Here is a 56,533-nt window from a genome sequence, read left to right as displayed (position 1 = left end):
GCGCCACCCTGACGCTCATCCCGCGCTTCGAGCCCGGCAAGGCGCTGGAGATCGTCGCCCGCGACGCGGTGACGGTCTTCGAGGGGGTGCCGACGATGTACGGCGCGATGCTGCACCACCCGAGCGTGGACTCGACGGACACCTCGAGCCTGCGCACCTGCGTCAGCGGTGGCTCCTCGCTGCCGGAGGCGACGCTCACCGAGTTCGAGCAGAAGTTCAAGGTCCGCCTGCTCGAGGGCTACGGGCTGTCCGAGACCTCCCCCGTCGCCTCCTTCAACATGCTCGACCAGCCGAGCAAGCCCGGCACGATCGGGCGGGCGATCCCCGGCTGCCAGATGAAGCTGATCGGCGACGACGGCCAGGACGTGGGCCCCGGCGAGGGCGTCGGCGAGATCGCCATCAGTGGCGACAACGTCATGAAGGGCTACTGGAACAAGCCCGAGGAGACGGCCGCTGCGATCCCGGACGGGTGGTTCCGCACCGGCGACATCGCCAGCGTCGACGAGGACGGCTACTACACGATCGTCGACCGCAAGAAGGACGTCATCATCCGCGGCGGCATGAACGTCTACCCCCGCGAGGTCGAGGAGGTGCTCTACACCCACCCCGACGTCCTCGAGTGCGCGGTCGTCGGTGTGCCGCACCCCGAGCTCGGCGAGGACATCGGCGCGGCCGTGGCCCTGCGTGAGGGCGCCTCCGGTGACGTCGACAAGATCCGCGACTACGTCAAGGACCGGATCGCCGCGTACAAGTACCCGCGCACCGTGTGGGTGCTCGGCGAGATGCCCAAGGGACCCACGGGCAAGATCCTCAAGCGCGAGGTGCACGCCCCCGCCGACGACTGACGCTGCCGACCCCGCTCCCCGAGGAGGTCGCGCACGCTCCGCGAGGAGGTCGCGCAGGCTCCCTGAGGAGGTTGCGCAGCAACCGTCTCGAAGGGAGGGAACCGAGTCGAAGAGGGGACGCGACCCACAGGTCGCGTCCCCTCTTCGACTCGCAGACGAGCTCAGTCGGGCGTGGAGCCTGCCGGTGCCGCCGAGCGCTCCTCGAACCAGGTCGTCGTGACCCCGCCCCGACGGAACTCCTCGTCGGCGAGCAGGGACAGGTGCAGACCACGCGTGGTGACCACCCCGTCGACGGTGAGCTCGGTGAGCGCCTGCTCGGCCCGGGCCAGTGCCTCCTCCCGGTCGCGGCCGTGGACGATGACCTTGGCCACGAGGGAGTCGTAGTACGGCACGATCTGCCCACCCGCCACGAAGCCGGAGTCCACGCGCACCCCCGGCCCGGTGGGCGGGTCGAAGCGGGTGAGCTCCCCGGGCGAGGGGAAGAAGTCCTGCTCGGGGTCCTCGGCGTTGATCCGGAACTCCAGGGCGGCGCCGGACAGGACGATGTCCTCCTGGGCCACGGACAACGGCTCCCCGGCGGCGACCCGCAGCTGCTCGACGACCAGGTCGGCACTCGTCACCATCTCGGTGATGGGGTGCTCGACCTGGATGCGGGTGTTCATCTCGATGAAGTAGAACCGCTCGCCCTCGACGAGGAACTCCACGGTGCCGGCTCCCTGGTACCCGACCTCCGCGGCGAGGCGGACCGCCGCGTCCGTGATCTCGTCGCGCAGCGCCGGGGACAGACCCGGAGCGGGCGCCTCCTCGAGCAGCTTCTGCCGACGTCGTTGGACCGAGCAGTCCCGCTCGAAGAAGTGCACGACGTTGCCGTGCGAGTCACCCACGACCTGCACCTCGATGTGCCGCGCGTCCTCGATGCACCGCTCGAGGTAGAGCGAGCCGTCGCCGAAGGCCGCGCTGGCCTCGGCCTGCGCGGTCGAGACAGCGCCCTCGAGCTCGTCCTCGGTCCGCACCACCCGGATGCCCTTGCCCCCGCCCCCGGCGGCCGCCTTGATCAGCAGGGGGAATCCCACGTCCGCGGCCGCCGCACGCGCTGCGGCCACGTCGGCGACGACTTCCGAGCCGGGCACGACGGGGACACCGGCCTGCTCGGCCGTCCGGCGCGCGGAGGCCTTGTCCCCCATCGACTCGATCACCTCGGCCGAGGGGCCCACGAAGGTCAGCCCCGCCTCGGTCACCCGGCGCGCGAACTCCGGACGCTCGGCCAGGAACCCGTACCCCGGGTGCACGTGGGTGCACCCCGAGTCGCGGGCCGCCTGCACGACGGCGTCGATGTCGAGGTAGGAGCGACGGGCCGGTGAGGGGCCGATGTGGCGGGCGTCGTCGGCCAGCGCCACCCAGCGGGAGTCGGCGTCGGCATCGGAGTGCACCGCGACCGCCTCCCAGCCACAGGCGTGCGCCGCCCTGATGACGCGCAGCGCGATCTCGCCACGGTTGGCGACGAGGACCCGGTGGGTGGGTGGCCCGCTCACTCCAGGACCGCCACGTCCTGCCCGACGGACACGTCCGACTCGTCCTCGACGAGGAACTCCTTGACGGTTCCGCCGGCTGTCGCCTTCAGCTCGCTGAAGTTCTTCATCACCTCGATCAGGCCGATCGTCTGTCCCTCGGTGACCTGGTCGCCCTCGGTGACGTAGGGATCCTGGTCCGGGGCCGGGCGACGGTAGAACACTCCGGGGAGTGGGGAGGGGATCGTGGGCATCGTGCTTCCTTTCGACGGGGCTGCGTGGTGCTCGTGCGGGCGTGGCTCAGGCCAGGGCCGACCGGATCCGGTCCAGCCGTCGGTTGCGGTCGGCGCGCGCGGCCAGGGCCTCGTCGATGCCGACGTCCCGGAACCGGATGGTGTCGCCGGTCTTGGCCTGTCCGAACAGGTCCCGGTCGACCGAGATGACCGTGGCGATCGTGACGTAGCCACCGCCGGTGACGGCGTCGCCGAGGAGGACGATCGGCTCGTCCCCGCCCGGCACCTGGATCGAGCCCAGCGGGTAGCCGAGGTCGACGACGTTGGCCGGGTCGCTGCCCGCCCCGAAGGGCTGCTCGCGCTCGACGAAGTCGAGCGTGCCGCCGCGCAGCCGGTACCCGACCCTGTCCGCGTCCTTGGTGATCCTCCACGGAGTGCTCAGGAAGGACTCGAGCGCCGCCGGCGTGAGCCGGTAGGAGCACAACCCGACGACGGCCCGGACCTCGATGTCGGAGGGGAACTGCGGCACCAGCTCGTCGGGCACGACGGCGCCGGCCTCCCCGGTCACCCCGTCCCCGAGCGGGAGGACGTCACCATCGGCCAGGGTGCGACCCTCGTGGCCGCCGAGCCCGATCAACGTGTACGTCGACCGGGACCCCAGGTACTCCGGCACGGCGATGCCGCCGGACACAGCGATGTATGGGCGCGCGCCGCTGGTGATCATCCCGAACGACAGCACGTCACCGCTGCGGACCTGCGCGCTCGACCACATCGGGATGGGCTCGCCGTTGAGCGTGACGGCGGCGTCCCCGCCGGTCACGGCGACGAGCCGGTCGTCGGTGAACTCCAGCGATGGCCCGATGTACGTGGCCTCCAGGGCGGCGGCACCCTCGGGGTTGCCGACGAGGAGGTTGGCGACACGGAAGGAGTACTGGTCCATCGCACCGGAGGGCGGCATCCCGATGGCGTACCGGCCGGTGCGACCGAGGTCCTGGACCGTCGTCGACAGCCCGCCGGAGACGACTCTCACCTGTGCACTCATCGGTACAGCACCTCCAGCAGACGGTCGTTGACTCCTTGCGGGTCGTCGAGGAAGGCCGCCGGCGAGAACTCGACGTCGTGCTGCCGGTAGCGGAAGGTGCCCGCCTCCACCTCCCTGCGGGTGTCGTCGAACTCCGTGCGGTCCACGGAGCGGTACCGCAGGATGTCGCCCGCCCGAGGGAAGACGATGGAGTGGGCGAAGTCCGGGTGGTCCTGGCGCACGTTGAGCACCGGCGTGGCCGACATCCCGTACAGCTGGTAGCCGCCGGCCCCCTGGACCGGGTAGACCACCGAGAAGGCACCACCGATGCCGAAGGCACGCTCCGGGGTGAAGGTCCGGGGCCGCACGTACTTGGGGACCTGCACCTGCCGCTCCCTCGGCTCGAGCTGGTAGCAGAACGGCAGGCCCGGGACGAAGCCGAGCATGGTGACGATCCACGGGTTCCCGGCCAGGTGCTCGATGAAGGCCTCGACGCTGTCGAAGCCGTTGGTGCGGGCGCCGTACTCCAGATCGGTCGACTCCGGGTCCTGGTGCCGGTCGCGGAAGCGCATCATCGCCTCGTGCGTCCAGGGGTCGTTGTAGAGCACCGGCACGTCCACGACGCGGGTCTGCAGCGTGAACCCCTCGGGCACCTCCTGGAAGCGCCCCTCCAGGTCCTTCAGGAGCGCCATGAGGTCCGCCGGGGGGATGACGTCGGGGTCGAAGCGCACGAGGTAGGAGGCATTGGAGGGGCAGATGTCGACCAGTCCCGACATCTGCCTGCTCTCGAGCTCCTGGGTGATGAGCGTGGCCTTGATGTTGGCCTCCATGCTCATCTCCTCGGCGATCTCGACGAAGATGAACTCGTCTCCCCCGTGCTCGTAGCGCGCGGGAGGCAGCTGCACCGGTTGGCTCATGAACCCTCCTGGTCGATCTGGTGGAGGGACCGGATCGTCCACCCCAAGCTGGTCATGCGGTCGACGACGGCACGGGCGTTGTCCACCGCCCCCGGTCGGTCCGAGTGCAGGCAGACGGTGTCCGCCCGGATCGAGGAGACCACCCCGTTGACCGACCGGACCCGCCCCTGGAGGATGTCGGCGACCTGGTCGGCGCACCACTGGGGGTCGCGCCGTTGGTTCTTCGGGTCGATGATGATGTGCCCGTCGTCGGTGTACTCGAGGTCGGCGAAGGCCTCCGCAGCCACCTTGTGGCCGCGCTCGCGCTGCCGGTCGGCGCAGTGCCCGGCCTCCAGCACGATGAAGAGGGTCGGGTCCACCTCCGCGACGGCGTCGGCGACGGCGTCGGCCGCGTCGTCGTCCTTCATCAGCAGCCCGTAGAGGCTGCCGTGGGGCTTGACGTGACGAAGGGGGACGCCCAGCTGGTCCGCGAAGGCCCGCAGGGCTCCGGTCTGGTAGAGCACTGCCTGCGCCGCCTCCGTCGGGGAGAAGGCCATCGCGCGGCGTCCGAAGCCGGTGAGGTCGGGGAAACCCGGGTGCGCGCCGAGCCCGACCCCGTGCTCCTTGGCGAGCGCGACGGAGGTGGCCATGGTCGCCGGGTCACCGGCGTGCCACCCGCAGGCCACGTTGAGCGAGGAGATCATCGGGGCCAGGGACTCGTCGGCACCCAGGGTCCACCGACCGAAGCTCTCACCACCGTCCGCGTTGAGATCGACGAGTTTCGCGGTGCTGGTACTCATGCGCAGGCTCCTGTCCGTGCGTCTGCCGACTGGCTTCTTCTCATCCGGCCACTCCCGCGGCCGCGGCGACCGCCCGGCCGGCCAGGACCCCCGCGAGATGGCGGCGGTACTCGGCGGTGCCCGCGGCGTCGACCGGCGGGGAGGTTCCCTCGCCGGCACGCGCGGCCGCGTCGTGCACGGCGCGCTCCTGGAGCGGCACTCCCGTCAGCGCTGCTTCGGCCGTCTCTGCCCGCAGCGGTGTCTGCCCCATGTTGGCCATCCCCAGGCGCACGCGGGCGATGGCACCGTCCTCGACCTGCACCGCCGCCGCGACGGCGACGATGGACCAGGACTGGGCCACGTGCGCGAACTTCTCGTAGCGCATCCCCCACCCCGTGTGCTTGGGCAGTCGAACGGCGGTCAGCACCTCGCCGTCGCGCAGGTCCGTGGTGAACGGGCCGTGGAAGAACTCCGTCGCCGGCACCGTCCTCGCCCCGTCGGGACCGGTGACCTCGATGACGCCGTCGAGCGCCAGCACGGCGGGTGCGATGTCGCCCGCCGGGTCGGCATGGGCCAGGGAACCGCCGACGGTCCCCCGGTACCTGATCTGCGGATCCCCCACGCACGCCGCGGCCTGGCCCAGGACCCCGGCATGGGCGGCGACGAGTGCGTCGTGGGCCACTGCGTGGTGGGTGGCCATGGCACCGACGACGACGTGGTCGCCCTCCTCCCGCACCTCCCGCATGCCGGGGACCCTGCGCAGGTCGACGAGGAGCTCCGGGTCGGCCATCCGCATGCGCAGCACCGGCATGAGCGACTGCCCGCCACCGATGATGGTGGCCTCGTCACCCCCGTCGTCGAGGCTGCGCACCACCTCCTCGAGGGTGGTCGGTGACGTGTAGTCGAAGTCCACGGGCCTCATGCCGTCACCTGTCCCTCGGTCGTGCGTCGCGCCTCGTCGATCGCCGTCCAGACCTTCGGCGGGGTGCACGGCATCGTGATGTCGGTGACCCCGAGCGGTCGCAGGGCGTCCAGCACACCGTTGACGATGGCCGGCGGGGCGGCGGTGGCACCCGTCTCGCCCACCGCCTTGACCCCCAGGACATTGGTGGTCGCCTCGGTCACGGTGGTGTCCGTGCGGTAGCGCAGGACGTCCGGGGCAGCCGGGACCAGGTAGTCGGCGAGGGTGCCGCTGGTGAGCTGGCCCTCGTCGGAGTACTGGATCTCCTCGTACAGCGCCTGGGCGATGCCCTGGGTGAGTCCGCCGTGGACCTGCCCGTCGACGATCATCGGGTTGACCAGGACGCCGACGTCCTGGACGCAGACGTAGTCGCGGACCGTCACCCGCCCGGTCTGCGTGTCGACCTCGACGGCCGCCAGGTGCGTCCCCGTGGGGTAGGAGAAGTTCTCCGGGTCGAAGGTGCAGTCCGCATCCAGGTTCGGCTCCAGCCCGTCCGGGAGGTCGTGCGCGAGCCAGGTGCTGATCATGATCTCCTGGATGGTCACGCCGCTGCCCGTGCCCTTGACCGAGAACCTCCCCCCGGCGAACTCGAGGTCGTCGGTGCTTGCCTCGAGCATGTGGGCGGCGATCGGCCGGGCCTTCTCCACCACCTTGCGGGCCGCCCCGACGATCGCCATCCCCCCGACGACCAGCGAGCGGGACCCGTAGGTGTCCATGCCCTTGTGGGCGGACGCGGTGTCGCCGCTGATGAGGACGATGTCCTCGAAGGGGATGCCCAGCTCGTCCGAGACGATCTGGGAGAAGGCGGTGGCGTGCCCCTGCCCGTGCGAGGTGGTGCCGGCGACGACCTCGACCTTGCCGGTCGGGAGCATCCGGATCGTGGAGTGCTCCCATCCGCCGGAGCCGTAGTTCAGGCCTCCGAGCACGCGGCTGGGGGCCAGTCCGGACAGCTCGACGAAGGTGCACACCCCGATGCCGAGCTGGACGGGGTCCTGCGCCTCGCGGCGACGCCGCTGCTCGGCCCGCAGCTCGTCGTAGCCGAACATCGCGAGCGCCTTGTCGGTGGCCTGGTCGTAGTTGCCGGAGTCGTAGGTCAGGCCGGCCACGGTGGCGTACGGGAACTCCTCGGGCCTGATCCAGTTGCGTCGCCGCACCTCGATCGGGTCCAGGTCCAGCTCGACGGCCAGCTCGTCCATCATCCGCTCGATGCCGAAGGTCGCCTCCGGCTTCCCCGCCCCGCGGTAGGCATCGGTCATCGTCTTGTTGGTGAAGACGTCGGTGCAGTGGAAGGAGTAGGCCGGGATCCGGTAGATCCCGTTGAACATGAATCCGCCCAGCAGCGGGATCCCCGCGGTGAGGATGCCCAGGTAGGCCCCCATGTCCGCGGTGAGGTCGACGTCCAGGGCGGTGATGGTGCCGTCCCGCCGTGCGGCCAGGGTCAGCTCCTGCACCTGGTCGCGCGCATGGTGCGACGACTGCATCGACTCGCTGCGGGACTCGGTGTACTTGCAGGGCAGGCGCAGCCGCCGTGCGATCAGCAGCACCAGCGCCTCCTCGCGGGTGAACTGCAGCTTGCCCCCGAACCCGCCACCGACGTCCGGCGCCACGACGCGCAGCTCGTGCTCCTCGATGGGTTGGGTCATCGCCATGAGGATGCGCACGATGTGCGGCACCTGGGTGGCCGACCACATCGTCACCTGCTCGGCGGTCGGGTCGACGACGATCGAGCGGGGCTCGATGTAGGCGGGCGTGACGCGGTTCTGCCGGAGCGTGCGCCGCACCACGACCTGGTCGGGGTCGGACTCGGCCTCGCGGATCGCCGCGGCGGCGTCGCCACCGGTGCCGAGGGTGACCGAGTCGAGTCCCCACGTGGCACACACGTTCGTGCCGAGGTCCGGGTGGACGAGCGGACTCCCCTCCTGCTTCGCGACCATCGGGTCGACGACCACGGGGAGCTCGTCGTAGTCGACGTCGATGAGCTCGAGCGCGTCGTCGGCGGCCTCCTTCGACGTGGCGGCCACGACCGCCACGATGTCGCCGACGTGCTTGACGGATCCGACGCTCAGCGGGAAGTAGGGCGGTGTCCTCATGTCGTCGCTGACGGTCCACGCCGTCGGCATCGCCCCCTGCTCGGGCAGGTCCTCCCCGGTCCAGACCCCGACGACCCCGGGCGCCCGGGCGGCCTCGGTGGTGTCCAGCTCGGTGATCGAGGCGTGGGCGACCGGGGACCGGAGCACGGACAGGTGGAGCATCCCGGGCAGGGTCATGTCGTCGGTCCACCGGGTCCGGCCGGTCAGGGCCCGCTCGTCCTCGCGGCGCAGGCGGGCGCGCCCGATCTCGGGGGTCCGCTCGTCCTGCGCGCTCGGCGCATCGGGTGCGGTGCTCATCGACCGACCTCCTCGTCGCGGGCGGCCTGCGAGTAGGCCATGACCGCCGAGACGATCCCCTGGTAGCCGGTGCAGCGGCACATGTTGCCCTTGAGCCCTTCGCGGACCTCGTCCTCGGTCGGCTCCGGGTTCTCGCGCACGAGGCAGACGGTGCGCATGAGCATCCCGGGGGTGCAGTACCCGCACTGGAGCCCGTGGTGCTCGTGGAAGGCCTGCTGGACCGGGTGCAGTGTGCCGTCACCGGCGGCGAGGCCCTCGACGGTCTCGATCTCGGCGCCGTCCGCCTGGACGGCGAGGACGGAGCAGGACTTGATGCTCTCCCCGTCGACGAGCACGGTGCAGGCGCCGCAGTTGCTGCTGTCGCACCCGACCACGGTGCCGGTCCTGCCGACCGTCTCGCGGAGGTAGTGCACCAGCAGGGTTCGGGGTTCGACCTCGTGGGTGAACCTCATGCCATCGACGGTGACGGTGATGCGCGCCATTGCACTTCCTTCGCACGACGTTGTGCCGGGTTGCTCCTGTGCGGTCAACACTGGTGCATGTGGCACGAAGTGACAAGCGCCACACGACGGCCGCACCGATCCGCGCCGCCGCGAAGTGCTGCAATCAGTACTTCGTATCGTCAGCCGCAGCTCGAACTACTGCGCGCGATACGTGCTGCTGCCTGCAGTAGTTCGTATCCGGGGTGCCGTCAGCCGGCGGCGACGTCGCTCAGGGCCGTGGCGAGGTCCCGGGTGGTGCGCAGGGCGTCCACCGCCGACTGCGTCCCCACCTGCTCGAAGGGGGGTCCCCCGGCCAGTCCGCACGCGGGCGTGACCACGAGGTCACCGAGGGCGGCATCGGGCAGGCCGATGCGGTGCCAGGCGGCGACGAGCCGGTCGCGGGCCGTGCGCCAGTCGGTCCCGCCCGAGGTGGGGACGGCTCCCGCCCAGAGGGTGACCCCGGCCTCGACGGCCTCGGCGAGCTGCTCCCACCGGGGGCCGTCGACGAGGGAGGTGTCCAGGGAGATCCCGTCGGCGCCGGTCTCGCGCAGCAGGGTCACCGGCACGTCACCGCTGCAGCAGTGCACGAGGGTCGTGTGCCCCTCCAGCGCCCCGAGGACCGTGCGGAGGCCGTCACGCACCTCGCCGCGATCGACGGCCCGCAGGCGTCCGTAGCCGGACTGCGTCGGGAGGCGGCCCTCGAGCACGGCCGGCAGGCCGGGCTCGTCGACCTGGACGATCACCGCGGCCCCGGGCACCAGTCGCTCGACGTCGGCGACGTGCTGGCGCACCCCCTCCGCGAGGGCGCCCGCGATGTCGCGCCGGGCTCCGGGGTCGTGGACGGCCCGCTCACCCCGCGGCAGCTCGATGCTCGCACCGAGGGTCCACGGGCCGGCGACCTGCAGCTTCAGCGGCCCGGTCCAGCCGTCGTAGGCCTCTGCGAGCTCGTCGAGGTCCTCGCGCAGGAGGGCGCGGGCCCTCCCTTCGTCCCGGCCGGAGCGGTCGGTGAAGCGCCACCCGTAGGGCTGTGTCTCGACGTGCAGGTCGGTGAGCAGCGCGGCTCCCCGGCCGATGATGTCGGCGCCGGGTCCGCGTGCGGGCAGCTCGGGCAGGTGCGGGATGCCGTCACCGAGGAGGTCGCGGACGGCGACGGTGGCCTCGCGGGGGCGCTCCCCCGGCCACGAGCCGACGCCGGAGGCGAGTGTCATGCCTCGCCCGCCGCGCGACCGCTGGATGAACGGGCAGGCGCCGGCGATTCGTCGGCGAGCTCACCTCCACCCGCGGGCGACGCGGAACGGGAGGCCCGGGCGATCGTCCCCGACCCGACGACGCGGGTGCCGTCGTAGAGCACGATCGACTGGCCGGGGGCGGCGCCGCGGACGGCGGTGTCCAGGCGGACCAGCAGCCGGGCACCGCCCTCGCCGTCGACGACCTCGGCGAGCGCCGGGATCTCCTCGCCGTGCGCGCGGATCTGGGCGCCGAGCCGATGGCTGCCGGAGGCCGCCGGGCCGCACCAGCGCACGTGGTCGGCCTCGATCAGGTCGGTGCCGAGGAGGTCGGCGGTGCCGATGAAGACGCGGTTGGACTCCGCCTCGACCCGGGTGACGTAGCGCGGCTGCCCGTCCAGGCCGGAGCGGTCGAGGCCGAGCCCGCGCCGCTGCCCGACGGTGAAGCCGTACGCACCGCGGTGCTCGCCGACGACCTCGCCGGAGCCCTCGTCGACGATCTCGCCCTCGCGCTCCCCGAGGCGCTGCGTCAGCCAGCCGCGGGTGTCACCGTCGGAGATGAAGCAGATGTCGTGGCTGTCGGGCTTCTTGGCCACGGCAAAGCCGCGCTCGGCGGCCTCGGCGCGGATGTCCGGCTTGGTCGTGTCGCCGAGCGGGAAGAACGCGCGGGCCAGCTGCTCCTCGTCCAGCACCCCGAGCACGTACGACTGGTCCTTCGCGTCGTCGACGGCGCGGTGCAGCTCGCGACCGTGCGGCCCGTCGACGATCTGCGCGTAGTGCCCGGTCGCGACGGCGTCGAAGCCGAGCGCCAGCGCCTTGTCGAGCAGGGCGGCGAACTTGATCTTCTCGTTGCAGCGCAGGCAGGGGTTGGGGGTGCGGCCGGCCTCGTACTCGGCGACGAAGTCCTCGACGACGTCCCGGTCGAAGGGGGTGGCCATGTCCCACACGTAGAAGGGGATGCCGAGCCGGTCGGCGACGCGGCGGGCATCACCGGCGTCCTCGATCGTGCAGCACCCGCGGGCCCCCTCGCGCAGCGTCTTGGCGTCCTTGGCCAGGGCGAGGTGCACACCGACGACGTCGTGGCCCGCCTCGATCATCCGGGAGGCGGCGACGGCGGAGTCGACCCCGCCGCTCATCGCGGCGACGACACGCATCTCAGGCCGCTCCGCTCGCCCGTCGGGCACGGTCGACGGCCTCGGGCAGGGCGGCGAGGACCCTCTCGACATCGGCCTCGGTCGAGGTCGCGCCGAAGGAGACGCGGAGGGAGCCGCGTGCCTCCCCCTCCGAGCGCCCCATCGCGAGGACGACGTGGGAGGGCTGCGGGATCCCGGCCTGGCAGGCCGACCCGGTCGAGACCGCGACGCCGGCCGCGTCCAGCAGGTAGAGCATCGAGTCGCCCTCGCACCCGGGGATGGTGATGTGGGCGTTGCCGGGCAGGCGGGTGGTCACGTCCCCGACCTTCCAGCAACCGGTGACGCGGATGCCGAGGTCGAGCTGCTGCGTCCCGGTCAGGAATCGGTCGCGGAGGCCACCGATGCGCGCGGCCTCCTCCTCCCTTCGCTCCACCGACTCGGTCAGGGCCACGGCGAAGGCGCGGATCGAGGCGACGTCCAGGGTGCCCGAGCGGATGCCGCGCTCCTGCCCGCCGCCGTGGCTGAGGGCGATGAGGCGGGCATCGCGCCTCGCGACGAGGGCGCCGATGCCGATCGGACCGCCGAGCTTGTGCGCGCTGACGCTCATCAGGTCGACGCCGCTGGCCGCGAAGTCCACGGGCAGGTGCCCGGCGGCCTGCACGGCGTCGGTGTGGAAGGCCAGCCCGTGCTCGTGGGCGATCTCTGCCATCGCGGCGACGTCCTGGACGGTGCCGACCTCGTTGTTCGCCCACATCACCGACACGGCGGCGACGTCGGTGGGGTCGGTCTCGATCGCCTCGCGCACGGCGCTCGGCTGGACGGTCCCGCACTCCCCCGGGACGACGAAGGTCGCCTGCGCGCCCTCGTGCTCCACCGCGTGGTCGATGGGGTCGAGGACGGCGTGGTGCTCGACGGCACTGGCGACGATGCGCGTGCGCCGGGCGTCGGCCGCACGGGCGGAGCGGAAGCTGCCGGTGATCGCGAGGTTGTCCGCCTCGGTGCCACCGGAGGTGAAGACGATCTCGCTCGGGCGGGCGCCCAGGGCCGCCGCGATCTGCTCGCGCGACTCCTCGACGGTGCGCCGCGCGTCCCGGCCGGGACCGTGCAGGCTCGAGGCGTTGCCGGTGATCGCCAGCTGCTCGACCATCGCCGCCCGGGCAGCCGGGAGCATCGGCGTGGTCGCCGCGTGGTCGAGATAGGTGGTCATCACCAAGAGTCTACGGATGCGCGAAGGGGGATATTCCCCCCGCACGCATGGGCGGACCGCTCCCCGACCGGGCGCGATGATGGGTCCATGACCGGCTGGGTGCTGCACGTCGACATGGACGAGTTCCTCGCGGCGGTCGAGGTGCTGCGCCACCCCGAGCTCGCGGGCCGACCCGTCGTCGTCGGCGGTCGGGGTGACCCGAGCGAGCGCGCCGTCGTCTCCACGGCGTCCTACGCGGCGCGGGAGCTCGGCGTGCGGTCGGGCATGCCGCTGAAGATCGCCGTTCGCAAGGCCCCGGACGCGGTCTTCCTCTCGGTGGACTTCCCCGTCTACGAGGCGGCCTCCGCGCAGGTGATGGGCACGCTGAGAGCCTTCCCCGGTGCGGTGGTGGAGGTCCTCGGGTGGGACGAGGCCTTCGTCGGGGTCGACACCGAGGACCCCGAGGGCAGCGCCCACGCCATCCGGGCGGCGGTGCACGAGGCGACGGGTCTGCACTGCTCGGTGGGCATCGGGGACACGAAGGTCCGGGCGAAGGTCGCCACCGGGTTCGGCAAGCCCGGCGGGGTGTACCGGCTGACCCGTCGCACCTGGCTGGAGGTCATGGGCGAGCGTCCGACCACCGCCCTGTGGGGCGTGGGACCGCGGATCGGGGCCCGGCTGTCCGGGCTGGGCATCGAGACCGTGGCCGACCTGGCCGCGGCGCCCACGCAGGTGCTGGTCGAGGAGTTCGGGCCCCGCACCGGCCCGCACATCGGTCTCCTGGGGCGCGGCGAGGGCAGCGCCGTCGTCGACGACACCCCGCACGTGGCCAGGGCGCACGGGCACGAGACGACCTTCCAGCAGGACCTGACCGAGCCGGCCGCGATCGAGAGGGCCGTCCGGGCGCTCGCGGCGCAGGTGGCCACCGACCTGCGGGGCGAAGGGAGGGCCTGCTCCCGCGTGCACCTCAAGGTGCGCTTCGCGCCGTTCTTCACGGTGGTGCGGGTGCGAAAGCTGGGCGAGCCCACCTTCGACGCGGACACCATCGCGGGCACCGCCCTCGACCTGCTGCGGGCGCTGGAGGACCCCCGCCCGATCCGTCTGCTCGGGGTGCGCGGCGAGATGGTCGCGCCCCATGGCGGTCTCGACCGCGAGCCGCGAGACTGAGGGGATGGCTGAGACACCGCTGTCCGGATCCGTCGCCCTCGTCGCCGGAGCGACCCGTGGGGCCGGGCGGGCCCTGGCCGTCGAGCTCGCCCGTGCGGGGGCCTTCGTCCACGCGAGCGGCCGCAGCAGCCGCACGTCCGGGGCCTCCGAGATCGAGCGCCCCGAGACCATCGAGGACACCCTCGACCTGGTGCGCGAGGCGGGTGGCGACGGCGTCGCCGAGCGGGTGGACCACACCCGGCCGGAGGAGGTGCGCGCGCTCGTCGAGCGCATCCGCGAGCGCCACGGCCGGCTCGACGTCCTCGTCAACGACATCTTCGGCGGCGACCGGTACGCGCAGTTCGGCACGCCGCTGTGGGAGCACGACCTCGAGGGCGGCCTGCGCATGCTGCGGATGGGCATCGACACCCACGTCATCACCAGCGCCCTCGCCCTGCCCCTGGTGCTGGAGTCCGGCGGCGGCCTCCTCGTGGAGATGACCGACGGGCCGAGCGAGGTCAACCGGGAGTACCGGCAGGGCGTCGGTTTCTACTACGACTACGTCAAGGGGTGCATCGACCGGCTCGTCACGAGCCTGTCGGCCGAGCTGGCCGAGCAGCCGGTCACGGTCGTGGGCGTCACGCCCGGCTGGTTGCGCTCCGAGGCGATGCTCGAGGCGTTCGGCGTCACCGAGGAGACCTGGGCCGAGGCCGCCGAGCGGGTGCCCGGCTTCGGCGCCTCGGAGACGCCCACCTACGTCGCGCGGGGCGTGGCGGCCCTCGCGGCCGATGCCGATGCTGCCCGCCACCACGGAGCGGTGCTGACCGCCCGGCAGCTGTCCGACGCGTACGGCGTGACCGACGTCGACGGCTCGCGCCCCGACTGTTGGGGGCTCATCCGCGACCTCGGGTGGCACGACCAACCGACGGGGTTGCTGCCCGACTACCGGTGACCCACCCCCTTCGTCCGACGGCCCGCGGGAATGTCCGGAGATGCCCCGGCGTTTGTCTGCAGGATGCACGAATCGAGCTGAGGGAGGTCACGGGTGGCGGGTCAGGCCGAGGCGGTCGATGACCCCCGTGACGTGATCTCGGACGCCCACCGCTGGCGCGTGCTGTGGGTGCTCCTGGTCGCGATCTTCATGTCCCTCGTCGGCGTGAGCATCGTCAACGTCGCCCTCCCCTCGATCCAGGAGGGCCTCGACGCCAGCGACTCGGACGCCCAGTGGGTGCTCGCCGGCTACGCCCTGACCTTCGGCGTCGTCCTCGTCGCCGCCGGGCGCGCGGGCGACCTCATGGGGCGCGGGGGCCTGTTCGTCCTCGGGGTCGGCGTCTTCACCCTCGCGTCGGTCGCCGCCGGCCTGGCACCCAACGCCGATGCGCTCAACGCGGCCCGCTTCGTCCAGGGCGTCGGCTCCGGCCTGGTCAACCCGCAGGGCGTCGGCATGATCCAGCAGTACTTCCGCGGCGCCGAGCGGGGCAGGGCCTTCGGGTACTTCGGCAGCGTCGTCGGCGTCGCCGTGGGGATCGGGCCAGTGCTCGGAGGACTGCTCATCCAGCTCGGTGGCCCCGAGATCGGGTGGCGCCTGACCTTCCTCGTCAACGTGCCGGTGGGGTTGCTCTGCCTGGCGCTCGCGCTGCGCTGGTTCCCCCGCCCCCTCCTGCGGCGTGTACCGGCAGCCACCGACCCGGGCGCCCCGAAGGCGTCGCGCTCGCTCGACCCGGTCGGCTCGCTCCTGCTCGGCCTGGCCGTGCTCGCGACGATGTTCCCCTTCGTCGAGGGCCGCTCCTCCGGGTGGCTGTGGCTGCTCCTGCCCGTCGGGGTCCTCCTCGCGTGGGTCTGGGTGAAGTGGGAGCAGCACTACCGCGCGACCGGCCGCAGCCCGATGGTCAACCTCGACATCTTCGGGATCCGCAGCTTCACCAACGGCAGCATCATCGTCATGCTCTACTTCCTGGGCATGACGAGCATCTGGGTGCTCGTGGCCATGTACCTCCAGGAGGGCGCCGGCAGGAGCGCGCTGCAGGCCGGCCTCGTCGGCGTCCCGTCCGCGTTCATCTCGGCCGTGGCCGCGCACTGGGCCGGCAGCCGCGTCATCCGCTACGGACGCAAGGTCGTCATCGGCGGGCTGCTCTTCGCCCTGGCCGGGCTGGCGCTGAGCATCGCGGTCGTGCTGCTGCGGGCGCAGGGGCTGGCCAGCGAGTGGTGGCTCGTGCTCAGCCTCGCCTTCATCGGCGTGGCCCAGGGTGCCGTGATCAGTCCCAACCAGACGCTCACGCTGGCCGACGTGCCCCTCGACTACGCCGGCAGCTCGGGCGCGGTGATGCAGACCGGGCAGCGCATCGGCACCTCGATCGGCATCGCCGTCATCACCTCGGCCGCCTTCGCCGCGCTCGGCGTGAGCGGCAGCTGGTCGGTCGCGTTCGTGGTCGGCTTCGGCCTCATCGGGCTGGTCGTGCTCGTGGCCCTGGCCTTCGCGGTCAAGGACCAGCGTGACCGGACCGCGGGCTGAGCACGGCCCGATCCGGTCTGGACGCAGAAATCGAGGGCGGACGCGGTAATTACCACGTCCACCCTCGATTTCCGCGCCTGCGGGAGGCGGGGGTCAGTTCACGGAGACGTGCACGTGGTCGTAGTGGTTGGCCGTGGTCGAGCCCCGGTCCTCCATGTAGCTCCAGGAGGATCCCGGACGCCACATGCGCTGCTCCCAGATGAGGTACTTGATGTTCAGGCTGCCGGCGTTCTGCTGCAGCCAAGCGGCGACCTGGTCGCCACGCGAGCCGCTAACCATGATGTCGACCGCCCGGCCGGAGCCGTGGTCGCCCGGGTCGCCGGCGCGGTAGCCACCGATGTTGGTCATGTCGGGGAACTGGTTGCGCACGGCGGAGTAGACGCGGCTGGCGTTCGGGCCGAGACCGATCTCGGCCGCCTCCGCGGCGTAGCCGTCGGTCTGCACCCCGCTCGGGGCGGGGGCCGTGCTCTCAGAACTCCCAGAGCTCTCGGTGCTCTCCGTGCTCTCGGACTCGGTCGTCGTGGAGGGCTCCGGCTCGGGAGCGGGCTCCTGCGTCGCCTCGGTCTGCGCCGTCTCGGCCTCCTCCGGCTCGGGCTCGGGCTTCGGCTTCGGCTTCGGCTTGGCCACCGGCTCGACCTCCAGCTCCCCCGTGCCGGCCTGCGCCGAGGCCTTGCCGGGGGCGGTGATCGCGGCCGGAGCACCGCGCTGGGCGGAGCGGGACCCTGCGGAGCTGCGCGAGTCCGTGGCGGCGGCGCGCTCCGCGAGGAGGTCGGTGGCGGAGATGGACTGCTCGGCACCCAGGAGGCCCGGGTCGGCGTCGACGGAGCCGATGGCCGAGGACGGCGCGATGACGAACGCTCCGGAGCCCAGGACGATGCCGACGCCGGCCACGGACTTCGCGGCGGCGCGGGCGGCTCCGGAGCCGGCCAGGGACGACAACGAGATGCGGCGTCGTTCGGCACCACCGTGCCGGCCGACGTAGCGGGACGAACTCACAGGGAAAAACCTCGATACGGGGACTCAGGGGATGGCCCGCGGGGGCCACGGAGAGAGTAATGGCACGGGCACCGAAAAGTCACGTTTCGGTAAAGGCCATGTCGTGACTACTTTTTGGTAATGGCCCACCACGTCGAAGGGGGGTCCGCACCGATCACGGTGCGGACCCCCCTTCGCTCGCGTGCTGCGCAACCTCTCAGCACGGAGCCGTGGTGCTCACGATCGCTCGATCACTTGCCCTTGACGGCCTCGGTGGCCTGCGGCAGGACCTGGAAGAGGTCACCGACGACACCGAAGTCGACGAGCTCGAAGATCGGGGCCTCCTCGTCCTTGTTGATCGCGACGATCGTCTTGGACGTCTGCATGCCGGCCCGGTGCTGGATCGCGCCGGAGATGCCCGCGGCGACGTACAGCTGCGGGGAGACCTGCTTGCCGGTCTGGCCGACCTGCGAGGAGTGCGGGTACCAGCCGGCGTCGACCGCGGCGCGCGAGGCGCCGACGGCGGCACCGAGCGAGTCCGCGAAGGTCTCGACCGGGGAGAAGTCACCGCCGGTGCCACGACCACCGGAGACGACGATCGCCGCCTCGGCCAGCTCGGGGCGCCCGGAGGACTTCCGCGGCTCGGAGGCGGTGATCTTCGCGGCCTTGGCGTCGTCGGAGATGCTCACGGAGAGCTCCTCGAAGGCGCCGGCGCCGGCCGCCTGCTCCGGGGTGGCGGAGTTGGGCTTGACGCAGATGATCGGGGTGCCCTTGGTGACCTTCGCGTTGACGGTGTAGCTGCCGGCGAAGACCGACTGGAGGGTGACCGGGCCGGAGTCGCCGGCCTGGACGTCCTCGGCGTCGGTGATCAGCCCGGACTCGGTCTTGATGGCCAGGCGGGCGCCGATCTCCTTGCCGCCGGAGTTGCTCGGGATGAGCACCGCGGCGGGCTGCTTCTCCTGGACCAGCTGCGCGAGGACCTCGGCCTGGGGGGCGACGAGGGACTCCAGCGCGGCCGGGTCGGAGACGCTGTAGATCTTCTCGGCGCCGTAGCGCGCGAGGAGGTCCTTGGCGGTCTCGGCGCCGGGGCCGATGAAGACGGCGGACGGCTCACCCAGACGACGGGCGAGGGTCAGCATCTCCGCGGCGGGCTTCTTCACCTCACCGTTCGCGTGGTCGACGAGGACGAGGACTTCAGCCATGTCTGTGCTCCTTCGAGTATCTGGAGTCGTCGCTCAGACGAACTTGTGGGTGGTGAGGAACTCGGCGAGCTTGGTACCGCCATCGCCCTCGTCGGTGACGATGGTGCCCTGCTCGCGCGGCGGGCGCTTCGTGGTCTGCTCGACCGCGGTCCACGAGTTCGCGAGACCGACCTGGCCGGCGTCCACACCGAGGTCGGCGAGCGCCCACTCCTCGACCGGCTTCTTCTTCGCGGCCATGATGCCCTTGAAGGAGGGGTAGCGCGGCTCGTTGATCTGGTCGGTGACCGAGACCAGCGCCGGGAGGGATGCCTGGATGGTCTCGCTCGCGGTGTCGCCGTCACGACGGATCGTGGCGACGCCGTCCTCGACGGTCAGCTCGGAGGCGTAGGTGACCTGCGGGAGGCCGAGGCGCTCGGCGAGCATCGCCGGGACGACACCCATGGTGCCGTCGGTGGAGGCCATGCCGGTGATGACGAGGTCGGGCGAGCCGACCTTCTTGATGGCCTCGGCGAGGATGAGCGAGGTGGCGGGTGCGTCGGAGCCGGCGATCGCCTCGTCGGAGACGTGGACACCCTTGTCGGCACCCATCTGGAGGGACTTCTTGACGGCGTCCGCCGCGTCGGCCGGGCCGACCGTCAGGACGGTGACCTCCCCCTCGCCGGCCTCGGCGATCTGGAGCGCCTGCTCGACGGCGTACTCGTCGAGCTCGGAGAGGAGCCCGTCGACGCCGTCACGGTCGGTCGTGTTGTCCTCGTTGAACCCACGCTCGGACTGGGCGTCCGGCACGTGCTTCACGCAGACGACGATGTTCATCGGTGAATCGTCCTCTTCCTTGGGTTAAGGGTCTGGGTACCGGGCCGATCCTGCCACCTCGCGGCCTCTGCGACCCAAAGGTGTGAGGAGTCTCCCAGCGATCTCACGCTAACGACGGGGATCACGCAGACCAAGAGGGCGGGGCGTGCCGTTCACCACACCGGGTCAGTCGGCGGCGTTCTCCAGCACGTGGAAGGAGGGCTCCTCGTACGGGTGCGCGCGGCGCAGGGCCGCGACCACCACCGCTCGTCGCGACCGGGGGAAGGTGACCTCGGCGCGGTCCTCGAGGACGTGCTCGAGCTCGCCGACGGTCCCGATCGTCGGGTTCGCCGCTCCCACGGGGCGGAACTGCCCGTGCCCCGGGATGACGAAGGCGCACTCGCGGTACTCCCCCACCTCCCCGGCGCCGGCGGCGAAGAGCGCGGCCAGCACCTCCCGGGTCGACTCGCGCGGGATGTGGACGACGAGCACGTCCAGCGGCTCACGGGGTGTCCCGCTCATGTCACCAGCCCTCCGGCAGGTCGAGGTCGTCGGTGGAGACCGCCACGGGTCGGCGCTCCCGGAGCACCCGGGCGGGCACTCCCCCGAGCACGGCGAAGGGGGGATGGCTCCCCCGCACGACGGCGCCGGCTCCCACGACCGAGTGGTCGCCGATGTCGGCGCCTCGGGTGATGACGCACTTCGTCGCCACCCACACGTCGTCCCCGACGCGGACCGGGGACTTGACGATCCCCTGGTCCTTGATCAGCGTGGTCAGGTCGTCGGTGCGGTGGTCGAAGTCGCACACGTAGACGTCGTCGGCGAAGATGCACGCCGCCCCGACCTCGATGTCGAGCCAGGTGTTGAACGTGTTGCGGATGCCGATGACGGTCTTGTCACCGATGCGCAGGGTGCCCTCGTGGGCCCGCAGGGCGGAGCCGCCGCCGATGTGGGTGTAGGCACCGACGACGAGCCGGGCGGTGCCGGGGGTCACCTGGAACTGCACGTCCGGCCCGATGAAGCACGGCCCCTCGAAGGTCAGGCCGGGCGTGGTCAGCTTCGCGCGGACCATCCGCAGGTAACCGAGGACGTGGTGGTGGCTCCAGGCGCGGTTGGCGACGACCCAGCGGATCCAGCGCCACCAGGTGAGCCCGTGGTCGCGGCCCATCAGCGCGGTGTCGGGTGGGGCTTCACACCCGTCACGCCGACGTTGTAGAAGAACTTCTGCGGCACGACGGCATCGAGCGCCGAGTCGACCCGCATCAGCGTGGTCCAGGTGCGGTAGGCGAAGGTCGCCCACCTGAATCCCAGAGCCGAGTCGGCCACGGCGTACTCGAAGGTGCGGATCGGCCACCCGGCGAAGGCCGAGAGCAGCTCCTCCGTGGCGGTGCCGACCCGCTCCGCCCCGGCACGGCGCGCCGTCCCGGCGAGCTCGGCGGGGTCGAAGGTGTGCAGGTCGACGACGGCCTCGAGCGCGGCGGCCCGCGAGGACTCGTCGAGCTCGGCCTGCTCGCGGGCCCACTTCGTCGCCAGGAAGGGCAGTCGCGTCACGCGGGTGGCCACCTCCCAGGTCAGGCGACCGAGGTGGCGGGCGTACCAGTGGCCGATGGTCGTCGGCTCACCGGCGATGACGAAGCGCCCACCGGGACGCAGCACGCGCAGCACCTCGCGCAGCGCGGCCTCGACGTCGGGGATGTGGTGGATCACCGCGTGCCCGACGACGAGGTCGAAGCTGTCGTCGTCGTAGGGCAGCGACTCCGCGTCGGCGACCTGTCCCTCGATGGTGAAGCCGAGGCGCTCGGCATTCGTGCGCGCCGCCTCGACCATGCCCGGGGACAGGTCGGAGACGTGGACGTCCTCGACGAGCCCGGCGAGCTTGAGGTTCAGCGAGAAGAAGCCGGTGCCCGCCCCGAGCTCGAGGACGCGCCCGAACGGCACCGACTCCCCCGGGACCGGGCTCGACTCGAGGACGCGCAGGAAGCGGTCGCGCACGATCGAGGTGCAGCGGTCGTCGAAGGAGATCGACCACTTCTCGTCGTAGGTCTGCGCCTCCCAGTCGTGGTAGAGCACCTGGGCGAGCTTGTTGTCCCCCCAGGCGCGCTCCACGTCCTGCGCGCTGGCGGCCGCGCCCGCCTGCGGCTCCGTCATCAGATGCCCTCGAAGGAGGCCTTACCCGGGCCGTTCTCCACGAAGGAGCGCATGCCGGTCTTCTGGTCCTGCGTGGCGAAGAGGCCGGTGAACTGCAGGGCCTCGATGTCCAGACCGCTCTGCAGGTCGACCTCGAGGCCGCGGTCGACGCTCTCCTTGGCGGCCTTGAGCGCCTGGGCGGGACCGCCGACGAAGGGGGCGACCATCGCCTGCGCGGCGGCCAGCACCTCGCCCGGCTCGACGACCTGGTCGGCGAGCCCGATGGCCAGGGCCTCCTCGGCGCCGACGTGGCGGCCGGTGAAGATCATCTGCTTCGCCCTGGCCGGGCCGACGAGGCGCGGCAGGCGCTGGGTGCCACCGGCGCCGGGGATGATCCCGAGGCTGATCTCGGGCAGGCCGAGCTTGGCGTTGCTCCCGACGACGCGGAAGTCGCAGCACAGGGCCACCTCGAGGCCGCCCCCGAGCGCGAAGCCGGTGATCGCGGCGACCGTCGGCTTCGGGATCGCGGCGAGCGCGCGGGAGAACTTCTGCAGCAGCCGCACGTGGACCGACATGTCCGTGTAGGACATCTCGGCCATCTCCTTCACGTCCGCCCCGGCGGCGAAGACCTTCTCGCCGCCCCAGACGATGACCGCGGAGACGTCCGAGCGCTCGGCCGCCTCCTCGGCGACCTCGACGAGCCGACGCTGCATCGCGGCGTCGAGGGCGTTCATCTTCGGGCGGTCGAGGACGATCGTGCCGATGCCGTCGGCGACCTCGAGGCGGACGATGTCGCTCATGCCTGCGGCTCTCCGTCCGCCTGCTGGCCCTGCCCATCGGCATCTGCGTTGTCCGTGCCCTCTTGGCCGGTGGCGCGCTGGTGCCACAGCTGCACGCCCTGCAGGACGAGCGGGACGGCCAGGCCGAGCAGGCCGCGCACGTCGGCGCCGCGCGGGAGGATGTGCTCGCTGGTCACGAGGAGGGTGTCGCCGGCCACGGCGGTCTTGACGAGGTTGAAGGCGACGTTGAGGTCGTTGCAGACCTGCATGCGCTCCATCGGGTCGGCCGGGACCGGGTCCTCCAGGGCCCACTGGCCGAAGACGCGCAGGACGTTGGAGTCGTCGTCGGTGCAGCGCACGAACATCTGCTGCTCGGAGAAGACGAACGCGACATCGCCCTCCTTGTCGATGGTCGGCTCGAGCTCGATCGCCTTCAGGGCGGTGACGACCTGGTCGCGCAGCGACGGCTGGGCCTCGGCGTCGGCACCCTCGGTGCCGGCGGGCTGGTTGTTGAAGTTCGGGAGGGCGGTGGGATCGCTCATGTCCCCAACGTACCTACTGCTTAGTCTTGGAGCCATGTCGACCACTGGCGCCCCTGCGCTCCCCCATCGTCCCGCTCCCGGAGTCCGACCCGTCGAGGGTGGTGTCGACGTCGCCGTCTTCGCCGGTGAGGCCACCCGGGTGTGGCTGGCCACCTTCGACGAGGACGGGGCCGAGACCCGGCACGAGCTCCCCGCGACCGGGGAGGGCTGGTGGGGCGGGCACGTCCCGGACGTCGGAGTCGGGACGCGTTACGGCTTCCGGGCCGACGGCCCGTGGAAGCCGCGGGCGGGGCACCGGTACAACCCGGCGAAGCTCCTTCTCGACCCGTACGCCCGGGCGATCGAGGGGGACCTGGCCTACGAGCCGGGCCTCTTCGCCCACGACCTCGACGCCGATGACGCGACGGTCCGCTCCGACCTGGACTCCGCCCCCTTCGTCCCCCGCTGCGTGGTCGTGGAGACCGACTTCGACTGGGGCGACGACGCGGCCCCGGCCCACCCCCGCGACCAGCGGGTGCTCTACGAGGTGCACGTCACGGAGATGACGCGGCTGCTGCCGGAGGTGCCCGAGCACCTGCGCGGCACCTACGCCGGCATGGCCCACCCGGCCACGATCGAGCACCTGCAGCGGCTCGGGGTGACGAGCGTGGAGCTGCTGCCGGTGCACGCCTTCGTGGACGAGCCGCACCTGCGCGACCTCGGGCTGCCCAACCACTGGGGCTACAACACCATCGGGTTCTTCGCCCCGCACGCGCCGTACGCGAGCAGCAGCGACCCGCACGAGGTGCTGGCCGAGTTCAAGGGCATGGTCAAGCACCTGCACGCCGCCGGCATCGAGGTGATCCTCGACGTCGTCTACAACCACACGGCCGAGCAGAGCGTCGGCGGTGCCGCCATCGCCTGGCGGGGCCTGGCCGCGCAGCGCTACTACCGCCTCGACGAGGAGGGGTGGGACGTCGACGTCACCGGGTGCGGCAACAGTCTCGACCTCACCGACCCGGTGGCCCTGCAGATGGTGCTGGACTCGCTGCGCTACTGGGTGCAGGAGTGCCACGTCGACGGCTTCCGCTACGACCTCGCGGTGACGCTGGGTCGCGACGGGGACCTCGACTTCGACCCGGAGCACCCCTTCTTCGTCGCGCTGCGCGAGGACCCGGTGCTCTCGCAGGTGCTGCACGTGGCCGAGCCGTGGGACCTGGGTCCGGACGGCTGGCGTACCGGCCAGTTCCCGGGGGCATGGGCGGAGTGGAACGACCGCTTCCGCGATGCCGCTCGTGACTTCTGGGTCGCCGATGCCGGCGCGCTGGCCGACGGTGCGGTCCCGCACCCGGGCGTGCGTGAGCTCGCGACCCGCCTCGTCGGCAGCCGTGACCTCTTCGCCGAGCGCACCCCCCTGGCCTCGGTCAACTTCGTCACCGCGCACGACGGCTTCACCCTGGCCGACCTCGTCTCCTACGACGAGAAGCACAACGAGGCCAACGGCGAGGACAACCGCGACGGCAACGACGACAACCGGTCGTGGAACCACGGCGAGGAGGGCGACACCGACGACGAGGTCATCCTCGTGGCCCGTCGCCGCTCGGTGCGCAACCTCCTGGGGATGATGCTGCTCTCCGCCGGTGTGCCGATGCTCGCCTCGGGCGACGAGCTCGGGCGCTCCCTGGGCGGCAACAACAACCCGTACTGCCAGGACAACGAGATGACCTGGCTGGACTGGCAGCTCGACCCGGCGAAGGGGGACCTCCTCGCCACGGTCCGGGCGCTCACCGCCGTCCGTCGCGAGGTCCCGGTGCTGCGCGACCACGACGAGAGCGTGATCGGGTGGTTCGACGAGACCGGCGCCGAGATGAGCGACGAGCTGTGGGAGCAGGACCTGCGCCGCACGCTGCAGCTGCGGCTGGCGGGTGAGCCCTGCGCACTGATCGTCGTGCACGGCGGCCTGGAGGAGATGGAGGTGACCCTGCCGGAGACGCCCGACGACGGCGCGTGGCGCCTGCGGTGGGACAGCGCGTGGGAGCGGCCGGAGGAGGCGCACGGCACCGAGGGCGACGGGGTCGAGGTGCTCACCCCGCTCAGCCTGCGGCTCTACACGACCTGAGCCGCCCCCTTCGCCGGGGGGGGGTGGATGTATTCCGGCGGCCCCCAACGCGCGGGATCACATCCACCAAGCCATCACCGGAGCCCGACGACGAGGACGGGGGTGGTGGTCCGACTCAAGGCCCGAGGAACGAGGGCCAAGGACCGCCGCGCCTGTCCTCTGCGGGAGGCGCGGCGGCCCTTGAACGGTCAGGCCGTGGCCGGCACCGGCTCACGGACGCTGCCCTCGGGGGTGAGGGCCTCGCCGTGGGTCGTCGCGTCGTAGGCGTCCTGGTCGAGGATGCCCTCGCGGCGGGCGACGATCGTCGGCACGAGCGCCTGACCGGCGACGTTGGTGGCGGTCCGACCCATGTCGAGGATCGGGTCGACCGCCAGCAGCAGGCCGACGCCCTCGAGTGGCAGACCCAGCGTCGAGAGGGTCAGGGTGAGCATGACGACGGCACCGGTGACACCGGCGGTCGCCGCGGACCCGAGGACCGAGACGAAGGCGATGAGCAGGTAGTCGGTCACGCCCAGCGGCACGCCGAAGAACTGCGCGACGAAGATCGCCGCGATCGCCGGGTAGATGGCCGCGCAGCCGTCCATCTTCGTCGTCGCACCAAGCGGGACGGCGAAGGACGCGTACGAGCGGGGCACGCCCAAGTTGCGCTCGGTGACGCTCTGGGTGACCGGCAGTGTGCCGATCGAGGAGCGGGAGACGAAGGCCAGCTGGATCGCGGGCCAGGCACCGGCGTAGAAGCGGCGCACCGACAGGCCGTTCAGGCGCAGCAGGACCGGGTAGACGAGCAGGAGCACGATCGCCAGACCGATGTAGATCGCGGCGGTGAAGCGCCCGAGCGAGCTGATCGCGTCCCAGCCGTAACTGGCGACCGCATTGCCCAGGAGGCCGACGGTCGCGATCGGGGCGAGGCGGATGACCCACCACAGGACCTTCTGCACGACCGCAAGCGCGGAGCGGCTGAAGGTCAGGAAGGGCTCGGCCTCCTCGCCGACCTTGAGCGCGGCGATGCCGACGGCGATCGCCATGATGAGGATCTGCAGGACGTTGAAGTCGAAGCCGATGGAGCCGTCGGCGCCGGTGGAGCCCTCGAGCCCGAGGATGTTCGCCGGGACGAGCCCGGTGAGGAAGTCGAGCCAGCTACCGGTGCTCTCCGGCGCGGCCGCGGCGTCGGCGCTGACCTGGGCACCACGGGCCGGGTCGATGACCAGGCCGAGGGTGATACCGATGCCGACGGCGATCAGCGCGGTGGCGGCGAACCACAGCAGCGTCTGCCACGCGAGGCGGGCCGCCCCGGTGACCTGCTTGAGGTTGGCGATCGAGGTGACGATCGCGAGGAAGACCAGTGCCGGGACGATCGCGCGCAGGAGGCTGACGAAGGAGGAGCCGACGATCGTCAGGGTCTCGGTCAGCCAGTTCGGGTTGTCCGCGCTGCCGCCCATGTTGCGGGCGACGATGCCGAGGACGACACCGAGGACAAGGCCGATGAGCACCTGCTGGCCGAAGGTGATGCGGCGCAGTGAAGCGAGCATGGGTGAAGGGGTCCTTGCTGTGAGTGGGGGGGAAAGGTGACGGCGGTCGTGCTTGTCGGGCACGCGCGCGTTATCGGCAGGTGGAGTGGCGCTTCAGGTCCACGTCCAACCGCCGGGTCAGATCCCACCGGTTCCATCTCACGAGAGCCGCCAACCACGGGCCCCCCGGTTCTATTCCCGACGACGTCGCGTGCCCTACGGCATTGAGCGCACCGGTCACGCGACTTTTCGGGACACGGGTGCGCACAACGCCGTGGGGGCATGGCCATGGGAGGCGAAGGGGTGAGGTGGCGCGACTCAAGCCGACGTCCGCGCACCGGGCCACCGCCGGGAGAGGGCGCAGGGATGGGGTGGCGCGACTCAGGCAGACGTCCGCACCGCGCACCCGGATCAGTTGATGCACCCGGTCGTGCGGACGTCGCGCCAAGCGCCACCCCAGCCCTTCGCCGTCGACCCCTACGAGCGCCGCTCAGGCGTTGGCGACCAGACCCATGCCGGAGGCGAAGGCCATCAGCTCGTGCTTCGGCAGCACCCGCACCGTCCAGCCGAACTGGCCGGTGCGCTCGACCGGGACCTGCCCGGCGAACTTCGCCTTGCCGTCGTCGTAGGACTCGACGAAGTCCAGCGAGGTGGCGTCCCAGTCGACGAGGTCGTCGGTGCCGAGGGCGACCCGGCCGGCGACGACCTGGACGTCGACGTCGTCCGGGGAGAGCCCGTCGAGCGCGACGTAGGCGTCGACGCTCAGCAGCTCTCCCACGATCGGCGCGTCGGAGGTGCCCGAGCCCTCGACGTGGTCGACGTGCACCCCGTGCCAGCCGGCGCGGACGCGCGCCTTGTACTCCGCCAGGGCCTTGGCCCCGGCGTGCCCGTCGTCGTTGACCCGGGCGTTGTGCTCGGCGGCCGGGGCGTAGAGCTGCTCGGTGTAGTCCTTGACCATGCGGGTGGCCAGGACCTTCGGGCCGAGCGTGCTCAGGGTGTGGCGCAGCATCGACAACCAGCGCTGTGGCAGGCCGTCCTCGTCCACGTCGTAGAAGCGCGGCGCGACCTGCTCCTCGATGAGGTCGTACAGCGCGGCGGCCTCGATGTCGTCGCGCCGGGACTCGTCGGCCAGGCCGTCGGCGGTGGGGATCGCCCAGCCGTTCTCGCCGTCGAACCACTCGTCCCACCAGCCGTCGAGGACGGAGAGGTTGAGTCCTCCGTTGAGCGCGGCCTTCATGCCGGAGGTCCCGCAGGCCTCGAGCGGGCGAAGGGGGTTGTTCAGCCAGACGTCGCAGCCCGGGTACAGGGTGCGGGCCATCGCGATGTCGTAGTTGGGCAGGAAGACGATGCGGTGACGCACGTCGTGCTGGTCGGCGAACTGGACGATCTGCTGGATGAGCTGCTTGCCGGTGTCGTCGGCGGGGTGGGCCTTGCCGGCGATGACGAGCTGCACCGGTCGCTCCGGGTGGAGCAGGAGCGACGTGAGTCGCTCGGGGTCGCGCAGCATCAGCGTCAGGCGCTTGTAGGTGGGCACCCGCCGGGCGAAGCCGATGGTCAACACGTCCGGGTCGAGCACGGAGTCGGTCCAGCCGAGCTCGGCGTCGGTGGCGCCGCGCTTGGACCAGCTCGAGCGCAGGCGGGCGCGGACGTCCTCGACGAGCGCGGCGCGCATCTTCGCCTTGGCCGACCAGATGGCCTCCCCCGGGACGTCGGGGATCTCGTCCCACCGGTCGGAGGCCTCGACGTCGCGCCGGCCGATGTGCTCGGCGGCGACCTCGTAGACCCGGTCGTCGATCCAGGTGGGCGCGTGCACGCCGTTGGTGATCGAGGTGATCGGCACCTCGGTCTCGTCGAAGCCCGGCCACAGGCCCTCGAACATCTCCCGGGAGACGTGGCCGTGCAGCTGGGAGACGCCGTTGGCCCGCGCGGCCAGACGCAGCCCCATGACCGCCATGTTGAACACGTCGGCGGAGCCGCCCTCGTAGGTCTCGGCGCCCAGGTCGCGCAGCTTGTCCAGCGGCACGCCGGGCAGCTCCTGCGCCCCACCGAAGTAGCGCTCGATGAGCGCGAGGTCGAAGCGGTCGATCCCGGCCGGGACGGGGGTGTGCGTGGTGAAGACGGTGCCGGCCCGCGCGGCCTCGGCCGCCTCGTCGAAGCTCATCCCGCCGGACTGCGTGAACTCGCTGATCCGCTCGATGCCGAGGAAGCCGGCGTGGCCCTCGTTGGTGTGGAAGACCTCCGGCTCGGGTGCACCGGTCAGGCGCGACCACAGGCGCAGCGCCCGCACGCCGCCGATGCCCAGGAGCATCTCCTGCTGGAGGCGCTGCTCGCCGCCGCCCCCGTAGAGGCGCTCGGTGACCACGCGCATGGCGTCGTCGTTGCCGGGGACGTCGGAGTCCAGGAGCAGCAGCGGCACACGGCCGACCTGGGCCCGCCACACGTGGGCCCGCAGCGCTCCCCCGCCGGGCATCGCGACCGTGACGACGCAGGGCGTCCCGTCCTCCTCGCGCAGCAGGTGCAGCGGCAGGCCCTGCGGGTCCAGGACCGGGTAGGTCTCCTTCTGCCACCCCGCGTGGTCGAGGCTCTGCTTGAAGTAGCCGGTCTTGTAGAACAGGCCCACGCCGACGATCGGCACCCCGAGGTCCGAGGCCGCCTTGAGGTGGTCACCGGCGAGGATCCCCAGGCCGCCCGAGTACTGCGGCAGGACCTCGGTGATGCCGTACTCGGGGCTGAAGTACGCGATCGAGGCGGGCAGGCTGCCCTCCTCCGGCGTCGTCTCCTGGTACCAGCGCGTCGCGCCGAGGTACCGGTCGAGGTCGGCCTTGGCCGCCTCGACGCGCGAGCAGAAGTCGGCGTCCTCGGCCAGCTCCTCCAGGCGCGCCCCCGCCAGCTCGGACAGCAGCCGCACCGGGTCCCGGTTGACCTCCTCCCAGCACGGCGGGTCGATCTCGGCGAAGAGGTCGCGGGTGGGCGTGTGCCAGCTCCACCGCAGGTTCATCGCCAGGTCCCCGAGGGCGGAGATCGGCTCGGGCAGGGCGGTGCGGACGCTGAAACGTCGAATGGCCTTCACGAACCTCATCTTGGCTGGTCACGGGGCACCGCGCCAAGTCGCGAAGGGCATTCCGCAGGTAACGTCTGGGGGGTGAGCACCGACGACCTCGGCGATCCGCCCCCCTTCGAGGCGACTCCGTCGCACCTCAGGACATCGCCCTCGCCCACCACGCCCGTGTCCGCGCCGCCGCAGCACCCGCTCGGCCGGATCCCGGTCCAGGACGTGCGCCCGTGCGTCGACCACGGTTGCCGCCCAGCGAAGTCCGTCGTCGGCGAGCCCTTCACGGTGACCGCCACGGTCTTCCGCGAGGGCCACGACGCCGTGAACGCGACCGTCGTCCTCACCGCCCCGGACGGCACCGAGCACCACCAGCCGATGACCTGCACCAACCCCGGGCTGAGCCACTGGGAGGCCGAGGTCGGTGCCGACACCACCGGCGCGTGGACCTACCGCGTCGAGGGCTGGTCCGACCCGTGGGCGACGTGGGTGCACGACGCCTCGATCAAGATCCCGGCCCACATCGACCCCGAGCTGATGCGGGCCGAGGGCGTGCGCGTGCTCACCCGCGCCGCGGACGAGCCGCACCGGAGCGAAGGGGGGCGCTCCGCCCTTCGCTCCGCCGTGGAGATCCTGCGCGACCCCGGGCACCAGCCGACCGCGGCCCTCCACCTCGTGACGACCGGCCCGGCCTCTGAGGAACTCGTGGAGCTGCCCCTCCGCGAGATGGTCACGCCGAGCGCGGACCTCCCGCTGCTCGTCGAGCGCGAGCTGGCGCTGTACGGCTCCTGGTACGAGATCTTCCCGCGCAGCGAGGGCGCCCACGTCGACGAGATCACCGGGCACTGGGTCTCCGGCACGCTGCGCACGGCCGCCCGACGGCTGCCCGCGATCGCCGGGATGGGCTTCGACGTCGTCTACCTCACGCCGGTGCACCCGATCGGCACGACCGCGCGCAAGGGCCCGAACAACACCCTCGACGCGAGCCCGCACGACCCGGGCTCCCCCTACGCGATCGGCTCCCCCGACGGCGGGCACGACGCGATCCACCCCGACCTGGGGACCTTCGAGGACTTCGACGCCTTCGTCTCCGACGCGCGGGACCACGGCCTCGAGGTCGCCCTCGACCTCGCGCTGCAGTGCTCCCCCGACCACCCGTGGGTCACCGAGCACCCGGAGTGGTTCACCACCCGCGCCGACGGCACGATCGCCTACGCGGAGAACCCGCCGAAGAAGTACCAGGACATCTACCCGGTCAACTTCGACACCGACCCCGCCGGCATCTACGCCGAGGTGCGCCGCGTGGTGCAGGTGTGGATCGACCACGGCGTCACGCTCTTCCGCGTCGACAACCCGCACACCAAGCCGGTCGAGTTCTGGCAGTGGCTCATCCAGGACGTGGCCCGTGACCACCCGGAGGTCATCTGGCTGTCCGAGGCCTTCACGAAGCCGGCGATGATGCACACCCTGGCCAAGGTCGGCTTCCAGCAGAGCTACACCTACTTCGCCTGGCGCAACACCGTCGCCGAGCTGACGGAGTACGGCACGGAGGTCTCGGGCGAGGCCGCGGCGTACATGCGTCCGAGCTTCTGGCCGACGACGCACGACATCCTCACCCCGTACATGCAGTTCGGCGGGCCCGCGGCGTGGAAGGTGCGCGCCGCCCTCGCCGCGACGATGGTCCCCACGTGGGGGATCTACTCCGGCTACGAGCTGATGGAGCACGTCGCCCGCCCCGGCTCCGAGGAGCAGATCGACAACGAGAAGTACGAGTACAAGGACCGGCGCTGGGACGAGGTCGCCGAGTCCGGGGAGTCGCTCACCGGCTGGCTGACGATGCTCAACGCGATCCGCCGCGGGCACCCGAGCCTGCAGCTGCTGCGCAACCTGACCTTCCACCACGTCGACGACGAGAACCTCATCGCCTACTCCAAGTCGCGCACCCTGCCCGACGGCAGCGAGGACCTCGTCGTCGTCGTGGCCAACCTCGACCCGCACTCGACGCGCGAGTCGACGCTGCGGCTGGACATGGGCGCGCTCGGCCTCGCGTGGGACGCCCGCCTGCAGGTCACCGACCTCGTCACCGGCGAGCACTGGGAGTGGGGCGAGGCCAACTACGTGCGCCTCGGCGCCGACGCCGAACCGGTCCACATCGTCTCGGTACGGTGACCTGATGGCCACGATCCACGACGCCACGCTCTCCCCCGGCAAGGTCGAGCTCGTCGCGGGCTGGATCGGCGCGCAACGCTGGTACACCGGCACCGGACGCCCCCGACTGCGACGGCTCGACTCCTGGCGGCTCGACGACCCCGCGGGCGAGGTCGGCATCGAGACGCTCGTCCTGCTCGACGACTCCGGCGCCACGCCCGTCGTCTACCAGGTGCCGTTGACCTACCGCGGCGCACCGCTCGAGGGCGGCGAGGGCGCGCTCGTCGGCGAGATGGACCACTCCGTGCTGGGTCGCCGATGGGTCTACGACGCCCCGCACGACCCGGTCTACGTCGAGCAGCTGCTCCGCCTGGTCCGCGGGCGTGCCGCCGCGCAGCACGGGTCGCTCTCGGACACCGCCGAGCCGGACGTGCACGGCGTGCCGCACCCGACGTGGCCGGACCAACCGGCCATCACCTCCAGCCGGGTCCACGGCGGCGAGCAGTCCAACACCTCGGTCATCATCGACGCCACGCCCTCACCGGTGGTCGTCAAGATCTTCCGCACCCTCGACGCGGGCGACAACCCCGACATCACCCTGCAGGAGGCGCTGGCGGCGGCGCAGTCCCCCTTCGTCCCGGCCGTCGTCGGGCACGTGGAGGGCGCGTGGGCCCGGCCCGACGGTGACGGTCGGGAGAACGGCCAGCTCGCCGTCGCCCAGGAGTACCTCGCCGGCACGACCGATGCCTGGCAGGTGGGTCTGCAGCAGGCGGCGAGCGGAATCGCCTTCGACGAGCGAGCCCGCGAGCTCGGCCGGGTGACCGCGCAGGTCCACGCGACCCTCGCGCAGGCACTGCCCACCGAGGCCCCGGACGCGGCGACGATCCACGAGCACGTGGGGCGGATGCGCCGCCGCGCGAGCATCGCGCTCGGCGAGGTCCCCGCCCTGGCCGCCCACGAGCGCCGGATCGACCGCCTGCTCGATGCGGCCGAGACGGCGGACTGGCCGCCCATGCAGCGCATCCACGGCGACCTGCACCTCGGTCAGGTCCTCGACGCGCCCGGGCGCGGATGGGTGCTCATCGACTTCGAGGGCGAGCCGCTGCGCCCCCTGGCCGAGCGCAACGCCCTGGACTCCCCCCTTCGTGATGTCGCCGGGCTGCTGCGCTCGCTCGACTACGTCGCCGGGACACTGACCCGGCCCGGTGCCCACACCGCCCCGGGCGTCGACGTGCGCGATTGGGCCACGCGGGCGCAGGAGGCCTTCCTCAGCGGCTACGGCGAGGTCGGCACCGACCCCCGCGAGCGCGACGTCCTGCTCACCGCCTTCGTCCTCGACAAGGCTCTCTACGAGGTCGTCTACGAGGCGCGCAACCGCCCCTCGTGGCTGTCCCTGCCGGTCGAGGCGATCGACCGGCTGCTCCAGGAGGCACACCCATGACACCGATCCCCGACTCCGCCCTGCCCGGCGCCCTCTGGGCCATCGCGCACGGCCGCGGCTCCCAGCCGCACGACGTCCTCGGTCAGCACCTCGAGGACGACGGGCTGCGCGTGCGCGTGCGCCGACCGCTCGCGACCCGGGTGCGGGTGCGCTTCGAGGACGGCGTCGTCACCGATCTGGCCCACGAGCAGGACGGCATCTTCTCCGGGGTGCGCGCCGACGCGACCCGGACGATGGACTACCGGGTGCTCGTCACCTGGGAGGACGGGCTCGAGCACGTCCAGGACGACCCGTACCGCTTCGTGCCGACGCTCGGCGAGATGGACCTGCACCTGATCAACGAGGGCCGGCACGAGCAGCTGTGGGGCGTCCTCGGAGCACACGTGCGCGAGTACGAGGGGCCGATCGGCGCGGTGACCGGGGTGTCCTTCGCCGTGTGGGCGCCGCGGGCGAAGGCCGTGCACGTCATCGGTGACTTCAACGGCTGGGACGAGCTGGCGCACCCGATGCGCACGCTCGGTGCCTCCGGGGTCTGGGAGCTCTTCGTGCCCGACGTCGGGCCCGGGGCCGTCTACAAGTTCGCCGTGCGGGGCGCCGACGACGTGCTGCGGCACAAGGCCGACCCGATGGCCCGCCTCGCGGAGACCGCCCCGGCAACCGGCTCGGTGGTGACCTCCTCGACCTACACGTGGGACGACGAGGCCTGGCTGACCGCTCGGGCCACCCGCGACGCGCAGGTGGGACGGATGAGCATCTACGAGGTGCACCTGGGCTCGTGGCGCCCCGGGCTGTCCTACCGGGAGATGGCCGAGGAGCTCGTCGCGTACGTGCGCGAGCAGGGCTTCACCCACGTCGAGCTGATGCCGGTGATGGACCACCCCTACCCTCCGTCGTGGGGCTACCACGTCACGAGCTACTTCGCGCCGAACTCCCGCTTCGGCTCCCCCGACGACTTCCGCCACCTCGTCGACGCGCTGCACGGCGCAGGCATCGGGGTGATCCTCGACTGGGTCCCCGGGCACTTCGCGACCGACGAGTGGGCGCTCGTGCGCTTCGACGGGCTGCCGCTGTACGAGCACCCGGACCCGCGGCGCGGATGGCAACCGGACTGGGGCAGCTACGTCTTCGACTTCGGGCGACCGGAGGTGCGCAACTTCCTCGTCGCCAACGCGCTGTACTGGCTCGAGGAGTTCCACGTCGACGGACTGCGCGTGGACGGGGTGGCCTCGATGCTCTACCTCGACTACTCCCGCGAGGACGGCGAGTGGATCCCCAACGTCCACGGCGGCCGGGAGAACCTCGAGGCGATCGAGCTCCTGCAGGAGGTCAACGCCACGGCCTACCGCCGCTCCCCCGGGATCATCACCGTGGCCGAGGAGTCGACCGCCTGGCCGGGCGTGACCCGGCCCACGCACGAAGGGGGACTCGGCTTCGGCCTGAAGTGGAACATGGGGTGGATGAACGACGCCCTGCGGTACCTGGGCGAGGACCCGATCAACCGGGCGCACCACCACACACTGCTGACCTTCGCGATGATGTACGCCTACGCGGAGCACTACCTGCTGCCGATCAGCCACGACGAGGTCGTCCACGGCAAGGGCTCGATGCCGTACAAGATCCCCGGCGACGACGGTGACCGCTTCGCGACGCTGCGGGCGTTCTACGCCTACCAGTGGGCCTTCCCGGGGAAGCACCTGGTCTTCATGGGCACGGAGTTCGCGCAGACCTCCGAGTGGGCCGATGGCCGGTCCCTGGAGTGGCACCTGCTCGACCACCCCGCCCACCGGCGAGTGCAGGAGCTCGTGCGCGAGCTGAACTCCTTCGCCGCCCGGCACCCCGCGATGTGGGCGCTGGACCACCGGCCCGAGGGGTTCCGCTGGCTCGACGCCGACGACGCCGCGGGCAACACCGTCTCGTTCGTGCGTACCGGTGGCACGATCAGCACCGGCGGCACCGTCGGGACGGGCGGGGCCGGCAGCGCGAGCGGCTCGGTCGGGTCGGCCGGTCCGGAGGTCGAGGACGTCGTCGTGGTGGTGGTCAACTTCGGCGGGAGCGACCGCCACCGCCTGCGCATCGGCCTCCCTCGTGGCGGCACGTGGCGTGTCGCCCTGGACACCAGCGGCTTCGACGCGGCGAGCTCCCCGAGCCAGGCCGGCACCGAGCTCACGGCGCAGGAACGCCCGTGGCACGACCAGCCCTTCTCGGTCGAGGTCGACGCCCCCCGCCTCGGCGCCATCTACCTCGTCCCCGCCCGAGGGTGACGTCGTTGTTGGCGGTTGGCCCACGGTAGGACGTAGGCCAACCGCACACATCGACGTCAGGTCCCATCTGCGCGCCTGTGAGCGGGGTGAGCAGGCGAAGGGGTGGGGTCGGCCCGACTCAGGCGCGGCGCCCACGCCGGCGCCGGCGCCGGGACGGACGGAGCGGGCGAAGGGGTGAGGTCGTCCGACTCGGGCCGGAACCCGAACCGAGTGGGCGAAGGGATGGGGTCGTCCGACTCAGGCCGACGTCCGCACCGACCTCTCAAGGCCGAGTGATACTCCCGCGTCGTGCGGACGTCGCGCCAAGGACGACCCCGTCCTTCGCCCGCGATCCGGAGACGGGCCGAGACCGGCCGCGCCCGTCCCACGGTGGAGGCTCAGAACAACGCGCTCATCAACGTCGTCCGCCCCTTGCGCACGCGCTCGTCCTGGTTGCCGACGACGGCGAAGAGGTCGAGCAGATGGTTCTTCACCCGCTCGCGCTCGTCACCGGCGGTGACGCGCACGAGGTCGATGAGCCGGACGAAGGCGTCCTCGACGTGCCCGCCGAGGACGTCCATGTCGGCGACGACGAGGGCCGCGTCGACGTCCTTCGGGTTCTCCGCGGCAGCGGCCCGGGCGGCGTGGAGGTCCACATCGCGGGTGCGCTTCATCAGCGCGACCTGGGCGAGTCCGAGCTCGGCGTCGGTGTCCTTGGGGTTCTCCGCGAGGGCCTTCTCGTAGGCCGCGGTCGCGGCGTCGAGGTCGTCGCGCTCGATGGCCTCGAAGGCCTCCTGGTGCAGCGGCGGCAGCTCCTCCTCGGTCTCCTCGGGCGTCGTCTCGCCACCACCGGTCTCGACCCGGCCGGTCACGCCGTGCTGGACGGCGAGCTGGAGCAGCTGGTCGACGACCTGGCGGAACTGCTCCTTGTCGACGAGCCCGCTGAAGAGCGGCACCGGCTGACCGGAGACGAGGCCGAGCGCGAGCGGGACCTCCTGCGCCTGCAGCGCCTGGGCGACCCCGGGGCTGTTCACGAGGTCGATCGCCACGACCTGCAGCCGTCCCTCGAGGGACCGGGCGATGTCGACGGCGTCGTCGACCAGGGTCCGGCTCTGCGGGTGCTGCGAGGACCAGACGATCGCCAGGGCGGGCACGGCGGCGGTGCGGGAGACCACCTGGTTGAAGGAGGCGTCGTCGGCCTCGATCAGCAGGCCGTCGGCGCTGGAACCGGCGGGTGCGGCACCCCCGGCCTGGGTGGGTGAGGGTGCGGGCGCACCTGTGCGCGCGGCGTCGGGGCGGGCCTGGCCGCCGAGGCCGGAGAGGTCGACGGCTCCACGAAGGCTACGGGTCGGATCGGTCATGCCCCCATCATTCCCCACGGGTGCGTGGTTGGGGAAAGTCGGGGAGGTCTACTCGCCCTCGGCCGACTGCAGCACGTCGCTGACACCGACGACGGTGGCGTCCCCCTTCGCCGGGATGACCATCGCGAGGGTCTCGGCGTGCTCCACCGAGAGCCTCTTCCTGACCTGGCCCTTGCCGAGGACGCGGCGGATCGCCGGGTCCTCGATCTTGAGCACCTTGAGCTTGTCGCTCGCGGTGATCGTGTCCGTGCGGGTCATCGGCACGAAGCTCAGCTGCCCGCCGTCGACGAGCTCGAAGCTGACGGAGGCCACGTCGGCCGTCGACTGCTCCTGGCGGTAGCGGCCCAGGTTGCCGAGGTCCTCGTCCTTGGCCTTCGCGTTCTTCTTCAGCGCCTGCGAGAACGCGTCGTCGAAGGAGACGCCCCCGGGGTCCTTCTTGGGCGGCGTGTGGCCGACGCCCTCGGACCAGGCGTCGACCGCCTTCGTCACGTCCTTGCCGGGCTCCTCGGAGACGGTCACCGCGGATCCCTCGCTGACGGGAGCCAGCGCCGGCACGCTGGCCCCGGCCGCCATCGGCACGTCGGCGAACAGTCGGTACGGCTGGTCGGCGGCCCGCGCGACGAGGACGTGGAGGAACTGCGTGCCCTCCACCTGCGAGGTCGCGAGCACCGCCCGGGGCCACTCGGTCCCGCTGCTGACACCCAGCACCTGCAGGTCATCGGTCGCACCGCCGGCGTGCTCCTGCCGGTCCTTGCTCCTGGCCGCAGCGTCGGTCGCACGCAGGGCGGGACCGGAGAAGACCGCCTTGCGCTCCTGCTCGGAGGCCTTGCCGCCTTCCTTGCGGGTGGCTGCCGCGTCGTCGAGCACACGGGTGGTGACGTCGGTCGCGGTCTCCTCGGTGATCGAGGCACCGTCGGAGCTCTCTGCGGGGGCGTCGTGCATGCCGACGACGGCGGTCCCGGCGCCGCATCCGGCGAGGACGAGCGGCAGGGCCACGACGGTGGCGACGAAGGGGGTGCGGCGGCTCATGCGTGGACCTTCTCGTGGGTGGTCTCTGCCGGTCGGCCGGGACGGGCGCGCCGCTCCCGGCGTGCGCGCAGGAGGCGGGGCGCGAGGGCCAGTGCGATGCCCAGGAGCAGCAGCACCAGGCCGGCGACGAGCACGACGATCGCGATCGTGCTCCAGCGGTCGTCGGTGACCTCGTACTCCAGCTGCTCGACCTGCTCGCCCTCGGGCGCGGTGATGACGAGCGTCTGCGGGGCCTGGGCCTGGTCGATCGTCGAGGTGACCGAGCCGTCCCCGCTCGTGGAGGACTGCCAGATGTCGAGGCCGCGGACGTCGCTCGCCTCGCCCTCGCCGACCTCGGAGGTGGTCAGCGCCCACTCGGAGACATCGACCCCGGTGACCTCGCTCCGGGGGCTGTCGCCGAGGAGTGCCTCGACGTCGGAGGGTCGGGCGGTCCCGGCCCACACGCTGCCGCTGCCGGTCGCGGTGACCTCGATCGGGGAGTCGAGACGGTTGAGGACGTCGGGGTCGAGGACGACGACGCGCTGGTCGGGCTCGCCGGTGAAGGTCGCGGTGCCGGAGGTGCCCAGGGCACTGAGGAACCAGCCGCCGACGATGACACCGACGAGGCCGAGCAGGGCCACGAGCGAGCCGGAGACGCGCAGGATGAGCGTGCTCATGTCACTGCTTTCGGTGGAGGGTCAGGACGGCCCGCCACTACCGGCGGACGATCAACGATGACAAAGTTTCACCAAGGTCACAAATTAGTCACGACGTGGTCAGTCCCGCAGGAGCCCCTCGACGCGGTCGACCTTCGAGGTGAGCTGACCGGTGCGCCCGGCCCGGATGTCGGCCTTCATCACCAGCGAGACGCGGTCCCCGTAGGGGCCCATGGCCTCGACGCACTGCTTGATGACGGCCATGACCTCGTCCCACTCCCCCTCGATGGTCGTGAACATCGACCCGAGGTCGTGAGGGAGGCCACTGTCGCGGACCACCTGCAGGGCGGCCGCGACCGCCGGGGCGTACGAGCCGTCCTCGCCGGGACCGGCGGGGGCGATGGAGAAGGCGAGCAGCACGGTGACCTCCTGGTCAGTCGTTGGCGGCGATCCTCAGGTCGCCGTCGATGCGGATGAGCTCATAGGTGTAGCGCCGGGTCAGCTCCTCGCCGTCCTCGGGCTTCAGCTCGAGCGTGGTGGAGACGGTCCCGGCCTCGGTGTCGACGCTGATGTCGGTGGCATCGACCTTCTTGTACCCGGACCAGAACTCGTCGTAGCCCGCCCGGTCGTCGTGCCTCTCGGGGGCGAGCATCGCCCAAGCGGCGTCCCGGTCCTTGGTCACGGTCGTGAAGTAGTCCTCGATGAACTCCGTGGCCTCCTCCTCGGTCAGGTCGAGCTCGCCGGTGCTCGTCGCGCTCGTCGGCTCGCTGCTGGTCGAGGAGGTCGCCCCGGTCGCCGCCCCCGACGCGGACGGCATCACGGTCTGCTCCTGCCCGGACACCGCGGCGCCCGAGGAGTCCGCCGCCGTCCCACCCCGGGTGAGGAAGAGGATCCCCCAGACGATGAGCGCGACCGCGAGGACGCCGAGGAGCAGCCACAGGAGAAGGGGGCCGACCCCCTTTGCCCTCCGGTCGGAGTCGGGTGCTGCGCCGGCCGCGGCGGCAGGGGGCGTGGCGCGCGCACCGGACGGCGGTACGCCTGCGGCCGTGCGCGTGGTCGGGGGGATGTCGGCGCCACCGGCGGCGATGGACTCCAGCCGGCGCAGTGCCTCGCGCATCGTGCCGCGGCGGGCGGGGTCGCGGGCGAGCATGTCGGCGAGGACGGGCTCGAGGGGCCCGGCGCGCTCCGGCCGGCGCGGCGGCTGGGAGGCGACGTCCTGCAGTGTGGCGAGAGCGCTGCTCCTGCTCGGGTACGCGTCGTGACCCTCCACGGCGAAGTAGATCGTCGCGCCGAGCGCCCACACGTCGGCGGCCTCTCCGTGGGGTCTGCCGACCGCGACCTCGGGGGCCATGTAGTTCGGGGTGCCGGTGACCAGACCGGCCTGGGGGGTCTGCTCGTCCGTGCCGCCGGCCCGGGCGATGCCGAAGTCACCGAGCTTGGGCAGGCCACCGCCGATGAGGACATTGCCCGGCTTGATGTCGCGGTGGACGACCCCGGCACGGTGTGCCGCGGCGAGCGCTCCGGCGAGCTGCGCACCCAGGTCCGCCGCCCCCTTCGCCGTCATCGGGCCGCGCTGCCGGATGGCCGTGGCCAGCGTCGGTCCGGCGACGTACTCCATGACCAGCCAGGGGCTGTCCTCGTGCTCGACGACGTCGTAGACGGCGACGACATTGGGGTGGTTGAGGGCCGCCGCGGCGCGGGCCTCGCGCATCGCGCGGTCGGCCTCACCCTGGCTCTCGCCGGGGAAGTCACCGATCTGCTTGGCGGCGACCGACCGGCCCAGCACGGTGTCCCGTGCGAGCCACACGACCCCCATGCCGCCACGGCCGATCGGTCGCACGGGCTCGTATCGGCCACCGATCACGGAGGGAGTGGTGTGGTCAGTCATGTCCGTTCCAGCGTAGATGGCGCGCACCGTGGGCGGACCACCAGCCGTCGTCGGGTCGCGACAGACCTCAGCCGGCGACGGACTCGAGGAGGACGTCCGCGGCGGCGAAGGGGTCCGTCCTGCCGTCGACGACACCTCCGGCGAGCTGGTCGAGCGTCCCACCGGCCCCGAGGTCACCCATCCGCGAGCGCAGCTCGGCGACGGCGAGCGCGGAGATCTCGTCGCGGGCACGGGCGGTGCGGCGCCGGCGCAGCTCACCGCTGGCGGCCAGCCACTCGAGGTGCTCGCCGACGGCCGCGACGATGTCGTCGACGCCGGTGCCGTTGACGGCGGAGGCACGCACGACCCGGCGGCGCCAGCCACGGGGGGCCGTCCCCTCCCCCATCTGGATCATGTGCCGCAGGTCGCGGACGGTCGAGTCGGCGCCCTCGCGGTCGGCCTTGTTGACGACGAAGACGTCGCCGATCTCCAGGATCCCGGCCTTGGCGGCCTGGATCCCGTCGCCCATCCCGGGGGCGAGCAGGACGAGGGTGGTGTCCGCGGAGCCGGCGACGGCGACCTCCGACTGGCCGACGCCGACCGTCTCGACGAGGACGACGTCGAAGCCGGCGGCGTCGAGGACCCGGATCGCCTGCGGCGTGGCGACCGAGATGCCGCCGAGGTGCCCGCGCGAGGCGAGCGAGCGGATGTAGACCCCCGGGTCGGTGGCCGCCTCGCTCATGCGGATGCGGTCACCGAGCAGGGCACCGCCGGAGAAGGGGGAGGACGGGTCCACCGCGAGCACCGCCACGCTCTTGCCCGCCGCCCGGTAGGCCCCGATGAGCGCATTGGTCGTCGTGGACTTGCCGACGCCGGGCGAGCCGGTCAACCCGACGACGTGCGCCCCACCCGTGTGGGGGGCCAGGGCGGCCATCACCTCCCGCAGCGCGGGGTGCTGGTCGTCGACCAGCGAGATCAGCCGCCCGATGGCACGCGGCATCCCCGCCCTGGTCTGCTCGACCAGGGCGGGGACGTCGACGCTGCGGATCACACTCAGGCGCGCGGCACGCGCACGATCAGGGCGTCGCCCTGACCGCCACCACCACAGAGCGAGGCCGCACCGGTGCCGCCACCGCGACGCTTGAGCTCGTGGGCCAGCGCGAGGGTGATGCGCGCGCCGGACATGCCCAGCGGGTGGCCCATGGCGATGGCGCCGCCGTTGGGGTTGACCTTCTCGGGGTCGATGCCCAGCTGCTTGGTCGAGGAGAGGCCGACGGCGGCGAAGGCCTCGTTGATCTCGACGAGGTCGAGGTCGTTCACCGAGATGCCGTCCTTCTTCAGCGCGGCCTCGATCGCGTTCGCCGGCTGGGACTGCAGCGTGGAGTCCGGCCCGGCGACGACGCCGTGGGCGCCGATCTCGGCGAGGTAGTCCAGGCCGAGCTCCTCGGCCTTGGCCTTGCTCATCACGACGACCGCGGCGGCACCGTCGGAGATCTGCGAGGCGGAGCCGGCGGTGATGGTGCCGTCCTTGGAGAAGGCCGGACGCAGCTTGCCCAGGGACTCGGCGGTGGTGTCACCGCGGACGCCCTCGTCGGTGTCGAAGACGACCGGGTCGCCCTTGCGCTGCGGGACCTCCACGGCGACGACCTCGTCCGCGAACTTGCCCTCGGACCATGCCTTGGCGGCCTTCTGGTGGCTCGCGGCCGCGAAGGCGTCCTGCTCCTCGCGGGAGAACTCGGACTTCTCGGCGTTCTTCGACTCGGTCAGCGAGCCCATCGCCTGGTCGGTGATGATGTCGTGCAGGCCGTCGTAGGCCATCGAGTCCTTGAGCTTGGTGTCGCCGTACTTGATGCCTTCACGGCTCTTCGGCAGCAGGTGCGGCGCGTTGGTCATCGACTCCTGGCCGCCGGCGACGATGACGTCGAACTCGCCCGCGCGCACGAGCTGGGCCGCGAGGGCGATCGCGTCGATCCCGGAGAGGCAGACCTTGTTGACGGTGAGCGCGGGCACGTTCTTCGGGATCCCGCCCTTGATCGCGGCCTGGCGGGCGGGGATCTGGCCCTCACCGGCGGTGAGCACCTGGCCCATGATCACGTAGTCGACCTGCTCGCCCGAGATGCCGGCCTTCTCCAGGGCCCCCTTGATGGCGAAGCCGCCGAGGTCGGACCCGGAGAAGCCCTTGAGGGAGCCGCTCATGCGGCCCATCGGGGTGCGGGCCCCGGCGACGATGACGGACACAGGACGCTCGGACATGTGGATGCCTCCAGCTTTCGTGGGATGGCGCGGCACCGGAGCGACACCGCGGGTGTTGGCCCCGATTCTATCGACGCGGGCGGAGGGAGGGCAGGGCCCGGGGCGGTGTGCGGCCTCACACGCCCAGCACCTCCCGCCGGGGCCGGCGCCTCAATAGGCTGCGCGACATGACAGATCTCTTCACCGCCATCGACCACGTCGGTGTCGCCGTGCCCGACCTCGACGACGCGATCGCCTTCTACCGTGACTCCCTCGGCATGGAGCTCGCGCACGAGGAGACCAACGAGGAGCAGGGCGTGCGCGAGGCGATGATGCGCGTCGGCGACTCCGGGTCCTGCATCCAGCTGCTCGCGCCCCTGACGCCCGAGTCCACGATCGCGAAGTTCCTCGACCGCAACGGCCAGGGCATGCAGCAGCTCGCCTACCGCGTCGAGGACATCGACGCCGTCTGCGCGACCCTGCGCGAGCGCGGCCTGCGGCTGCTCTACGACACCCCCAAGCGCGGGACGAGCAACTCCCGGGTCAACTTCATCCACCCGAAGGACGCCCGCGGCGTCCTCGTCGAGCTGGTGGAGCCCGCCCGCAGCGGTGCGGGCGCCCACCAGGCCTGACTCCCCCCTTCGCCCGGGGTGTGGCCCCACGCCACCCACCGCCGTGTGAAGTCAGTCATGACACCGTCCCACCGGCGCCATGACCCCCTTAAGTTGCACGCAGCGACTGTCGCCCCGGCGGCAGCAGACCGACCGACCCCACGAGGCCGAGGAGCCCACCCACATGGCAATCGACCAGATCCGCGACGCGATCCTCTCCGGTGACCGCAGCGAGGAGACCTACGCGAACCTCCCCCTCCCGCAGACCTACCGGGCCGCGACCGTCCACAAGGCCGACGTCGACATGTTCGAGGGGCTGGCCACCCGCGACAAGGACCCGCGCAAGTCGCTGCACATCGACGACGTCGAGATCCCCGAGCTCGCCCCCGACGAGGCGCTCGTCGCCGTCATGGCCAGCGCGATCAACTTCAACACCGTGTGGACCTCGATCTTCGAGCCGGTCTCGACCTTCTCCTTCCTCGAGCGCTACGGGAAGCTGAACAAGTACTCCAAGCGCCACGACCTGCCGTACCACATCGTCGGCTCCGACCTCTCCGGCGTTGTGCTGCGCACCGGTGGCCACGTCTCCAAGTGGAAGCCCGGCCAGGAGGTCGTCGCGCACTGCCTGTCCGTCGAGCTCGAGGACGCAGACGGCCACGACGACACGATGATGGACCCGCAGCAGCGCATCTGGGGCTTCGAGACCAACTTCGGCGGCCTCGCCGAGCTGGCCATCGTCAAGGCCAACCAGCTGATGCCCAAGGCCGACCACCTCACCTGGGAGGAGTCCGCCTCCCCCGGCCTGGTCAACTCCACCGCCTACCGCCAGCTGATCTCCAAGAACGGCGCCGCGCTCAAGCTCGGTGACCGCGTGCTCATCTGGGGCGCCTCCGGTGGCCTGGGCTCCTACGCCGTGCAGATGGCGCTGGCCGCCGGCGCCGAGCCGATCTGCGTCGTCTCCTCCCCCGAGAAGGCCGAGATCTGCCGCGCCATGGGTGCCGAGCTGATCATCGACCGTCGTGCCGAGGGCTACCAGTTCTGGAACGAGGACGGCACCAAGCAGAACCCCAAGGAGTGGAAGCGCCTCGGCAAGCGGATCCGCGAGCTCACCGGCGGTCACGACGTGGACATCGTCTTCGAGCACCCGGGCCGCGAGACCTTCGGCGCCTCGGTCTACGTCGCGCGCAAGGGCGGCAAGATCGTCACCTGCGCCTCGACCTCGGGCTACATGCACGAGTACGACAACCGCTACCTGTGGATGAACCTCAAGAGCATCATCTCCAGCCACTTCGCCAACTACCGCGAGTCCTGGGAGGCCAACGCGCTGATCAGCCGCGGCCTGATCCACCCCACGCTCAGCCGGACCTACTCCCTCGACGAGGTCGGCCAGGCCACGCTCGACGTGCACCACAACAAGCACCAGGGCAAGGTCGGCGTGCTCACCCTCGCCCCCGAGGCCGGCCTGGGTGTCTCCAACCCGGACAAGCGCGCGCAGTTCGAGAAGCAGATCAACCGCTTCCAGGACGCCTGACCCGCTCCACCCACGCGAAGGGGGTCGCACCGGTCACCGGTGCGGCCCCCTTCGTCGTGCGGCCCGGAGAACTGCTGCGCTCTTGTGACGCGCGGGTACGACGGGCACTCGCGACGACGGGCCGCGCGAGAACCCCAAGATCCCGGGCTCGACCGTCACCCAGCCGCGTCAAGTGATCGTCGTACCCGCGAGTAACCTCAGCGTCGGTCGCTTCCGGGAGCGGTGGGAGGGGCACTCAGCGGCCGTAGCGGCCGTGGTCGCGGGCCTTCCAGCACTTGCCGTGCCAGTGGCGGCGGTCGTCGACGCCGCCCAGGCCGTCGTCCGGCCAGACGACGACGTGCGGCGTGCCGGGCGCGATCTCGTGGGTACAGCCCGGGCAGGTGTAGCTGCGGGTCGAGCTGTGGCCGCTCAGCTGGCGCACCACCCAGGAGCGCCCCATCCACGACTGCGTCGTCTGCGAGCCCATGGCACCCAGGGCGAGCGGACGGTGGGCGTCCCGTCGACGGCGGTTGGAGCGTGGCATGACGCCATCCTCCCAAACCGGTTGCCGCACGGCGCAGGGGAAGAGGAACGGCACGGGTCGGCGCGCCTCAAGCCGAAGTCCGATGGACGACCCTCACCGACAGACCGACGACGGGACTTCGGCAAGCGCCGACTCGTGCCGTTCCTCGCACCCGAAGGGGTACGGCTCAGTAGGTGCGGAAGCCCTCACCGGTCTTGCGGCCGAGCTTGCCGGCGGCGACGAGGTCGCGCAGCAGCGGCGCCGGGGCGAGGCTCTCGTGCCCGAACTCGGCGAGCAGCTCCTCCTCGATCGCGAGGGCGACGTCGTTGCCGACGACGTCCAGCAGCGCGAAGGGACCCATCGGGTAGCGGTAGCCCTCGGTGATCGCGGTGTCGATCTCGTCCAGGCCCGCCCCGTCCTCGTGCGCCTTGATGGCGTCGTTGAGGTAGGGGAAGAGCAGGGCGTTGACGATGAAGCCGGCGCGGTCGGAGCAGCGGACCGGGACCTTGCGGATGTGCTTGCACAGCTCGACGACCGTGTCGAGGACGTCCTGTCCGGTGTGCTCCTGGTCGATGACCTCGACGAGCTTCATGACCGGCGCGGGGTTGAAGAAGTGCATGCCGACGACGTCCTGCGGGCGCGTCGTCTGCGCGGCCAGGTCGGCGATGGACAGCGAGGAGGTCGTCGTGGCGAGCACGGCACCGTCCTTGCAGATGCGGTCCAGGTCGACGAAGAGCTGGTTCTTGACGCCGATCTCCTCGGCGATCGCCTCGATGACGATGTCGACGTCGGCGAGGGACTCGCGCTCGAGGGAGCCGGTGAGGCGGGCGAGGACCGCGTCGACGTCGGCCTGCTCCATGCGGCCCTTGTCGACCTTGCGGGTGAGGTTCTTGGCGATCTTCGCGGCGACCGCGTCGACCTTCTCCTGGCTGCGCGCGACATAGGTGACGGGGAAGCCGCAGGTCGCGAAGACCTCGATCATGCCGGTGGCCATCGTCCCGGAGCCGACGACGCCGACGGTGGTGATCTCCCGGGCCGCGCCCGCCCCGCCCGTGGAGGGGGTCAGGTCGTCGGCGACGACCTCGCCGTCCTCGTAGGTGAAGAAGCCCCGGCCGGCCGCCTTGCCGGTGCGGCCGTCGGCGATGAGCCGCTCGAGGACCTCGCTCGGCCGGTGGCGCGGGTCACCGCTCTCGGCGAAGCGCGCGGCGAGCGCGTCGCGCACGGTCTCCAGACCGAGCTCGTCGATGACGGTCAGCGGGCCCCTGGGCAGGCCGCAGCCGAAGCGCATGCCGTTGTCGAGGTCCTCGCGGGAGGCGTACTTCTCCTCGAACATCGTGGCGGCATGGTTCAGGTACGGAAAGACGAGGGCGTCGGCGAGAGAGCGCGATTCAGACATGTCTGGAGTGTTCCAGCCGGACCTACCCCGTGGTAGTGCCCGACGGCGTGACAGTGGGCACAGGTGATCCGCGCGATACCGCCGGGGCCCACCGGCCGACCCTGCCGGGCACGGCCGACCCGACCCGCTTGGGCGCGGCCCGCCGGAGCCGTAGGGTCTGGCTCGTGCGAGTGGTGATTGCGAACTGCAGTGTCGAGTACGAGGGCCGGCTGAACGCCCACCTCCCCCTGGCGACCCGGCTGCTCATGGTCAAGGCCGACGGCTCGGTGCTCATCCACAGCGACGGTGGCTCCTACAAGCCGCTGAACTGGATGGCTCCCCCGTGCGCCATGGCCGAGGTGGAGCCGGACGAGACCGAGACCGCCGAGGGTGTGGTCGCCGTGTGGAACGTCCAGCACGCCAAGACCGAGGACCGGCTGCGGGTGCGCCTGCACGAGATCCACCACGACTCCTCCCACGAGCTCGGCGTCGACCCGGGGCTGGTCAAGGACGGCGTCGAGGCCCACCTGCAGAAGCTGCTCGCCGAGCACATCGGCACCCTCGGGGACGGCTACACCCTCGTGCGTCGGGAGTACATGACGGCGATCGGTCCCGTGGACATCCTCGCCAAGGACGCGAAGGGGGTCTCCGTCGCCGTCGAGATCAAGCGCCGCGGCGAGATCGACGGCGTCGAGCAGCTCACCCGCTACCTCGAGCTGATGAACCGCGACCCGCAGCTGCGACCGGTCACCGGGGTCTTCGCCGCGCAGGTGATCAAGCCCCAGGCGCGCACGCTCGCCGAGGACCGCGGCATCCGCTGCGTGACCCTCGACTACGACGAGCTCAAGGGCATCGACACGAGCATGCACCGCCTCTTCTGATCCCGCTTGGCTTCGAGGCTCGTCGCAGAGCTCCTCACACCTCAGCCAGCGGGCTCGGCGTGCGAAGGTCGCCGCCCGGCCCCGGCCACCGGTGGCTGAGGCGCGAAGGCCGCCTTCGGCCTGAGCCTCGAAGCCTTCCTGCGCACTAGGCTGGTCACAAGCAGCCGAGGGAGGAGGCAGGCATGGCAACCACACAGCCGAGCCACCTCCCTTCGCCCGCACCGGACCCCGACCCCGGCGACGTGGTGTCCTGGGTGGCCGACGAGCTCGGCATCGGCTGGGGACTGCTCTGGGGTCTGGTCGTGCCGCTGTTCGTCGTGGTAGCCGTCGGCCTGGTGCTGACCGTGCTGCTGTGGCGCCGCTACGGACGCTCCCCCTCGAGCAGCACCGGGGTCGATCTCTTCCCCGGCCAGGTCGTCACCCTGCGCACGGCGGAGGGCGCCCACGGGCAGGTCTTCGTCGAGGGCAGCTGGTGGTCGGTGCGCAGCGAGGTCCCCCTCCGCGCCGGCGAGGACGTGCGGATCACGGCCGTGGACCGCCTGGAGCTGCTCGTCGAACCCCTCGAGTCACCGCAAGGCAAGGAGGAGTCATGATCGACACCACCCTGATCGGTCTGGTCATCGCGGCACTGGCCGTGGGCTACGTCGTCACCCGTGCGGTGAGGATCATCCCCGAGTACGAGCGCGCGGTGGTCTTCCGCCTCGGGCGCATCCAGGACGCCAAGGGGCCGGGCGTGATCATCGTCGCGCCCATCGTGGACAAGGTGCGCAAGATCGACCTGCGCACGCACACCTACGACGTGCCCCCGCAGGACCTGATCACCAAGGACAACGTCACCGTCCAGGTCAACGCGGTGACCTACTACAACGTCGTGGACCCTGTCCGCGCGGTGCTCGCCATCGAGAACTACCAGGTCGGTACGCAGCAGGTGGCCCAGACGACGCTGCGCAGCATCATCGGCCAGACCAGCCTCGACGACCTGCTGACCAAGCGCGAGGAGATCAACGCCAAGCTCCAGCAGATCATCGACGAGGTGACCAACCCGTGGGGCATCAAGGTCACGATCGTCGAGGTCAAGGACGTGCTGCTCCCCGAGAGCATGCGCCGCGCCATGGCCCGCCAGGCGGAGTCCGAGCGCGACCGCCGCGCGAAGGTCATCCACGCCATCGGTGAGCAGGAGGCCGCCGAGAACCTCGCCAAGGCAGCGGAGGTCATGGAGGCGCACCCGGCCGCGATGCACCTGCGCACGCTCTCCTCGATGCTCGAGCTGGGCGCGGAGCAGAACTCGACGGTCGTCTTCCCGCTGCCGATGGAGCTGTTGCGCCTCTTCGACGCGGCGGCCGTGGGGATGGGCGCCCAGTCCAGCACGCCGAAGGGGGCCGCCCCGGCCACGAGCACCGCCTCACCGGCGGCGGGCACCGCCTCACCGGCAGCGGGTGGCGCCTCACCGGCGGGTGGTCCGACGGCATCTGGATCAGCAGCAGGAGTGCCGGCGGCAGGCGGCCCGCCGATGGCACACGGCGCGTGGTCCGACGACGGGCACGAGGTGCACGCCGAGGGCGACCACCCGCGTCCGGTCAGCCACGAGCGCGACGACTGGGAGTGAGCGCCTAGTAGGCCTCGCCCAGCTCGATCCGCCTGATGGCGGCTGCCGCGTCCGTGGTCTCGCCGCTCAGCACGAGCACCGTCTCGCCCCGGTGCAGGTCGGCGATCTCCGCGAGCAGGGCCGATGGGGGCTCGCCCAGCTCGAGGCCCGGCTCCTGCTCCAGCGGCACGTCCAGTGCCGCGGCCACCGCCGCACCCCGGGCATCGCCCGGAGGGGTGACGACGGCCAGCACCGACTCGCCGACGAGCCGCTCGACGAGGGCGGGCACGCCCCCTTCGCCCTCCGGGGTGGCGGTGAGCAGAAGCGTCGCCGGACAGTGCATGGTCACCCGGCCACTGTATGGGGGCGAGCCATCCCTTCGAGACGCTTGCTGCGCAAGCTCCTCAGGGAACGTGGAGAAGCGTGCTGCGCGAACTCACACCTCAACCACCGGGGGGTCAGGCCGTGGCGGTCTCGTGCGCGGGCAGGCCGCGCTGCTCGCGGATGATGTCGACGAAGCGGCCCATGATCTCGTTGAGGCCGAAGTCCTTCGGTGTGAAGACCGCGGCCACGCCCATCTCCTGCAGACGCTTGGCGTCGGACTCGGGGATGATGCCGCCGACGATGACCGGGATGTCGCCGGCGCCCTGCGCCCTCAGCCCCTCGAGGACGTCCGGGACGAGCTCCATGTGCGAGCCGGAGAGGATCGAGACACCGACGAGGTGCACGTCCTCGGCGACGGCCGCCGAGACGATCTGGTCGGGCGTGAGCCGGATGCCCTGGTAGATGACCTCGAAGCCGGCGTCACGCGCCCGCACCGCAATCTGCTCGGCGCCGTTGGAGTGACCGTCCAACCCGGGCTTGCCGACGAGGACGCGCAGCTTCTCGCCGAGCTCCTCCTCCGTGCGGGTGACACGATCGCGCACCGACTGCAGCTCCTCGGAGCCGCCGTCGGCCACACCGACCGAGCCGGATACACCGGTCGGGGCGCGGAACTCACCGAAGACCTCGCGCAGCGCCTGGGCCCACTCCCCGACCGTGACGCCGGCACGGGCGCACTCGAGGGAGGCCTCCATGAGGTTCTCGTCGGTCCCGGCGACCTCGCGCAGGCGCTCGAGGGAGGCTGCGGCCCGCGGACCGCGCTCCGGGTCGGCGTCGCGCTCGGAGCGCCAGGTGCGGATGGCCTCGACCGCGGCCTCCTCGACGCCCTCGTCGACCGTCTGGATCGCGGTGTCGAGGTCGGCGGTCAGCGGGTTGGGCTCGGTCGTCTCGAACTTGTTGACCCCGACGACGATGTCCTCGCCGGCCTCGATGCGCTGGCGCCGCAGCGCGTGGCTGGCGACGAGCGCGGACTTCATGTAGCCCGACTCGACGGCCGGGACGGCGCCGCCCATCTCCTGGATGCGGTCGATCTCGGCCTTGGCGCCCTCGACGATCTCGGCGACCTTCTTCTCCACGACCGGGGAGCCGGCGAAGAGGTCGTCGTACTCGAGCAGGTCGGACTCGAAGGCGAGGACCTGCTGCAGGCGCAGCGCCCACTGCTGGTCCCAGGGACGCGGCAGGCCGAGCGCCTCGTTCCACGCCGGGAGCTGCACCGCGCGGGCGCGGGCGTCCTTGCTCATGGTGACGGCGAGCATCTCGAGCACGATGCGCTGGATGTTGTTCTCCGGCTGCGCCTCGGTCAGACCCAGACTGTTGACCTGCACGCCGTAGCGGAATCGGCGCTGCTTGGCCTCGGTGACGCCGTAACGCTCCCGGGTGATCTCGTCCCACAGCTGGACGAAGGCGCGCATCTTGCACATCTCCTCGACGAAGCGCACGCCTGCGTTGACGAAGAAGGAGATGCGGGCGACGACCCTGCCGAACTCCTCCTCCGGCACCCGGCCGGAGTCGCGGACGGCGTCGAGGACGGCGATCGCCGTGGACATCGCGTAGGCGACCTCCTGCACGGGCGTCGCGCCGGCCTCCTGCAGGTGGTAGCTGCAGATGTTGATCGGGTTCCACTTGGGGATCTCGCCGACGGTGTAGGTGACCATGTCGGTGATCAGGCGCATCGAGGGCCCGGGCGGGAAGACGTGCGTCCCGCGGCTCAGGTACTCCTTGATGATGTCGTTCTGCGTCGTGCCGCCGAGCTTGGCGACGACCTCGGCCGGGTCCTGGCCGGCGGCCTCGGCCTGCTCCTCCGCGGCGACCTGGTACATCGCCAGCAGGTACATCGCGACGGCGTTGATCGTCATCGACGTGTTCATCTCGCCGAGCGGGATCTGGTCGAAGAGCTTGCGCATGTCGCCGATGTGGCTGATCGGCACGCCGACCTTGCCCACCTCGCCACGGCTGAGCACGTGGTCGGGGTCGTACCCGGTCTGCGTCGGTAGGTCGAAGGCGACCGAGAGGCCGGTCTGGCCCTTGGCCAGGTTGCGGCGGTACAGCTCGTTGGACGCCGCGGCGCTGGAGTGACCGGCGTAGGTGCGCATCACCCAGGGGCGGTCACGCTCGGGACGCGCCGCCTCGGCGGCAGGAGTGGGGGAATCGGTGCTCTCGGCCATGGTGGCAAGGTACCGTCGCGTGGCCCGGGGTCACAGGGTCATCCGCGGTGAAGGTCGCCACAGTCGAGGCGGTGGGTCGGTGCGATCGGACGCCGACTCGCCCATGATTCGTCCGCGCGTCCACCTCAACCCTGGGGCCAGGGCGGGCTCAGCCGGCCACGGAACGGCGGCGCGGCCGCTGCACCTGCTCCACGTCGTGGAGGAGGCGGACCAGGCCTGCCCGGCGCAGCAGCCGGGTGGTGCGCTCGTCGGCACCGGTGAAGCGCAGCCGCCGTCCCGCCCGTGCGGCGCGGGCGTGCGCCCCGAGCAGCGTGGCGAAGCCCGCCTGGTCAACGACCGTCGACTCCGAGATGTCCACGAGGACCTGGCCGCTGCCCTCGCGCAGCACACCCACGAGCTCCTGACGCAGGTCGGCACTGTGCCGGATGTCGAAGGGCACGCCCACCCGGACGCGGGTGGCCCCGTCGCCACCCACTGGCGTCAGCGCGGTCAGTGCGCTCATTCCGGTCACCTGCTTTCCCCTGCTGCCAACCGATGTCACCCAGTGTGACGCGCGCCTCCCCACGGGGGTTGCACCCTGCCGTCACGATGCGATTACACAACTCCCTGCGGATGGTCAGGTGGCGGCCACCGCACGGTCAGTGCGGGCACCTGCGACGATGGCGGCATGGTCAACCTGACGAAGATCTACACCCGCACCGGCGACGAGGGCACGACGGCACTCGGGGACTTCAGCCGCACGAGCAAGACGGACTCACGCCTGCAGGCCTACGCCGACTCGAACGAGGCCAACGCGGTCATCGGGGTGGCCATCGCGACCGGCGGGCTGCCCGAGGAGGTCGTCACGACCCTCACCCGGGTGCAGAACGACCTCTTCGACCTGGGCGCCGACCTGTCGACCCCGCTGCAGGAGGCGCCGAAGTACCCGCCGCTGCGCGTGAAGCAGGCGTGGGTCGACGAGCTCGAGGCCGACTGCGACCACTACCTCGAGCAGGTCGAGCCGCTGCGCTCCTTCATCCTCCCGGGCGGCACCGCGGCATCGGCCCACCTGCACCACGCGACGACCGTGGTCCGCCGGGCCGAGCGCTCGGCCTGGGCCGCCCGCGAGGAGTACGGCACGGAGACGGCCGGCGAGCGCGGGGTCGGCGGCGTGAGCCCGCTGACGACGACCTACCTGAACCGCTTGTCCGACCTGCTCTTCATCCTCGCCCGTATCGCCAACCTCCCGATCGGCGGCGACGTGCTGTGGCAGCCGGGCGGTGGCCGCGAGGAGGCCCCGCAGCGTCGCACGCGCGGGTGAGCCGCCCCCTTCGTCCTCAGGTGACGTTGACGTTGTGGCCCGGCGGGGCCGACTCGAGCCACGAGCGCACGGCCGGGTAGATCTTCGGCTCGACGGCCAGGTCCGCGAGGTGCTCGCGGCCCCGTGTCAGGGTCACCGCGACGGCGCTGTCCAGGCCCGGGAGCGAGACGGGTTCCGGCGCGGGGGTGGAGATCTCCATGCCCTCCCGCGCCCACGACATCGAGGGGGACGTCGTCAGGCCGGCCACGCTGAACCAGTCGAGGTCACGCACCCCCATACGCAACAACCCGAGTCGCCAACGAGACGACCCGGGCAGGCGGACGGCACAGGGACACATCGGTCCGTGGGCGGCCAACGCACGTCGGCGCAGCCACAGCACGACGAGCCACAGCGCGAGGAGCAGACACCCTGCAAGGAGGAGGACCTCCACGACCTGCAGGGTTGACATGGCTGGGTCAGGCCCTGGCCGGGACCTGGACGGTCTCCGCGACGATCGTCACGGTGTCGTGGTCGACGGAGAAGAAGCCGCCGTCGATGGAGGCGCTCTGGTCACCCTCGGGGGACGAGATCAGCACGTCACCCTCCACGAGGACACCGAGCATCGGGGTGTGACCCGGCATGACACCGATCTCTCCCTCGGTGGTGCGGGCCCGGACCATGCTGGCCTCTCCGGACCAGACCTTGCGGTCTGCGGCGACGAGTTCAACGTTCAGGGAGCTCACGAGGGGTCCTTCGATATCGGGGTGAGTGCCACTCCATGCTATCCCGCGTGGGGCGATGCGTCGGACACCAGGTCAGGCGACCACGAGTGCGAAGTAGTCCTGGCCCACTCCGAGGCTGACCATCCGCACGGCGGAGTAGGCCAGCCACACGGTGATCAGCCCGAGCAGCACCTTCGGGTCGACGAGCGAGAGGAGGCGCTCGGGTGGTCGCCGCCGGACGAGCGCGACACCGACATAGGCGACGATCCCCGCCGCGGCGGCCATGCCGATCGGGCCGAAGAGGTTGTACTCGAAGGCGGTGAGCACGTCACCGTGCGCGAGGTGCACCCACGACCGGGTCATGCCGCACCCCGGGCAGGGCAACCCGGTAAAGATCCGCAGCAGGCACGTCGGCTCGCCGGAGTCGACGGAGGCGACCGGCCACAGCCGGGCGACGCCCAGACCGACGAGGCTGACGGCGGCGATGACGAGCACGACGATCCGCTCGCTGCGGTTCGTGCCCTGCGCGAGCGGGAGCGGTCCCTGACCGGTCGCGGCCGTCATCGCCACGTCCGCCCGCGCACGTCTCCTGCTGTCCTCATGTCGGCCAGTGTAGGTCGCTCCCCCGACGGATGCGGCCGTCCCCCCTTCGTCGGGCGAAGGGGGGCGGCCGGGTGGTGCGTGGTGGATCAGGAGTTCTTCTGGATCTCCGCCCACTGGCGCTCGACGTCCTCGAGGCCACCGCACATGAAGAAGGCCTGCTCGCCGATGTGGTCGTACTCGCCGTCACAGATCTTGGTGAAGGCCTCGATGGTCTCGGACAGCGGAACCGTCGAGCCCTCGATGCCGGTGAACTGCTTGGCGACGTACGTGTTCTGCGAGAGGAACCGCTCGATGCGACGCGCGCGGCCGACGAGGATCTTGTCCTCCTCGGACAGCTCGTCGATACCGAGGATCGCGATGATGTCCTGCAGCTCCTTGTTGCGCTGGAGGATCGACTTCACGCGCACCGCGGTGCCGTAGTGCTCCTCGGTGATGTAACGACGGTCGAGGATCCGGCTGGTGGAGGTCAGCGGGTCCACGGCCGGGTAGATGCCCTGCGAGGCGATCTCACGGGAGAGCTCGGTCGTCGCGTCCAGGTGGGCGAAGGTGGTCGCCGGTGCCGGGTCGGTGTAGTCGTCGGCCGGCACGTAGATCGCCTGCATCGAGGTGATCGAGTGACCACGCGTGGAGGTGATGCGCTCCTGGAGCGTGCCCATCTCGTCGGCCAGGGTCGGCTGGTACCCCACGGCGGAGGGCATGCGGCCCAGCAGCGTGGAGACCTCGGAGCCGGCCTGCGTGAAGCGGAAGATGTTGTCGATGAACAGCAGCACGTCCTGCTTCTGCACGTCGCGGAAGTACTCCGCCATCGTCAGCGCGGACAGGGCGACGCGCAGACGCGTGCCCGGCGGCTCGTCCATCTGGCCGAAGACCAGTGCGGTCTGGCCGAGGACGCCGGCCTCCTCCATCTCGACCATGAGGTCGTTGCCCTCACGGGTGCGCTCGCCGACACCGGCGAAGACGGAGACACCACCGTGGTCGCGGGCGACTCGGGCGATCATCTCCTGGATGAGGACGGTCTTGCCGACGCCGGCACCACCGAAGAGGCCGATCTTGCCACCCTGGACGTACGGGGTGAGCAGGTCGATGACCTTGATGCCGGTCTCGAACATGGTGGTCTTCGACTCGAGCTGGTCGAAGGGCGGAGCCTGTCGGTGGATGCCCCAGCGCTCGGAGACCTCGAGGGTCTCGCCCTCCTTGAGGTTGAGGCAGGCGCCGGTGGTGTTGAAGACCTTGCCGAGGGTGACATCACCGACGGGGACGGTGATCGGGCCGCCGGTGTCCTGGACCTGCGCGCCGCGCACGAGGCCGTCGGTCGGCTGCAACGAGATCGCCCGGACCATGTTGTCGCCGATGTGCTGGGCGACCTCGAGGTTGACCCGGTGCGATACGCCGTCGATGGCGACCTCGGTGGTCAGCAGGTTGTACGGCTCGGGCATGGTGTCGACGCTGAACTCGACGTCGACGACCGGGCCGATGACGCGGGAGACGCGCCCGACCCCACCCGAGGTGGTGGTGTTCTCTTCGGTGACGGTGGCAGTCATGGGGTTTCTCTCTACCTTCTCACTTGGACTCGGCCAGGGCGCTGGCGCCGCCGACGATCTCGGAGATCTCCTGGGTGATCTCGGCCTGGCGGGCCTGGTTGGCCAGCCGGGTGTACTTCTTGATGAGCTCCTCGGCGTTGTCGGTCGCCGACTTCATGGCGCGCTGGCGCGCCGCGAGCTCGGAGGCGGCCGCGTGCAGGAGGGCGTTGAAGATGCGCGCGTTCACGTACCGCGGCAGCAGTGTGTCGAGCAGCTCCTCGGCGTTGGGCTCGAAGTCGTAGAGCGGGTAGATCTCGTCACCCTCCGGCTCCTCGACGCCCTCGACGACCTCGAGCGGCAGCAGGCGGACCGCTTCCGGCTCCTGGCCGACCATCGACACGAATCGGGTGGAGACGACGTGGACCTCGTCCACGCCACCGTCCTCCCGGTCGGCCTGGAAGTCCGCGACGAGCCGCTCGCCGATCTCGCGGGCGTTCTCGAACTTCGGCTTCTCGGTGAACCCGGTCCACTCGGCCGCGTACTCACGCTTGCGGAACGAGTAGAACGAGACCGCGCGCCGACCGACGAGGTAGGGCACGACCTCCTTGCCCTCGTCACGCAGGCGTGCGGCGATGCGCTCGCCCTCCTTGAGGACGTTGGCGTTGTACCCGCCCGCGAGGCCACGGTCGGCCGCGACGACGACGAGCGCTGCACGCGCGACGTCCTCGCGCTCCGTGGTCAGGGGGTGGTCCTCGTCGGAGTACGTGGCCACGGCCGACGCCGCGCGGGTCAGCGCACGCGCGTACGGCGTTGACTCACGCACGGCCTGCTGTGCCTTGACGACCCGCGACGCTGCCATGAGCTCCATGGCGCGCGTGATCTTCTTGGTCGCACTGACGGACCGGATGCGCTGCCGGTACTCCCGGATCTGCGCTCCCATGCGTTTCCGCCTCTCTGGTGGTTCGTGGTCGAGAAGTCGGCCGACGGCCGACCAGGGGTGCGAGGTGCCCCGGCCGGGCGCCCGAGGGCACCCGGCCG

The 56,533-nt window shown here is 71.4% G+C and carries 52 protein-coding genes (1 of these 52 only partly in view); 14 read left to right on the top strand and 38 right to left on the bottom strand.

Features of this window, described 5'->3' with window-relative positions:
* A protein-coding gene (locus PVE36_RS04615) for a long-chain fatty acid--CoA ligase (protein WP_277454868.1) crosses the window boundary here: on the top strand, window positions 1-845 show its 3' portion. It extends 658 nt beyond the left edge of the window; the window shows 845 of its 1,503 coding nt (coding positions 659-1,503); the start codon falls outside the window, past its left edge; its stop codon occupies window positions 843-845.
* 161 nt (window positions 846-1,006) lie between these two features.
* Here PVE36_RS04615 and PVE36_RS04610 read toward each other — a convergent pair whose 3' ends face one another.
* The 11 genes from PVE36_RS04610 to PVE36_RS04560 form a co-directional block, all read right to left on the bottom strand.
* Window positions 1,007-2,377 carry an acetyl-CoA carboxylase biotin carboxylase subunit gene (locus PVE36_RS04610; RefSeq protein WP_277454866.1) on the bottom strand — a complete coding sequence of 457 codons (1,371 nt, stop codon included), beginning with the start codon at window positions 2,375-2,377 and terminating at the stop codon, window positions 1,007-1,009.
* On the bottom strand, window positions 2,374-2,607 hold the full coding sequence (locus PVE36_RS04605) for an acetyl-CoA carboxylase (protein ID WP_277454863.1): 234 nt from the start codon (window positions 2,605-2,607) through the stop codon (window positions 2,374-2,376). The genes PVE36_RS04610 and PVE36_RS04605 overlap by 4 nt, the downstream gene beginning before the upstream one ends.
* A 46-nt stretch (window positions 2,608-2,653) precedes the next feature.
* On the bottom strand, window positions 2,654-3,628 hold the full coding sequence (locus tag PVE36_RS04600) for a biotin-dependent carboxyltransferase family protein (protein ID WP_277454861.1): 975 nt from the start codon (window positions 3,626-3,628) through the stop codon (window positions 2,654-2,656).
* Window positions 3,625-4,524: a carboxyltransferase domain-containing protein gene (locus PVE36_RS04595; RefSeq protein ID WP_277454858.1), complete on the bottom strand. Its 900-nt coding sequence runs from the start codon at window positions 4,522-4,524 to the stop codon at window positions 3,625-3,627. The genes PVE36_RS04600 and PVE36_RS04595 overlap by 4 nt, the downstream gene beginning before the upstream one ends.
* Window positions 4,521-5,303 (bottom strand): 5-oxoprolinase subunit PxpA, encoded by a 783-nt coding sequence (locus tag PVE36_RS04590; protein ID WP_277454857.1) that lies wholly within the window; start codon window positions 5,301-5,303, stop codon window positions 4,521-4,523. The genes PVE36_RS04595 and PVE36_RS04590 overlap by 4 nt, the downstream gene beginning before the upstream one ends.
* A gap of 40 nt (window positions 5,304-5,343) precedes the next feature.
* Entirely contained in the window at window positions 5,344-6,204 is an 861-nt protein-coding gene (locus tag PVE36_RS04585) for a xanthine dehydrogenase family protein subunit M (protein ID WP_277454856.1), read from the bottom strand.
* The gene (locus PVE36_RS04580; RefSeq protein ID WP_277454855.1) at window positions 6,201-8,630 is read right to left on the bottom strand and encodes a xanthine dehydrogenase family protein molybdopterin-binding subunit; all 2,430 of its coding nucleotides are present in this window, start codon (window positions 8,628-8,630) and stop codon (window positions 6,201-6,203) included. Before PVE36_RS04580 ends, PVE36_RS04585 begins: the two co-directional genes overlap by 4 nt.
* Window positions 8,627-9,112: a (2Fe-2S)-binding protein gene (locus PVE36_RS04575; protein WP_277454854.1), complete on the bottom strand. Its 486-nt coding sequence runs from the start codon at window positions 9,110-9,112 to the stop codon at window positions 8,627-8,629. The genes PVE36_RS04580 and PVE36_RS04575 overlap by 4 nt, the downstream gene beginning before the upstream one ends.
* A gap of 209 nt (window positions 9,113-9,321) precedes the next feature.
* Window positions 9,322-10,320, bottom strand: a complete 999-nt coding sequence (locus PVE36_RS04570) for a methionine synthase (protein ID WP_277454853.1) — start codon at window positions 10,318-10,320, stop codon at window positions 9,322-9,324.
* A complete protein-coding gene (gene mnmA, locus PVE36_RS04565; protein ID WP_277454852.1) occupies window positions 10,317-11,492 on the bottom strand; it encodes a tRNA 2-thiouridine(34) synthase MnmA in 1,176 nt (391 codons plus the stop codon). The genes PVE36_RS04570 and mnmA overlap by 4 nt, the downstream gene beginning before the upstream one ends.
* A gap of 1 nt (window position 11,493) precedes the next feature.
* On the bottom strand, window positions 11,494-12,678 hold the full coding sequence (locus PVE36_RS04560; protein ID WP_277454850.1) for a cysteine desulfurase family protein: 1,185 nt from the start codon (window positions 12,676-12,678) through the stop codon (window positions 11,494-11,496).
* Window positions 12,679-12,765: 87 nt separating this feature from the next.
* Here PVE36_RS04560 and PVE36_RS04555 point away from each other — a divergent pair, with 87 nt between their 5' ends.
* The 3 genes from PVE36_RS04555 to PVE36_RS04545 all read left to right on the top strand — a co-directional run bounded on the left by PVE36_RS04555 (window position 12,766) and on the right by PVE36_RS04545 (window position 16,315).
* The gene (locus tag PVE36_RS04555; RefSeq protein ID WP_277454849.1) at window positions 12,766-13,824 is read left to right on the top strand and encodes a DNA polymerase IV; all 1,059 of its coding nucleotides are present in this window, start codon (window positions 12,766-12,768) and stop codon (window positions 13,822-13,824) included.
* Between the two features lie 4 nt (window positions 13,825-13,828).
* Complete coding sequence (locus PVE36_RS04550; protein ID WP_277454848.1) at window positions 13,829-14,755, top strand: SDR family oxidoreductase; 927 nt, start codon at window positions 13,829-13,831, stop codon at window positions 14,753-14,755.
* Window positions 14,756-14,848: 93 nt separating this feature from the next.
* Window positions 14,849-16,315 carry an MFS transporter gene (locus tag PVE36_RS04545; protein ID WP_277454846.1) on the top strand — a complete coding sequence of 489 codons (1,467 nt, stop codon included), beginning with the start codon at window positions 14,849-14,851 and terminating at the stop codon, window positions 16,313-16,315.
* A 93-nt stretch (window positions 16,316-16,408) separates the two neighbouring features.
* Here the strand turns inward: PVE36_RS04545 and PVE36_RS04540 are convergent, their stop codons facing one another.
* The 8 genes from PVE36_RS04540 to PVE36_RS04505 form a co-directional block, all read right to left on the bottom strand.
* Window positions 16,409-17,311: a hypothetical protein gene (locus PVE36_RS04540; protein WP_277454844.1), complete on the bottom strand. Its 903-nt coding sequence runs from the start codon at window positions 17,309-17,311 to the stop codon at window positions 16,409-16,411.
* Between the two features lie 230 nt (window positions 17,312-17,541).
* Window positions 17,542-18,492, bottom strand: coding sequence for an electron transfer flavoprotein subunit alpha/FixB family protein (locus PVE36_RS04535; protein ID WP_277454843.1), 951 nt, complete (start codon window positions 18,490-18,492; stop codon window positions 17,542-17,544).
* A 33-nt stretch (window positions 18,493-18,525) separates the two neighbouring features.
* The gene (locus PVE36_RS04530; RefSeq protein ID WP_277454840.1) at window positions 18,526-19,305 is read right to left on the bottom strand and encodes an electron transfer flavoprotein subunit beta/FixA family protein; all 780 of its coding nucleotides are present in this window, start codon (window positions 19,303-19,305) and stop codon (window positions 18,526-18,528) included.
* A gap of 165 nt (window positions 19,306-19,470) precedes the next feature.
* Entirely contained in the window at window positions 19,471-19,806 is a 336-nt protein-coding gene (locus PVE36_RS04525) for a hypothetical protein (RefSeq protein WP_277454839.1), read from the bottom strand.
* Between the two features lies 1 nt (window position 19,807).
* On the bottom strand, window positions 19,808-20,452 hold the full coding sequence (locus tag PVE36_RS04520) for an acyltransferase (RefSeq protein WP_277454838.1): 645 nt from the start codon (window positions 20,450-20,452) through the stop codon (window positions 19,808-19,810).
* A complete protein-coding gene (locus tag PVE36_RS04515) occupies window positions 20,452-21,432 on the bottom strand; it encodes a class I SAM-dependent methyltransferase (protein ID WP_277454837.1) in 981 nt (326 codons plus the stop codon). Before PVE36_RS04515 ends, PVE36_RS04520 begins: the two co-directional genes overlap by 1 nt.
* Window positions 21,432-22,211: an enoyl-CoA hydratase-related protein gene (locus PVE36_RS04510; protein ID WP_277454836.1), complete on the bottom strand. Its 780-nt coding sequence runs from the start codon at window positions 22,209-22,211 to the stop codon at window positions 21,432-21,434. Before PVE36_RS04510 ends, PVE36_RS04515 begins: the two co-directional genes overlap by 1 nt.
* Window positions 22,208-22,732 (bottom strand): hypothetical protein, encoded by a 525-nt coding sequence (locus PVE36_RS04505; protein ID WP_277454834.1) that lies wholly within the window; start codon window positions 22,730-22,732, stop codon window positions 22,208-22,210. The genes PVE36_RS04510 and PVE36_RS04505 overlap by 4 nt, the downstream gene beginning before the upstream one ends.
* Window positions 22,733-22,766: 34 nt before the next feature.
* Between PVE36_RS04505 and glgX the strand changes: the two genes are divergently transcribed.
* The gene (glgX, locus tag PVE36_RS04500) at window positions 22,767-24,830 is read left to right on the top strand and encodes a glycogen debranching protein GlgX (protein WP_277454833.1); all 2,064 of its coding nucleotides are present in this window, start codon (window positions 22,767-22,769) and stop codon (window positions 24,828-24,830) included.
* Between the two features lie 188 nt (window positions 24,831-25,018).
* Here glgX and PVE36_RS04495 read toward each other — a convergent pair whose 3' ends face one another.
* A complete protein-coding gene (locus PVE36_RS04495; RefSeq protein WP_277454832.1) occupies window positions 25,019-26,359 on the bottom strand; it encodes a dicarboxylate/amino acid:cation symporter in 1,341 nt (446 codons plus the stop codon).
* Window positions 26,360-26,828: 469 nt separating this feature from the next.
* Window positions 26,829-29,408, bottom strand: coding sequence for an alpha-glucan family phosphorylase (gene glgP / locus PVE36_RS04490; RefSeq protein WP_277454831.1), 2,580 nt, complete (start codon window positions 29,406-29,408; stop codon window positions 26,829-26,831).
* Between the two features lie 156 nt (window positions 29,409-29,564).
* Here glgP and PVE36_RS04485 point away from each other — a divergent pair, with 156 nt between their 5' ends.
* From PVE36_RS04485 to glgB, 3 genes are read left to right on the top strand one after another with little or no spacing between them, the layout of a single operon-like run.
* Window positions 29,565-31,556 (top strand): alpha-1,4-glucan--maltose-1-phosphate maltosyltransferase, encoded by a 1,992-nt coding sequence (locus PVE36_RS04485; protein WP_277455762.1) that lies wholly within the window; start codon window positions 29,565-29,567, stop codon window positions 31,554-31,556.
* 4 nt (window positions 31,557-31,560) lie between these two features.
* Complete coding sequence (locus PVE36_RS04480; protein WP_277454829.1) at window positions 31,561-32,976, top strand: aminoglycoside phosphotransferase; 1,416 nt, start codon at window positions 31,561-31,563, stop codon at window positions 32,974-32,976.
* Entirely contained in the window at window positions 32,973-35,237 is a 2,265-nt protein-coding gene (gene glgB, locus PVE36_RS04475; RefSeq protein ID WP_277454828.1) for a 1,4-alpha-glucan branching protein GlgB, read from the top strand. The genes PVE36_RS04480 and glgB overlap by 4 nt, the downstream gene beginning before the upstream one ends.
* Window positions 35,238-35,614: 377 nt before the next feature.
* On the opposite strand, the gene PVE36_RS04470 is transcribed toward glgB, so the two are convergent.
* The 7 genes from PVE36_RS04470 to PVE36_RS04440 form a co-directional block, all read right to left on the bottom strand.
* Entirely contained in the window at window positions 35,615-36,577 is a 963-nt protein-coding gene (locus tag PVE36_RS04470; protein ID WP_277454827.1) for a tetratricopeptide repeat protein, read from the bottom strand.
* Between the two features lie 48 nt (window positions 36,578-36,625).
* Entirely contained in the window at window positions 36,626-37,606 is a 981-nt protein-coding gene (locus PVE36_RS04465; RefSeq protein ID WP_277454826.1) for a hypothetical protein, read from the bottom strand.
* Complete coding sequence (locus PVE36_RS04460; protein ID WP_277454825.1) at window positions 37,603-38,262, bottom strand: hypothetical protein; 660 nt, start codon at window positions 38,260-38,262, stop codon at window positions 37,603-37,605. Before PVE36_RS04460 ends, PVE36_RS04465 begins: the two co-directional genes overlap by 4 nt.
* 99 nt (window positions 38,263-38,361) lie before the next feature.
* Entirely contained in the window at window positions 38,362-38,661 is a 300-nt protein-coding gene (locus tag PVE36_RS04455) for a thiamine-binding protein (protein WP_277454823.1), read from the bottom strand.
* A 13-nt stretch (window positions 38,662-38,674) separates the two neighbouring features.
* Entirely contained in the window at window positions 38,675-40,129 is a 1,455-nt protein-coding gene (locus PVE36_RS04450) for a serine/threonine-protein kinase (protein WP_277454822.1), read from the bottom strand.
* Between the two features lie 67 nt (window positions 40,130-40,196).
* A complete protein-coding gene (meaB, locus tag PVE36_RS04445; RefSeq protein ID WP_277454821.1) occupies window positions 40,197-41,159 on the bottom strand; it encodes a methylmalonyl Co-A mutase-associated GTPase MeaB in 963 nt (320 codons plus the stop codon).
* Between the two features lie 2 nt (window positions 41,160-41,161).
* Complete coding sequence (locus PVE36_RS04440) at window positions 41,162-42,361, bottom strand: acetyl-CoA C-acetyltransferase (RefSeq protein WP_277454820.1); 1,200 nt, start codon at window positions 42,359-42,361, stop codon at window positions 41,162-41,164.
* Between the two features lie 167 nt (window positions 42,362-42,528).
* On the opposite strand from PVE36_RS04440, the gene mce reads away from it, so the two are divergent.
* Both mce and ccrA read left to right on the top strand, forming a co-directional pair.
* Window positions 42,529-42,972: a methylmalonyl-CoA epimerase gene (gene mce, locus PVE36_RS04435; RefSeq protein WP_277454818.1), complete on the top strand. Its 444-nt coding sequence runs from the start codon at window positions 42,529-42,531 to the stop codon at window positions 42,970-42,972.
* A gap of 169 nt (window positions 42,973-43,141) precedes the next feature.
* Entirely contained in the window at window positions 43,142-44,482 is a 1,341-nt protein-coding gene (gene ccrA, locus PVE36_RS04430) for a crotonyl-CoA carboxylase/reductase (protein WP_277455761.1), read from the top strand.
* Between the two features lie 235 nt (window positions 44,483-44,717).
* On the opposite strand, the gene PVE36_RS04425 is transcribed toward ccrA, so the two are convergent.
* Together PVE36_RS04425 and PVE36_RS04420 are read right to left on the bottom strand one after the other, a co-directional pair.
* Window positions 44,718-45,005: a hypothetical protein gene (locus tag PVE36_RS04425; protein WP_277454817.1), complete on the bottom strand. Its 288-nt coding sequence runs from the start codon at window positions 45,003-45,005 to the stop codon at window positions 44,718-44,720.
* A 166-nt stretch (window positions 45,006-45,171) separates the two neighbouring features.
* Entirely contained in the window at window positions 45,172-46,380 is a 1,209-nt protein-coding gene (locus PVE36_RS04420; RefSeq protein WP_277454816.1) for a 3-hydroxyacyl-CoA dehydrogenase NAD-binding domain-containing protein, read from the bottom strand.
* A 164-nt stretch (window positions 46,381-46,544) separates the two neighbouring features.
* Between PVE36_RS04420 and nucS the strand changes: the two genes are divergently transcribed.
* From nucS to PVE36_RS04405, 3 genes are all read left to right on the top strand, one after another.
* Window positions 46,545-47,240, top strand: a complete 696-nt coding sequence (gene nucS, locus PVE36_RS04415) for an endonuclease NucS (protein ID WP_277454815.1) — start codon at window positions 46,545-46,547, stop codon at window positions 47,238-47,240.
* Between the two features lie 182 nt (window positions 47,241-47,422).
* Window positions 47,423-47,833 (top strand): NfeD family protein, encoded by a 411-nt coding sequence (locus PVE36_RS04410; protein WP_277454814.1) that lies wholly within the window; start codon window positions 47,423-47,425, stop codon window positions 47,831-47,833.
* Window positions 47,830-48,846 (top strand): slipin family protein, encoded by a 1,017-nt coding sequence (locus PVE36_RS04405; RefSeq protein ID WP_277454812.1) that lies wholly within the window; start codon window positions 47,830-47,832, stop codon window positions 48,844-48,846. Before PVE36_RS04410 ends, PVE36_RS04405 begins: the two co-directional genes overlap by 4 nt.
* A 4-nt stretch (window positions 48,847-48,850) precedes the next feature.
* On the opposite strand, the gene PVE36_RS04400 is transcribed toward PVE36_RS04405, so the two are convergent.
* The 3 genes from PVE36_RS04400 to PVE36_RS04390 form a co-directional block, all read right to left on the bottom strand.
* Window positions 48,851-49,174, bottom strand: a complete 324-nt coding sequence (locus PVE36_RS04400; RefSeq protein ID WP_277454811.1) for a hypothetical protein — start codon at window positions 49,172-49,174, stop codon at window positions 48,851-48,853.
* A gap of 109 nt (window positions 49,175-49,283) precedes the next feature.
* Window positions 49,284-51,299 carry a protein meaA gene (locus PVE36_RS04395; RefSeq protein ID WP_277455759.1) on the bottom strand — a complete coding sequence of 672 codons (2,016 nt, stop codon included), beginning with the start codon at window positions 51,297-51,299 and terminating at the stop codon, window positions 49,284-49,286.
* Between the two features lie 220 nt (window positions 51,300-51,519).
* Window positions 51,520-51,873, bottom strand: a complete 354-nt coding sequence (locus PVE36_RS04390) for an STAS domain-containing protein (RefSeq protein ID WP_277239874.1) — start codon at window positions 51,871-51,873, stop codon at window positions 51,520-51,522.
* Between the two features lie 165 nt (window positions 51,874-52,038).
* On the opposite strand from PVE36_RS04390, the gene PVE36_RS04385 reads away from it, so the two are divergent.
* Window positions 52,039-52,671, top strand: coding sequence for a cob(I)yrinic acid a,c-diamide adenosyltransferase (locus tag PVE36_RS04385; protein ID WP_277454810.1), 633 nt, complete (start codon window positions 52,039-52,041; stop codon window positions 52,669-52,671).
* A gap of 16 nt (window positions 52,672-52,687) precedes the next feature.
* Here the strand turns inward: PVE36_RS04385 and PVE36_RS04380 are convergent, their stop codons facing one another.
* From PVE36_RS04380 to PVE36_RS04360, 5 genes are all read right to left on the bottom strand, one after another.
* The gene (locus tag PVE36_RS04380) at window positions 52,688-53,119 is read right to left on the bottom strand and encodes a DUF2550 family protein (RefSeq protein ID WP_277454809.1); all 432 of its coding nucleotides are present in this window, start codon (window positions 53,117-53,119) and stop codon (window positions 52,688-52,690) included.
* A 7-nt stretch (window positions 53,120-53,126) separates the two neighbouring features.
* A complete protein-coding gene (locus tag PVE36_RS04375; RefSeq protein WP_277239868.1) occupies window positions 53,127-53,393 on the bottom strand; it encodes a F0F1 ATP synthase subunit epsilon in 267 nt (88 codons plus the stop codon).
* 72 nt (window positions 53,394-53,465) lie between these two features.
* Window positions 53,466-53,936: a DUF2752 domain-containing protein gene (locus tag PVE36_RS04370; protein ID WP_277454808.1), complete on the bottom strand. Its 471-nt coding sequence runs from the start codon at window positions 53,934-53,936 to the stop codon at window positions 53,466-53,468.
* A 125-nt stretch (window positions 53,937-54,061) separates the two neighbouring features.
* The gene (atpD, locus tag PVE36_RS04365) at window positions 54,062-55,516 is read right to left on the bottom strand and encodes a F0F1 ATP synthase subunit beta (RefSeq protein WP_277454807.1); all 1,455 of its coding nucleotides are present in this window, start codon (window positions 55,514-55,516) and stop codon (window positions 54,062-54,064) included.
* A gap of 19 nt (window positions 55,517-55,535) precedes the next feature.
* Complete coding sequence (locus PVE36_RS04360) at window positions 55,536-56,435, bottom strand: F0F1 ATP synthase subunit gamma (RefSeq protein WP_277454806.1); 900 nt, start codon at window positions 56,433-56,435, stop codon at window positions 55,536-55,538.
* Between the last annotated feature and the right edge of the window lie 98 nt (window positions 56,436-56,533).

This window comes from Janibacter sp. DB-40 (assembly GCF_029510815.1).
Classification (GTDB): domain Bacteria; phylum Actinomycetota; class Actinomycetes; order Actinomycetales; family Dermatophilaceae; genus Janibacter.
The sequence above is the reverse complement of the archived record's forward strand: the minus strand, read 5'-3'. Positions and strand labels throughout refer to the sequence as shown.

Coding starts and splice junctions, on each gene's coding strand:
- PVE36_RS04550 (WP_277454848.1), top strand. CDS start 13,829: ATGGCTGAGACACCGCTGTCCGGATCCGTCGCCCTCGTCGCCGGAGCG.
- PVE36_RS04605 (WP_277454863.1), bottom strand. CDS start 2,607: ATGCCCACGATCCCCTCCCCACTCCCCGGAGTGTTCTACCGTCGCCCG.
- PVE36_RS04405 (WP_277454812.1), top strand. CDS start 47,830: ATGATCGACACCACCCTGATCGGTCTGGTCATCGCGGCACTGGCCGTG.
- PVE36_RS04360 (WP_277454806.1), bottom strand. CDS start 56,435: ATGGGAGCGCAGATCCGGGAGTACCGGCAGCGCATCCGGTCCGTCAGT.
- PVE36_RS04470 (WP_277454827.1), bottom strand. CDS start 36,577: ATGACCGATCCGACCCGTAGCCTTCGTGGAGCCGTCGACCTCTCCGGC.
- mnmA (WP_277454852.1), bottom strand. CDS start 11,492: ATGCGTGTCGTCGCCGCGATGAGCGGCGGGGTCGACTCCGCCGTCGCC.
- PVE36_RS04530 (WP_277454840.1), bottom strand. CDS start 19,305: ATGAACATCGTCGTCTGCGTGAAGCACGTGCCGGACGCCCAGTCCGAG.
- PVE36_RS04480 (WP_277454829.1), top strand. CDS start 31,561: ATGGCCACGATCCACGACGCCACGCTCTCCCCCGGCAAGGTCGAGCTC.
- mce (WP_277454818.1), top strand. CDS start 42,529: ATGACAGATCTCTTCACCGCCATCGACCACGTCGGTGTCGCCGTGCCC.
- glgB (WP_277454828.1), top strand. CDS start 32,973: ATGACACCGATCCCCGACTCCGCCCTGCCCGGCGCCCTCTGGGCCATC.
- PVE36_RS04590 (WP_277454857.1), bottom strand. CDS start 5,303: ATGAGTACCAGCACCGCGAAACTCGTCGATCTCAACGCGGACGGTGGT.
- PVE36_RS04420 (WP_277454816.1), bottom strand. CDS start 46,380: ATGTCTGAATCGCGCTCTCTCGCCGACGCCCTCGTCTTTCCGTACCTG.
- PVE36_RS04600 (WP_277454861.1), bottom strand. CDS start 3,628: ATGAGTGCACAGGTGAGAGTCGTCTCCGGCGGGCTGTCGACGACGGTC.
- PVE36_RS04370 (WP_277454808.1), bottom strand. CDS start 53,936: ATGACGGCCGCGACCGGTCAGGGACCGCTCCCGCTCGCGCAGGGCACG.
- PVE36_RS04410 (WP_277454814.1), top strand. CDS start 47,423: ATGGCAACCACACAGCCGAGCCACCTCCCTTCGCCCGCACCGGACCCC.
- PVE36_RS04515 (WP_277454837.1), bottom strand. CDS start 21,432: ATGACGGAGCCGCAGGCGGGCGCGGCCGCCAGCGCGCAGGACGTGGAG.
- PVE36_RS04585 (WP_277454856.1), bottom strand. CDS start 6,204: ATGAGGCCCGTGGACTTCGACTACACGTCACCGACCACCCTCGAGGAG.
- glgX (WP_277454833.1), top strand. CDS start 22,767: ATGTCGACCACTGGCGCCCCTGCGCTCCCCCATCGTCCCGCTCCCGGA.
- PVE36_RS04560 (WP_277454850.1), bottom strand. CDS start 12,678: ATGACCACCTATCTCGACCACGCGGCGACCACGCCGATGCTCCCGGCT.
- atpD (WP_277454807.1), bottom strand. CDS start 55,516: ATGACTGCCACCGTCACCGAAGAGAACACCACCACCTCGGGTGGGGTC.
- PVE36_RS04575 (WP_277454854.1), bottom strand. CDS start 9,112: ATGGCGCGCATCACCGTCACCGTCGATGGCATGAGGTTCACCCACGAG.
- PVE36_RS04520 (WP_277454838.1), bottom strand. CDS start 20,452: ATGGGCCGCGACCACGGGCTCACCTGGTGGCGCTGGATCCGCTGGGTC.
- PVE36_RS04390 (WP_277239874.1), bottom strand. CDS start 51,873: ATGAGCGCACTGACCGCGCTGACGCCAGTGGGTGGCGACGGGGCCACC.
- PVE36_RS04380 (WP_277454809.1), bottom strand. CDS start 53,119: ATGTCAACCCTGCAGGTCGTGGAGGTCCTCCTCCTTGCAGGGTGTCTG.
- PVE36_RS04450 (WP_277454822.1), bottom strand. CDS start 40,129: ATGACTGACCACACCACTCCCTCCGTGATCGGTGGCCGATACGAGCCC.
- PVE36_RS04495 (WP_277454832.1), bottom strand. CDS start 26,359: ATGCTCGCTTCACTGCGCCGCATCACCTTCGGCCAGCAGGTGCTCATC.
- PVE36_RS04535 (WP_277454843.1), bottom strand. CDS start 18,492: ATGGCTGAAGTCCTCGTCCTCGTCGACCACGCGAACGGTGAGGTGAAG.
- PVE36_RS04385 (WP_277454810.1), top strand. CDS start 52,039: ATGGTCAACCTGACGAAGATCTACACCCGCACCGGCGACGAGGGCACG.
- PVE36_RS04465 (WP_277454826.1), bottom strand. CDS start 37,606: ATGAGCCGCCGCACCCCCTTCGTCGCCACCGTCGTGGCCCTGCCGCTC.
- PVE36_RS04595 (WP_277454858.1), bottom strand. CDS start 4,524: ATGAGCCAACCGGTGCAGCTGCCTCCCGCGCGCTACGAGCACGGGGGA.
- PVE36_RS04460 (WP_277454825.1), bottom strand. CDS start 38,262: ATGAGCACGCTCATCCTGCGCGTCTCCGGCTCGCTCGTGGCCCTGCTC.
- PVE36_RS04425 (WP_277454817.1), bottom strand. CDS start 45,005: ATGCCACGCTCCAACCGCCGTCGACGGGACGCCCACCGTCCGCTCGCC.
- PVE36_RS04505 (WP_277454834.1), bottom strand. CDS start 22,732: ATGAGCGATCCCACCGCCCTCCCGAACTTCAACAACCAGCCCGCCGGC.
- PVE36_RS04525 (WP_277454839.1), bottom strand. CDS start 19,806: ATGAGCGGGACACCCCGTGAGCCGCTGGACGTGCTCGTCGTCCACATC.
- PVE36_RS04395 (WP_277455759.1), bottom strand. CDS start 51,299: ATGCGCACCTACGCCGGTCACTCCAGCGCCGCGGCGTCCAACGAGCTG.
- PVE36_RS04555 (WP_277454849.1), top strand. CDS start 12,766: ATGACCGGCTGGGTGCTGCACGTCGACATGGACGAGTTCCTCGCGGCG.
- PVE36_RS04570 (WP_277454853.1), bottom strand. CDS start 10,320: ATGACACTCGCCTCCGGCGTCGGCTCGTGGCCGGGGGAGCGCCCCCGC.
- PVE36_RS04510 (WP_277454836.1), bottom strand. CDS start 22,211: ATGAGCGACATCGTCCGCCTCGAGGTCGCCGACGGCATCGGCACGATC.
- PVE36_RS04440 (WP_277454820.1), bottom strand. CDS start 42,361: ATGTCCGAGCGTCCTGTGTCCGTCATCGTCGCCGGGGCCCGCACCCCG.
- PVE36_RS04580 (WP_277454855.1), bottom strand. CDS start 8,630: ATGAGCACCGCACCCGATGCGCCGAGCGCGCAGGACGAGCGGACCCCC.